Below are 57,671 nucleotides of genomic sequence, written 5' to 3' on the forward strand. Positions count from 1 at the left end.
GGAAGAGAACCCGACCAAAGAGTGGGATGCGCGTGCGATGGCAGTCCATGCAGCGATGGTAGACCGTATGGATCAGGAGATCGGCCGTGTGATAGAGACGCTCCGCAAAAATGGGCAGCTGGATAACACGTTGATCCTCTTTATGTCGGACAACGGTTGTAGTAACGAAGACTGTCAGAATTATTCGGAAGGGGAAAACGACCGTCCGGCAGAAACACGCGATGGCCGTAAGATTGTTTATCCGAAAGAGAAAGAGGTAATGCCCGGCCCGGAAACGAGTTATGCTTCAGTCGGAGCAAGATGGGCGAATGCCGCCAATACCCCATTCCGTTTCTGGAAAGCGAAATCGTATGAAGGAGGAATTTGTACCCCGATGATCGCCCACTGGCCGAAAGGGATCAAGCAGCCGAAAGGAAGTGTTAATACGCAAATGGGGCATGTGATGGATATCATGGCAACTTGCCTGGATATCTCCGGTACAAAATATCCCACCGAATATAACGGCCATAAGATAATTCCCTTGGCAGGCGAGAGCTTGAACCCTATATTTAAAACCGGTACACGTAAAGGGCATGACGAATTATGCTTCGAGCATTTCAACGAGAAAGCCTTGATCGATGCTTCAGGCTGGAAGATCGTCTGGCCGAACAGTACGAAAAGCTGGGAACTGTACAACCTGAACGAAGACCGCAGTGAAATGCATAATCTGGCTGACCAGTATCCGGATAAGGTGAAAGATATGGTAGCACGGTATCTGGAGTGGGAAAAAGACTATATGGTTGTTCCCCGTCCGCAATAAGAATAAAGTAACAAAACCTGAACCTCTGAATGAACTGCATTTCGTTTGTTTGTACAACTTTCGAAGTGCAGTTTGTGTTTCTAAAAATCACAGAAAAGACATACTTCCCTTACTGTTTTACCAGTAAGCATTTTGAATTATCCGGTAGAAACATTTATTATCTCCATAAAAGGCCTATTATTACTCTGATAATACCGAATTATGCAAAATTTCCACCTCATTTTATCAACTATAACAAAATTCTGTTCTTTAATTTTACACAGTCCTTATTTTACTATCTTCATACAGAAGTAATATTAAAGGCAATGGTGGGTTTCCCTGATTATATCCATAAGAAAATTAATAAGTTATGAAGAAACAATTTAGAAGCGTAGCATCTGCCATAGGTATTTTTTCTCTCTGTTTTACCGCCTGCTCGGTAAAACACCAGGATGCACCATTAACATTATGGTACAACACGCCTGCCGACGCAACCGTCGCAGATAATCCCAACACGGGATACAAAGACGATCCGGAATGGCTGAAGGCTTTACCCCTGGGAAACGGTTCACTCGGAGCCATGGTATTCGGAGATGTCCATAAGGAACGCATCCAACTGAATGAAGAGACAATGTGGTCAGGAAGTATGCAGGATTGCGACAATCCCGAAGCTGCCAAACATGTGGAAAAGATCAAACAATTATTATTTGACGGTAAATATAAAGAAGCAACAGAGCTGACGAACCGCACACAGGTATGCACCGGAGAAGGTTCCGGCCACGGACAGGGCAGCAACGCCCCTTTCGGATGTTATCAAACGATGGGCGACTTATGGATCGACTTCGATAATAAATCGCCCTACACCGACTACCGAAGGGATTTGAATCTGAACGATGCGACAGCTCGGGTTTCTTACAAGCAAGGAGAAGTCCGTTTCAAACGTGAAATCTTTATCAGCCACCCGGACCAAGCGATGGTCATGCGGTTATCGGCAGATAAGAAGCAACAACTCTCTTTCACTTGCCGGTTGAACCGCCCGGAACGTTATTCCACCTATGCGGAAAACGAGCAATTGATCATGGCAGGGGCTCTTTCGGACGGCAAAGAGGGCGACGGACTCCAATACATGACGCGGTTAAAAGCTGTGCCGATAAATGGTACCGCCACCTATTCCGATTCGACACTGACCGTAAAAGGTGCCGACGAGGTATTGCTTTTCCTGACCGCCTCAACGGATTACAAAATGGAATACCCTTCCTACAAAGGGCGCGATTTCCGTGGTATTACCGAAGCATCCCTGAATAATGCCGTCGGCAAATCATACGACCAGCTTTACAAAGCGCATGTAAAAGAATATGCCGATTATTTTCAAAGAGCCGACCTGTTGCTGACCGATGCCCCCGACACGATCCCGACCGACGTAAAGGTACAGAACGCCCGAAAAGGGACGATAGACCCTCACTTGTACGAACAGATGTTCCAATACGGCCGTTATCTCTTGATTGCGTCGTCACGACCGGGAACTATGCCCGCCAACCTGCAAGGCATCTGGGCGAACAAGCTGCAGACGGCCTGGAACGGCGACTATCATACCGATGTCAATATCGAAATGAATTACTGGCCTGCCGAAGTAACCAACTTGTCGGAAATGCATCTGCCAATGTTCGACCTGATTGCATCGTTGGTTGAACCGGGAACGAAAACAGCACAAATCCAATACAATAAGAAAGGATGGGTAGTACACCCTATCACGAATGTATGGGGATATACTTCGCCGGGCGAAGCAGCTTCCTGGGGCATGCATACCGGTGCTCCGGCATGGATTTGCCAACATATCGGCGAGCATTACCGGTTTACGGGCGATAAGGACTTTTTACGTAAGACCTATCCGGTCTTAAAAGGGGCGGTTGAGTTTTACATGGACTGGTTGACCGAGCACCCGACAACCAAAGAGTTGGTTTCCGGCCCCGCTGTTTCTCCGGAAAATACCTTTGTCGCTCCCGACGGCAGCCATAGCCAAATCAGCATGGGACCTGCTCACGACCAGCAAACCATCTGGCAGCTATTTGATGACTTCGCGATGATCTCCAACGAATTATCCATCGATGACGACTTTACCCGCCAGGTCGTAGGTGCCCAAAAACGTTTGGCAGGTACGAAAATTGGTTCCGATGGACGTATCATGGAATGGACGGATGAATTCCCGGAGGTAGAACCCGGTCACCGTCATATCTCCCACCTGTTCGCCATCCATCCGGGGTCGCAGATCAACATGCTGCAAACTCCCGACTTGGTCGAGGCAGCCAACCAATCGCTGGATTACCGCATTCAGCATCGCAGAGGGTATGTCGGCTGGAGTTCCGCCTGGGCAATCAGCCAGTACGCCCGCTTGCATCAAGCCGAAAAAGCAAAAGAAAACCTGGATGATGTTATCGGGAAATGCATCAACCCGAACCTCTTCACGATATGCCCGCCTTTCCAGATCGATGCCAACTTCGGAACCACAGCCGGTATAGCCGAAATGCTGTTGCAGAGTCATGTGTACGATCAGGGAGGTTATATCATTCAATTACTTCCCTCCCTTCCTGCCGATTGGAAAAAAGGAGAGTTCTCCGGCTTAAAAGCCCGTGGTGGATTTGAAGTGGCTGTGAAATGGGAAAACGGACAAATTGTAGACGCTTCCGTTAAATCGTTACAAGGGAATAAATTCCGTATCTGGTACAACGGTAATTATTTGCAGGCAGATGATTTAAAAGAAGGAGAAACTTGGAAATGGAATAAACAATAGATAAAAAAGCGCAAAGGTTTGCGTACATTTTTCATTAAGGAAGTGAAGTTATGAACAATATATTCCACTACCTTTGATAGCAAATCTTCTTACTTATACTCACGACATAATATGAAAAACTCAAGAAGAAACTTCTTCAAAAAAGGTTTGGCAGGAGCTGTTGCATTAGGCACTGCATCTATTACCCAACCCGTAACGGCAATTACAGCAAAAGTAAACGCATCTGCAGCAAAACGCATCGTTTTAATATCACTCGATGGCATCTGCGTTGACGGATTTCTGAAAGCAAAAACTCCCAACCTGGACGCATTACTGGCAGAAGGTTCACTCTCGCTCGATACCCGTGTGGTTATGCCCTCGGTCACTTTGCCAAACTGGACAAGTCACCTGACCGGAAGCGGCCCCGAACAGCACGGTGTCGTGGATAACAGCTGGGAAATCTCCAAATTCATATTGCCTGCAATAGAAACTGACAGCGAAGGTTACTACCCTTCGGTATTTAAAGTACTGAAAGAGGCACTTCCGCAGGTAAAAACAGCATTTTATTATAACTGGATCAATTTGTTCTATCCCTATAATAAACAGTATCTGGACGAAGTAAGCTACCTGGAAGAAGATGCTTATGTGCCTAATTATGAAAAGGCTCTTTCCTTTCTGAAGGAGAACCGGAAACATCCGACATTGGTCTTTCTTTACTCTGTCCATACCGACCATGCCGGGCACAAATATAAATGGATGTCCCCAGAATATATAAAATCCATCGAGGAAGCGGATGTTGAGATCGGGCGATTCATTGACAAAATGAAGCAGGAAGGATTATATAATGACACCCATTTCATGTTCCTTACCGATCATGGCGGTATCAATTACGGACATGGCGGAGTGAGCACGGATGAAATGATCGTACCCTGGGGTATCACCGGGCCGCGAATAAAAAAAGGATTCAAAATAACAGAAGCCAACAATACCGTAAACACAGCTGCTACTATCCTGCATCTGTTCAAGGTGAAACAACCCTTATCCTGGACAGGAGAGGTAATAGAGTCTATATTCAAATAAATCTATAACAAAAAACTATGACAACACTCAAAAGTTTTCTACTTCTTTTGTGCATCAGCTTCTCTTTGCAGGCTTATGCACAGGAAAAAGTAACCACCCGCGAAGTCCTGTCTTTGGATAAAGGCTGGAGCTTCCATTTGGGAGATATTCCCTACCCTGTTATCAAAGGGCATAACGCTACTTACCGGAACGCCAAGGCCGGATATGTGAGCGGAGCCGCTTCCCCGAACTACGACGATTCTTCCTGGCGCATCGTAGACCTTCCTCACGATTGGGCGATTGAAGGAAAGGTGGATCCGGAAGCCAACCTTTCGCAAGGATACTACAATCGTGGTTTCGGTTGGTATCGCCGTAAATTCAAATTGTCTCCCGAAGATAAAGGAAAACATCAGGAAATACAGTTTGACGGTATCGCTACCCATGCAACGATCTGGGTAAACGGAACCGTACTGCATCGTAACTGGTGCGGCTATACTTCCATGTATATCGACATTACTCCCTATGCGACTTATGGCGATGATGTAAATACCATTGCCGTACGTGTGGATGCGGATGCACAGGAAGGCTGGTGGTACGAAGGAGCCGGTATCTACCGGCATACCTGGTTGGTAAAACGTTCGCCGCTGCATATCATTACCGATGGCGTATTTGCCAACCCTATAAAGAAAACAGAAAGCCAGTGGGAGATACCTGTAGAAGTTTCCTTATATAATTCAGGTAAACTTCCGGCAAATAGTGAATTTGAAGTGTCTCTGTTTGCTCCTGATGGCCAATCGATCACCACACAAACCCAAAAACTCTCCGTCGGAGCATTGGGAGAAGAGATTGCCAAACTGTCGATGACAGTTGAAAACCCTCAACTTTGGTCACCGGACAGCCCTGCACTTTACAAGGTGAAAACCGTTGTCAAACAGAATGGTACTACAATGGATAAAGCAGAAACCAACTGCGGTTTCCGAACCATCCGCTTCGACAACAAGACTGGCTTCTGGCTGAATGGGGAGAATATTAAGATAAAAGGCGTATGTAATCATCAAGACCATGCCGGAGTAGGCGTAGCTGTTCCGGATGCCTTATGGGAATTCCGTCTCCGCAAATTAAAGGAAATGGGGGTTAATGCTTATCGCGTTGCCCATAACCCGGTAGCCAAAGAATTTATGGCGGCCTGCGACAGCATGGGGATCATGCTACTGGATGAAAACAGATTATTCAATACATCCCCCGAATATGTTCGGCAGTTGGAATGGCAGATTCGACGCGATCGTAACTGCCCGAGTGTAATCCTTTGGTCGGTATTCAACGAAGAGCCGATGCAAGGTACCGAAAACGGAGTTGAAATGGTACGCCGCATGTACGACGTCGTGAAGAAGATGGACCCGACACGCCCCATCACTGCTGCCATGAATGGTGGATTCTTCTCCGAATATAATGTATCGCAAGCCGTAGATGTCGGTGGATTCAACTATCAGATCGAAAGTTATGATCGTTTCCATGAAGAAAATCCGGACCTGCCTCTAACCAGTACTGAAGACGGTTCCGCTTTCATGATCCGGGGCGAATATGTCACAGACCGGTCGAAAAACCTGATGGACTCATACGATACACAATGTGCCGACTGGGGAGCTACCCACCGCAGGGCCTGGAAAGCCGTGGCGGAACGTCCCTGGATGGCCGGTTGCTTCTACTGGACCGGATTCGATTATCATGGCGAACCCACTCCGCATCGCTGGCCTACAGTCAGTTCTTTCTTCGGCATTATGGACTTGTGCGGATTCCCCAAAATGGCTTATCACCTGCATCAGGCACAATGGGTAAAAGACAAACCTGTCCTGGAACTGGTACCTCATTGGAACTGGCCGGCCGATTCCATCGGAAAGCCGATCAAGGTAATGGCATTAAGCAATGCCGACAAAGTAAAATTGTTGCTGAACGGTAAAGAGATCTCTGAGCAAACGGTAGACCCGTACGAAATGAATACCTGGTCTGTCCCCTATAAACCGGGCAAGCTGGAAGCTATCGGCTACAAGAACGGAAAGATCGTTTCACGTACCAAGGTAGAAACGACCAAAGAGCCTGTACAGGTTCGCCTGACACCCTACCGTAACAGCCTGGCAGGTGATGGCCGGGACGCTATGCCGGTGACCGTTGAGGTTGTCGACTCCAAAGGCCGTCATGTCCCGACAGCCGATAACATGATCGAATTCACCGTTATAGGCCCTGCCGAAATCATCGGTCTGGGAAATGGTAATCCGAACTGCCATGAACCGGAAAAAGGGAATAAACGCAGCTTGTTCTATGGTCTTGCCCAGGTTATCATCCAGAGCAAGGAAGGTTCGGGGCCAATCACCCTGACAGCCTCAACACCGGGATTAAAACCGGCTACCATCACGATCAACGCCGACCAGGTAGCCCCTGTCCCGTCCATTCCGGCTGAAAACCCGCCGATGTTGCTGAATAAATGGGTAGCTTCTCCCCTTTCCACCGAAAAGCCCGATGCCACCCGTCAGATAGCAGATAACGACATGAACAGTTGGCAGCCTATCTCCGGCGGCGACCTGATCAAATTGGAGAATGCCAACTTCGTTATTTTACGTGCTACATTCAATCCTTACCAGGCTCACCGGCAAGAAGGCGGAAGCATCCTCTTCAAACAACTGACAGGGAAAGCCGAAATCTGGCTGAACGGCCAACTGATCGGCTCTAAAACGACAGACAAAGAAGAAGACTTCACCGTTGAATTCCCGGCGATCAAGGATAGATGCGACCTGCGCGTCCTGCTGAATGGTACAGCTAATGAGTCCGTAGGCTTAAAAGGCAATGTAACAGTTCGTACGAAACGTTCGGCATCAGTTTCCGATTAGAACATGTTCGTGCCGGCAAACTAAAAAAGAGGGATGTGTCAAAATGTACATATCCCCCTTTCTTATATTGCAAAACATGTAAAACAAGAGGCTGAAACGTAAAATGAAAATTACGACACAGCCCCTTTAACTTATCTGCAAGCAATCAGCAATCGAACAAACTTACAGATGAAAGAATGAAGAATTATTCGGGGAAAGTTTCCAACAGACGATCTTTCTCATTGTTTAATTGCCGGTTTGTCGAAAATACTTTCTGCCAGGGTAAACGAACTTTTGTAAGAATCGGCCATTTCAGTCAATTCCTTCACAATGTCCGGATATTTATCAGCCACATTGTACAACTCTTCGGGGTCTGATCCCAAATCATAAAGCACAGGGGTTTCATACACCACTTTTTCCCCGGGTCCGTAGGCCGGTCTGTAGGAGAAATGGGCTTTGTAGTTTCCTTTTCTGACAGCGTACAGCTCGCTTCCTCTATAAAAATAATAGGAATCGCGTCTGCTGGCGGATTTGTTTGTGATGACATTCAACAAGCTGACCCCATCATAAATCCTGTCGGACGGAAGAGAGACACCTGCCATTTCGCAGAACGTGGGTAATAAATCCAACGTACTGCCCATGTCTGTAACCAGTCCGGGCTTGACCATGGCTCCCCACATAATACAAGGGACACGGAATCCACCTTCAAAAGAGGAGTTCTTGCCATCTTTCAACGGACCTGCGGAACCTCCAAGCTGATGATACATTAACCAAGGGCCATTGTCAGAGGTGAAGATAACCAGTGTGTTTTTATCCAGTCCTCTTTGTTTCAATGTCTCTAAGATATGGCCGGTACTCCAGTCCAATTCCTCTATGGCGTCACCGTATTTCCCTCTAGCTGATTTGTTTTCAAAATCGAATGAAGCGTAAACGGGAAAATGAGGCATCGGATGGGCAACATATAGGAAAAACGGTTGGTTCCCCTTCGATTGGATGAAGCGGACGGCAGCATTCGTTACCTGCTGAGTCAACTCGTGCTGATTCGGTTCTCTTTCGATGACTTTTTCTTGTTCATAAAGCATATATTCATACGGATAGTTGGAACCACGTTCCCTTTTGCTCATATCATTGGAATAAGGATATCCGTAAAAATAATCGAATCCGTGGTGCAATGGCATGGATTCAGGACGATGACCCAAATGCCATTTGCCGATACATCCGGTCTGATAACCTGCTTGTTTTAGTAATTCTGCAATCGTATATTCTTGAGAGGGAAGACCTTCAGGAGAATCAGGAAATAAGACTTCTCTTCTATCGCCGTACATACCTGTCCGTACACCTAAACGGCCGGTTAACAAGCCGGCTCTGCTGGGTGAGGAAACCGATGAAGATACATAAAAACTGCTCCATTTCTGACCTTCCAAAGCCATACGGTCCAAGTTCGGTGTTTTAGTGGTAGGATTGCCGAAACATGAGAGGTCTCCGTATCCCATATCATCGCAATTAATGACAATGATGTTGGGTTTTACATTCTTTTTAGGTTTTGCGAACGCATTACATACAATCAATCCCTCCGCAATGACCAATGCTACTTTCAATTTATTCATCGTAAGTTTATTTGAGAAATCGGTCATTTGAAGAAAACAAACGACCGATTTTGAGTTGATACTTAATTAGAGAAAACGGTTACCAACCAGGATTTTGTTCCAGATTGGGATTCAAAGAACGTTCTCTGTCAGGAATTGGGAGTAAATCATAATGCTTTAAATATCCATTCGGGAAGCGAGTTTCGATAATAGATCCGTTGTGGTCTTTGATAACCATCGGATAAAGATCTTTACCGATTTTCCATCTCTTCACATCAGCCCAATAACGGCCTTCTAAAGCCAATTCGATTCTTCTTTCATGTCTTACCCGTTCACGAGCCTCTTCTCGGCTCATCGAGGTCGGGAGCAACGAAATCTTCACGTCGTCTCTTTCTGTACGAATACGATTCAGAATAGAGATGGCATCAGCCACATTTCCATTTGTTTCGATGATAGCTTCTGCTTTGGAAAGTAAAACATCGGCATATCGTAAGATGATGTCGTTGATGTAAGACTGTCCTGCAGGAGGCAGATCTTCTTGTTTTTGGATTCTGTATTTACGTGTGCTCAAATGTTTCAGCCTATTGCCTGAATGGTTGAATGCACCATTAGGATACAGATAATTAGGGAATCTATAGCCAAGAATGTATGAACCCGGCAAAACAACGGTGAATGCTAAACGCGGATCTCTGTTTTCATACGGATTCGCGGAGTCGACAGGGGAGCCGTCGATCGTTTCGTAGGCTGCCACCAGATCGTCGGTCGGCACGTAGCGACTTCCACGTGTGTAACTGCCTGTTCCTGTGCCGCAATATTGGTCAAGATAGGTCCCTTGCGAATTTTCACCTTCCATATACTGAATGTCGAACAATACCTCCTTGTTGTTTTCATTTGCAGGATCAAACAATCCCTCATAGCTATGGAAAAGCCCGTATTTACCCAGTTTGTCTATCTCATCGACACAGGTGAGGACACCTTGGTATTTACCTTGATACAAATAAGCCCTCATCTTCATACCCAAAGCTGCACCTTTAGTCGCTCTTCCCGGTTCTGGAGCATCAACGCCTAGATTAGCGATAGCTACATCATAGTCTTTTTCTGCTTGTGCCCAAGTCTCTTCCAGGGTCGCACGTGTTAATGTACGCGCTTCCTGAGCCGAGATGTTTGTCAATATGATAGGAACTCCGCCGTATGTTTCTGCCAATACAGAGTAGGCCAATCCACGCAAGAAATGACTTTCGCCGAGGTATTTTTTATTTACTTCATCAGACAATCCGACAGATTCCAGGCATGACAGCAAGTAGTTGGCACGCGAGATTATCTCGTAGCATCTGGTCCAACGGAAGGTAACAATTTCCTTATCGCCGGAGGTGATTTCTCCACGTCCTAATTTGTTTAAAACGACTCGTGTCTCCCAATTGAAAGCGTTAGGAGTTGCTCCGTCGGTAATACCAAATCCAAACAACCCTTGGAGATACAGATCACTTTCCCGTAATTGGGAATAAATGCCATTCAACATCATTTTGACTTCTTCCTCGTTCTCAGGAAAATTAGCTGATGATATTTTATCTTCAGGAAATACATCCAAATATTTATCCATACACCCTGTAAAGGTCAGACAGGACAATAGAAACAAACCGTATATTATTTTTTTCATGACTTAAAAATTAATATTTAAACCAAATGTGAATATTCTCGGAATAGGATAATAACCAGCTCCGTTGTTGAAAGAATCTTTTTCAGGATCATAGCCTTCATATCCTTTTTTCCACATGATTGTAAACACGTTTTGAGCATTGGCGTACAGATAGAGGCGACTCAAACCTAATTTTGAACTCAGCTTTTCAGGAAATGCATAGCCTAACTGTATATTTTTCAACTTAAGAAAGTCGATTCTGTGCATCCAGAAAGAAGAATCGTACCAATCCCAACTGGAGTCAATGCGCAACATCGGAATCTGGGAATCAGGGTTCTCGGGACTCCAGGCATCTTTCCAAGACTCGGTTAGGCTCATAATCATCAACATAGGCTGCGTACAATCGTTTCTTGTCAGTACATTGGCTTGCCCCATACCTTGAAACAAGAGATTCAAGTCGAAACCTTTGTAACTCAATCCGGCAGTGATGCCATAAGTAATCTTGGGAATGGTGTTCCCCAAAACCTGTTTATCTTGGTAGTCGATCTTTCCGTCGTTGTTGACATCTTCGTATTTCAGATTTCCGACTTTTGGCTTGAAAGAGTTACTGTACATATGCTCATTGATCTCTTCTTCCGACTGATAAATGCCGACAGCCTTATATCCGTACAATGACTTGTAGGAATAACCTTCACGGATCAAATAGAGTTGGTCAGGAGATTTACCTCCTTGAAACTTCGTCACTTTATTATCCACAAAAGTGAAATTGGCACCGATGTTGAAGCCCAGACGATTGCGGTCTCTTACCTGATTGTCATAGTTGACCACCAATTCAAAACCGTTGTTTCTCATTTCCCCAACGTTTTCGAAAGGAGCAGTCTTGTTACCCACAATGTTGGATATCGGTAACTGAACAATAATATCTGATGTTTTCTTGTCGAAATAATCGGCTTCAATACTCAGTTTGTTATCAAAGAATCCCATATCGAGTCCTAAGTCATAAGAAGTAGTTGTTTCCCAAGAGATGTTTTCATCCACTAATTTGGTTACTGCGGCTCCCGGTGCCAAATTACCGCCGTAGCTGTAACTCTGATCAAATTCCTGATTGAAAACGGACAAATAAGGCCAATAACCATCAATGCGTTGGTTACCCAATTGCCCCCAAGATGTACGCAATTTCAAATTTGAGAAAGCATTCAAATCCTTAATAAAGTTTTCCTCGCTCAAACGCCAACCTACGGAGAAACCAGGAAATACACCCCAACGATTTCCTTTTTTGAAACGAGAAGAAGCATCAGCTCTCAAGTTCATTTCAAACAGATATTTGTCGTCATAGGCATAATTCAATCGTCCAAAATAGGACCCCATACGCAATCTTGATAAGTTACCTTCCGCTTTGATACCATCCGTACCGGAGTCGATCTGTGTCAAACCGTCTTTGGCGGGATCTGATCTACGTCCGAAAACATTTCTTTCATTATAGTTCTCCAACTGTAAGCCTGCCACACTGGAAACAAAATGTTTGTCTCCAAATTTGTGACTGTAGTTTAATGTGGCATGAAAGTTGTTGCGCATTGTCGAAACTTGCTTTCTGCTGACAATCATTCCACCTGAATTATAATTGATATTCTGTGTTTCTTTTCCGGAATCGGTATATCCGTAAAGCGTTTCATTGTAACGGTCTGTCATTTTCCAATTTCCGATAGTAGACCATGTGACTTGCAAATTCAAGTCTTTAGTGAAGTCTACTGTGGCAAAAGCGTTTAAAGACAAATAGTCTGTGGTTGTGTTGTTTTTACCGTTGGCTGCTTCAATCAAAGGATTGTGGTTTTCATACAACAATACCCCTTTTTCATCGGCTGCTTCAATAGAACCAAATCGGCCATCTCTCGTGTAGGCCGCATTGAATGGCACTGCTCCTTGAAGCATAATCCACACTCTGCTTAAGTCAAAAGGTTCAGTTGCATCGTTGCGTGAAAAGCTCAATCGGCTTCCAATTTTAAACCATGAATTTACCTTGTACTCCAAGTTGGCTCTGATACCGAATTTTTCAGCGTCCGTATAACGCAGGATACCGTCTTGTTTTAAGTAATTCAAAGACAAAAACGAGGATAACTTGTCAGAACCTCCCCGAATAGAAAGGTTATGGCTCGTAATTAGTGCATTACGAAACAACTCATCATACCAGTCCGTATTGGGATATTTATAGGGATCGGTACCGTTTCTAAAGTCGGTAATCAACTGTTCGGAGAATAAAGGCGAAGCTCCGTCATTCTCGAATCCTTGGTTGATCAGTGTCATCAAGTCGGCGCTGTTGGTCACAAAATTGTATCTATGTCCTAATTGTTGGATACCTACGTAAGAATTTAATTCCACTTGGGTTTTTTCTTTGTTCTTACCCATTTTTGTAGTCACCAAAACGACTCCATTAGCAGCTTTTGAACCGTAAATGGCGGCACTTGCAGCATCTTTCAAAACAGAAATGCTTTCAATATCGTTGGGATTGACTTGTCCGAAAGAACCTTCCACACCATCAATAATAACCAAAGGGTCGGAATTGTTCAAGGTACCCCATCCACGTATTCTAAGTTGTGCTTCATCGCTTCCGGGTTTTCCAATATTTTGGCTGACCCATACTCCGGAGACTTTGCCCGAAAGGGCTTGAGATGCATCGGTAATTGGACGATTGGACATCTCTTCGTCAAACTTGACAGATGAAACAGCTCCTGTCAAATTCACCTTTTTCTGCGTCCCGTATCCGACCACGACCACTTCTTCCAATGCTTGTGTATCTTCGTGTAATGTTACATTAATCACACTTTCCTCACCAACTTTCACAATTTGTTCATTAAAACCAATATAAGAAATCTGCAAAGAGCTTCTTGGTGCGACCGTCAATGTATATTTTCCATTCATATCCGTCACAGTCCCATTGGTTGTTCCTTTTTCAATGACATTTGCACCGATAACCGGCAGACCGGTTTCGTCTACGATCACACCTGTAACTGTCTTTCCTACTTGCTGGGCAACAGAAGAAATTTGTTTCTCACCCCGTTTCGTCAATACGATATAATCGTCATCAAAAACATACGTGATACCGGAGTTTTCGAAAACACGACTCAAACAATCAGCAACGGAACTGCTCCCGGCTTCCAGCGAAACCGTCTTGTTTGCATCCACTTCTCGTTTGTTGTACACAAACATATATCCCGTTTCTTTTTCGACTTGTTCAATAAAAGCTCCAATGGTCATACGGGAATTCGTGATTTTTACTTTTGCCGTTTGTGCATCCATATCTACCGCATAGGTGGCAAAGGCACAGGCGAACAATCCCAATATTGATAATCTCATAATATTAAAAAATTTATCAAGATACAGTCTTTTGCATAATAAATGTATGGGTAAAGTATACTTTTTCATACTTTTGTGAATTATATATTTAATACTTTTTTTCGACTAAGAGTGTTAGATTTCACGACCGTCCGGTGCGGGAACACCGGACGGTTTTTTTATATAAAAACTTCTTCTATTCAAACCATAGGCATTATCTTTATAAGGTTATACATATTTTTTCCTATATTTATAAGTTTAACCCCTCACAAGCGGAACACCACTATAAGAGTTTACATATTAATATTATTTAACAATTTGAGATTCCAAAATAGAAACAATACCGGAGATAGCCATAGCTGTGCCATGGCGCAATACCCTTGTTTCCATTTATGAAGATTTACCTACTGCAACACGATCAGGTTCTTATCGTCATCTTTCGTATACTTGAACGGATATACGATCTGAAGTTTTCGCAAAACGCTTTCCACTCCATCCCGTTGCCTGAACTTACCGGTATAGCGGTAGTTGCCAAGTTTTGTGTTTTTCACGACAATCGACACATCATAATAAAGTTCCAGTTTTTTTATTATATCTGTCAGCAACAAATCGTCAAAGATGAATATACCCTCTTTCCAAGACATAAAATCCGTTTTCTCAAACTGACAGATATTCAATGAATTATCTGATACTACGATCTGCTGCTGAGGACGCAAAACATAACGATGGTTCTTATCGAACGTCCAGGAGACAGAGACAGAACCCTCGACCAAGGAGGTCACAAAGTATTCTTCCGTGTCGTAAGCATTCACATTGAACTGCGTTCCAGTGACCTCGATGTCCATCTTTTTTGTCTTGACAATGAAAGGCTTCTCTTTATTTTTTTCCACTTCAAAAAAGGCTTCGCCATGGAGTTCGACCTCTCGCCTTTCCGAATCGAAACGTTCAGGATAACGCAACCTGGAGTTGGCGTTCAACCAAACTTCAGTGCCATCGGCAAGCAAGACTTTAGCACGCTGTCCGGCCGGAGTCGAAAACTCCTGATAACGGACAAGCTCATCCTCTTTGTCTCCCGCATAATTCATCAGCAGATAAGTCGACAGGACGGAAAAGAGCACGATCGCGGCATAACCCGCCACTTTACGAAGACCGAATAATAACGCACGTTTCTTCCGCATGCCAACAAACGAGCGATATTGTCTGTCCGAAGCAATTCCATCTTCATTCGCAATAGAAACAAGCGCGGACAGATTTTGTATCCCAACCGCCTCCTTCCTAAGCTCTTCATTTTCTTTCAACTGCTGAAAAAGTATTCCTCTTTCTTCAGTTGAAATCTCCCCTGCCAAATATTTTGATAACAGATCGTGCATACTTTCTTTTGTCATTATATAAGTTAAACCCTCATCACGGAACGTACCACTATGACCCAGTCTAAAATAAACATTAATTAACCAGAAACAACAATAACGGTAAATAGTCTTTCAGTGCCACACGTAACTTTTTGAGAGCTGTGACCATTTGATTCTCTACCGTATTCACGGAGATTCCGAGTTCATCCGATATTTCCTTGTATTTGAGTCCTTCGATGCGGCTTTTGATAAAGACTTCGCGGCAACGTTCCGGCAAGGTGTCAAGAGCACGACGGATAATCTCCTGCAACTCCTCTTCCGACTGATAGGAATAGTCGAACGCCTCCAAAGCATACAGTTTGAATCCCAGTTCCTCTTTCACCTGGCTGTTATACTCTTCTTCGATCAACTTGTGCCGCAGGAAGTTCAGACAGCGGTTTTTCACCAACGTAAATAAATAAGTCGTAAGCGTAAAAGAGATCTCGATTTCCTCCTTTCTTTCCCAAAGTGTAAGAAACACATCTTGTACTATATTCTCCGCATCTTCGTTTGCCGGAACATAGTTTTTGGCAAAAGCGAACATCTTCGGATAATACAGTTTATATAGCTTCTCAAAATCTCCTTTAAGGTATAACATACCAGTCAAATTTAATCTTTTTAGCAAAAATAGTATATTATTTCAGAGTTTAAACATCTACCCGCAAAATAATCTCATTCATACCGGTAACCTCCGAACATAGTAGAAGACAGCACTATATAGAGAAGAAGCTAGGACAATAGTATCTTTCTGCTAATATTACTGTTCCAAACGAACAACACAGTAGTGCTGGCACTTACCAATCGGCTAAAACACTCTGTAGGAGACTGTTTTAGCCTTTACATTTCATCTATCATCGCTTTCAGTCGATTGATAGATAGCAGATTATGATGACAGGATATTGCTTTAATCTTTTTAAAAAAAGTCAAACATACTACATAAGATACCATCTATAAAGAAACGGATAGGTATCGAACGGTAAAGGAATAGGCACCGGATGACAAACGGAAAGGCACCCGTTTTTAAAGGTCAGGTGTTTTGAAATGTTAAGACCTTAGTTCTGATTTCAAAAGAAGGGACTTTTGATTTTAAAAGACCGGTCTTTTTTTCGGCTTACTATATAGCATCGGTGAAAGCAATAGGTGTCATCTGTATGTATTATTTATCAATGTTTATAATGTATTTGAAAGATGAAAGCAAAAGATTGAAGATATCAAGAGGAAGGTTCGGGCTAGGTTGAATGTTTCACTTACTGACAGATTTGAATCATAAAAACGCCTTCAGACATTGAAATGTATAAAATATTACCTACATTTGTTCCGTTGCCTGTTATTAGGTAATAAACCAATAAAACCATTGACATATGGAAAAGTACGTAAACATTATGTTAGATCGGGCTTTTAAAACCGTATTCGGTAAAAAGCAAGTAGCAATCGACTTTATCAATGCCGCACTTGAAGGCGAGCATCAGGTGAAAGACCTGACCTATCTTGATAAAGAAATCCAACCGGAAGTAATAGAACAGCGCACAGTGATCTTCGATCTTCTTTGTGAAGATGTGGACGGAACTAAATTTGTGCTTGAAATGCAGAATTGCCCCCAACGTTACTTCTTTAATCGTGGGTTTTATTATATTTGTCGGATGATCTCCCGTCAGGGAGAGATAGGTTCTGACTGGAAGTTTAGCTTGCTTCCTGTATATGGCATCTATCTGCTGAACTTTAGTCTACCTGAATTTCAGAGCTGGCGTACGGACGTGGTGCTGGCTAATGAAGCAACAGGTAAAGCTTTCGGTGAGGTCAAACTGAAACAGATTTATCTTTCATTCGACCTGTTCAATTTAAGTGAAGAGGAATGTCAAACGCCTCTTGAAAATATAGTTTATATATTGAAGAATATGAATTTATTTGATATGTCTCCGTTTAAGGAGAAAAATGATGCCTTCAAACGCCTGCTCGATGTGGCCAATCTGGATGCAATGACTTCTCACGAACGGGCTGTCTACGATGAGAACCTGAAAATTTATCGCGACTGGCGCAATACGCTGGAATACGCAGTGGAGGAGGCTGAAGGGAAAGGTTTGAAAAAAGGGAAAGCAGAAGGAAAACTTGAAGGTAAGGTTGAAGGTAAGGTTGAAGAACAACGTCTTATTGCTGCTAAATTAAAAAAGCAGGGAGTCAATATTGAAACAATCGCTCAATGTACCGGTCTTTCTATAAAAGAAATATACGAATTGTAGGCAGTCATTGCAGGAAAGCCGTACGCACGGATTTCACGGACAGTTAAAAAGTTAAAGGCCTGACGGAACAAATCCGCCAGGCCTTTCTTGTGTATCTTATTGAAAGATTATCTAACCAGTTTCAGTTCTTCGATCAGACGCGGGCATTTACCCCATTTGTCGATCATATACAGCACATAACGGATATCGACAGCAATACAACGTTGCAGATCCGGTTCGAAAGCGATGTCACCGCTCATGGCTTCCCAGTTTCCATCGAAAGCAAGGCCGATCAAACGGGCGTTTTTATCGAAAACAGGGCTACCGGAGTTACCGCCTGTGATGTCGTTGTTCGACAGGAAGCAAAGCTGCAATTCCCCCTTTTCGTTGGCATACTGGCCAAAGTCTTTGCTACGGATCAGATCGAGGATTTCTGGTTGTACCCAGAACTCGTCATCTTCCGGATTTTCCTTTTCAAGGATTCCTTTCTCTGTTGAATAATAGTCATACCAAGCGGCATCGTATGGACGGTAACCACCGATGGAACCGTAGCTCAGACGCATGGTAAAGTTGGCATCGGAAGAAAGAGCTTTGTCAGGATACATTTCCTTCAAGCCTGCAAAATACAAACGTTCGCCTTTTTCAATATCGTAATGGGCATCTCCCATCAATTGCTGCAATTCAAACAGAGAGATCAATGTAGACAGACTCAGTTCCGCTGCCGGATCTTTCTTCAGCTTGGCATATAGTTTCGGATTCTTCAGCATCTTCTCTATATTGTCATACGACAAAAGGGAAGTCTTTTTAAAGACATCGGCCGCATACTTGGCGTAGTTACCTTTGTATTTCTTATCCACTTTCTTATAGATGTCCGGAAGATACTGAGCCGGGACACGTTCTTTCGCTACCTTCATCATGGCAGCCAGCACCTTCTGATCGAGCGCCGCATCATAATCTTTAAAGAACGGTTTGATCTTATCTTCCAGAATCAAGTCTATTTCTTCCGGAGTAGAACCGCTAATGTCCACACTCTGCACCATACGTGCCAGACGTACGATTTCAGTACCGCTGACAAACGCTTCCATCAAATAGGTCGAAACATTCTTATATTCGTCAGTCGAAGTATAGCCTTTTTCCAGCAGGCTCAACACTTCGCCGTATTTCGCTTTACGTTCCGGAGTCTGGTCTACCCACTTAGCAAAAGCGGCTTCTTCCTCCTTCTTACGATCCAGTACATTCAGATTAGCCAAACCACGGTTCATACCGATAGAGTTTTTCCAGTAGTTGGAGCTACCGGCATATTTAGAGGCATATTTGATACGCACTTCATCGCTGGCCTGCATCGCTTCTTTCCAGATAGCCTGTTTAGCACCACGAACATCGATACGGGGTTTGTTACTGTCCTCGATACGTTGTTTCACACCCCATGAAGACAGATAACGGTCGGTACTTCCCGGAAAACCGATCGTCATAGCATAATCCTTATCCTGATATCCCTGAAGAGACACTTCGGCAACATACTTCGGACTATAAGGTTTGTTATCCTTGTTATATTCAGCCGGCTTGTTATTTGCATCGGCATATACACGGAAAACAGAGAAATCGCCTGTGTGACGCGGCCACATCCAGTTGTCGGTATCACCACCGAACTTACCTACGGAGCTGGGCGGGGCAAATACCATACGGACGTCGTTGAATACGTCGTAAACAACCAGGAAATACTTGTTATTATTATAGAAAGGCACTACATCGGCTGCCTGGAATTCCGTATTACCAATAGAATCACAAATAACCTGTCCGATCGAATCGGCAGCGGCCAGACGAAGATACTCTTCCTCAATATTAGCGATTTCACCATTAATACGATCACTTACATCGACTGTTTCGCGCAGGTAACGTACGCTTAATCCCGGAACAGGCAGTTCATCGCCTTTACTCTGAGAGACAAAACCATCTTTCAGATAATCATGCTCAACACTACTCAACTGCTGGATCGAACCGAAACCACAATGGTGATTGGTAAAGACCAATCCTTCTTCCGATACGGTAATACCGGTACATCCGCCACCAAAAATAACAACAGCGTTGGCCACACACGGGTCAGTTTCACTGTAAAGCTGCTTGTAGGACGGGACAAATCCCAGTTCCTGCATTCTCGCCAGATTCTGTTTGTTTAATTCCTTCAGAACCCACATGCCCTCGTCGGCATACATCTGGCCTGCAGCAATAAGAAGCAGTAAAACTGCCCACACCTTCTTCATAAAATTCATTCTTTTCTTTTATTCTATTAGTAATTTAATATTCTTCGCGTTCACACGTGCTCCGAGCCACTCCCGGATCTTTTGTTGTTCTTTTTCATTGATACGTTCTTTGCTTTTCAGGTAAACCAACATGACTGTGTCTTGCTTCATGCTATCGGTACTCACAATATAGGTATTTGAACAGGATGCCTCGAGGACAGCCGGGAACAGGACTTTCATTTCAGGGATCAGCTCCGAAGTAATACGTGAAGCGGTTTTATACCGGTCTACCGTCCGCTTCAACGAATCGATCTGTATGGATTGTACGCGGAGCACTTCTTCGCTATTCTTATAAAGATCCTGCATCAACATACTTTTCAACTCATTAATATCTGTCGCTTCCTGGCCGAAACCTTGCTGTACGACTAATGAAACGTCTTTCAAACCATATTTACGCAGTCTGCTCCGGGCAATTTCAATCATCGGGTCAGGTACACTTTCGCCGATCAATACGACCTTTATCTCTTTCTTTTCACTTGTATCCGTTACTGTTTTATTGAGTATCTGTGTATTCGGAAAAGCCAGTTCCTCTGATACAAAATTGGCAACCCGGTCATTGAAATAACTGGCGCGGATCAGGTTATAACTCAGAAAAAGGCTGGGTACGATCGTAAAAAAGACGATGACACCGACATAACGTGTCACAACCTTCTCCCGCTGCTTGTCGAGGAATACCTTTTTAGGATACTTCAGCAGGCGAACAACCAGGAAGGTTGCCAGACTGATAAACACGGTATTGATAAAGTAAAGATAGAAAGCGCCGAAGAAATAATAAAGATTCCCGCTTGCCAGCCCGAAACCGGCCGTACAAAGTGGCGGCATCAACGCCGTAGCGATAGCCACACCCGGAATCACATTCCCTTTACTTTTGGTGGAGCTGGCTACAATACCCGCCAATCCACCGAAGAAAGCGATCAGTACATCATACACGGTCGGTTGCGTACGCGCCAACAATTCACTCTGTGCTTCGCTGATCGGAGAGATAAGAAAAAACAGGGTCGAAGTGATCACACTAAAGACCGTAGCTGTGGCAAAATTGCGGAAAGAGCGTTTGATCAGTTCAAAATCATAGATCCCCAGCCCCAGACCAAACCCCATGATAGGCCCCATCAGCGGAGAGATCAACATCGCACCGATAATTACCGCTGTAGAATTTGTATTCAGACCCAAAGAAGCAACAAAGGTCGCAAAGATTAAAACCCAAAGATTAGTACCTTTAAACTCAATACCCTTTTTTATAGATTCAACGGTTTCAAGTTCATTTTCCTTCTCCTGACGGACATCAAAATTACGAACAAAGAAGTCTCTTATTTGCTTGTGTAACACCCCTTTTTCCATCACAATAACTTGTATTGATAATTACTCCGACTAATAGCTACGCCTTAATCGTGCAAAGATAGAAATTGTATCCCGAAATAAAAAATAAGAAGAACAAACAAGAATAAGTTCCATAAGTTCAAAACAGTAGTTGATTTTCATTAACTTTGCAGACGATCGTCAAATGGGTTCCCTAAAGGAGCTTACCTAAAATATTTATATAAAAATGAAACGCTGCTTAATTCTGATGTACATGCTCGTTAATATGCTCTTTGCTGTAGCTAACAACGCTACGACAAAAGATTCTTTGAGCACAAGCCTAAAGTCCGCATCCTCAACAGAAGAGAAGCTGGAAATACTAACCAACCTGATGGATATTTCCCGTCAGGAAGAACAGGTTGCATACGCAAAAGAATTATACAAAGAGGCACTCGCCAATAACGATGATTACTATAAAGAGATAGCACTTACCGAGATACTCCGTTTTTATGTCAACAACGATATTAAGGATAGTACCAATGTGTACATGGAAGAAGCCAAACAGGAGTTGAAAGGAAAAGCGCGCGACTTCCTGGTGACTTACATGCAAACGATCGTCGATGTACGTATCGTCTTTTATACGGAAGGGGAAGAGAGAAAGAAATTGATAGAACAATACCGGCTCAAACTGGAAACAGATAAGAAACTTTCAGCTCTTGAAAAAATGTCGATCAACTATCTCCTGGGGATGGCTTACAGCAACCGGGTAGAACCGGGTAGAGAGAATGAGTTACAAGAAATGGTAAGCGAACGCTTCAGGGAAGTGATCGCCCTTTCGGAAAATATGCCGTTACGATATTCATATCTGTTCCGTTTGAATTCATTCAGCATCCTGACCCTTTACCCACAAGATGATTCGGAGAAGGTAAAATATGCAATCCGTTACCTGGACATGCAAAAAGAATATGCAGAGACAAAGGAAATGAAAAAGCGCCCTTATGTCACCAAACGGCATTTGTTGAATGCTTACTCTTCACTGGCCCTTTCCGCCAAAACGCTGGGAAAAGATATAGCAACTTCCTATTATCAGCATTTCATGGCTCTGAACAGTCAATATCCTGAAGCCGCTGCCTTCTCCCCCGAATATGAACGTTATTTTACCTCGCTGAATTTCTATCGGTTGATAGACGAATATCCTAAAGCCATCAAATATTGCGACTCGGTTATCCATTATTTCCGTAATTCCGGTTTGAAGATCGACCTGTCGGAACATGTCGTATCGACGCTCAAAGATAAAATCGACATGCTGGACAGTCTTCATTTGTATAAAGAAGCTTTCTATGCCCACAAAGAATATGCTGCCCTGTTAGACTCTGCACGGCTGAAGAATATCAATGACAAACTGGAAGACCTCGAAATACAAAAGCGGGTAGATGAACTGGTGATTGAGAAAAAAGCACTGGAAATCGATTTGCAGAAGAGCCGCAACCAGCTTTACATGTTCCTGTCTTTATTTATCCTGGCTATCAGTTCAGCTGTTTTCGTTGCTTTCCGTTTATGGAAAATCAATTCCTTATATAAGAAGTTGCAGGAATCGAACCGTCTGGTTATTCTCGCCAGTGAAAAAGCACAGGAAAGTGAGAAGATGAAAAATGCGTTCATTAAGAACATGTGCCATGAAGTCCGTACGCCTTTAAATGCAATCAACGGCTTTGCAGAACTGATCACGACCGAAGATAATACCCTAGAGGAAAAACAAGAGTTCAGTAAGATCATCTTTGAAAACTGTAATCATATCACCTCCATGATGAACAGCGTACTGGAGATCGCCCAGTTGGATAGCAACAAAGACGACCTTCCGTTATCGGGAGTCAATATACACCTGCTTTGCTCCTGTGAAATGGAACAAATTAAAAGGCTTTACGGCAAACCGGACATTGAATACAAACTTGAAGGTAACCGTGAAAAGGATCTGGCCTTCACCAACCAGAGCCATTTCAGCCTGATCCTGTCGCATCTATTGAACAATGCCAATAAATTTACCGAGAAGGGAAATATCACACTCTCCTACGAGCCGGATGAAGAGCAAAACCGGATGGTCGTAAGCATCACGGACACCGGCTGCGGCATTTCACCGGATAAACGCGAATGGATATTCGAACGGTTCACCAAAGCAGACGATTTCGTTCCGGGTTCAGGACTGGGACTATATCTATGCCGCCAGATCGCCCATCGTTTGAAAGGTAACATTTACGTAGATCCGGATTATACAACCGGCCTGCGTATCATTCTGACGATCCCGCTCAAACCGGAATAAAACTATTTCTTTTTGGCGAAATAACGTCCTACATAAGGTAGTTCCTGCAACGGAAGATCTCGTTTGATCACAATGCCGACAAAAATGCAAAGCAACAACGTACGGTAACCCAGACGCAAAATCTCCGATTCAATCGCGGGTAGCATGCCGGCCAGATAGAATGCTGCTGCCAAAACGGAATAGATCACAGCCGATTTAATATCATATTGGATCGGAAATTTTTTCTGCCCGATAATATATGAAAGCGCCATCATAATAAGGTTGCTTGCGAAAGAGGCCCAGGCACAAGCCATATATCCGTATGTCGGAGCAAACAGGACAATTATCAGGATCGTAGCAACACATCCTATCGTAGAAAAATAGGCCCCCCACTGGGTCTGATCGATCAGTTTATACCAGAACGACAGGTTAAAATAGATTCCGAAGAACAGTTCTCCCAGCATGACAATGGGGACGACACGCAAACCCGGATAATAGGCCGCCGCTACAAAATGTTTCAGGATATCGATATAGAACATTACCCCCAGGAAAATGATCAATGCGAAGATAATGAAATATTTCATCGCTTCCGAATAAGACTTTTTACTGTCGTCGTCTTTGTTCTTTGCAAAGATAAACGGCTCGTAGGCATAGCGGAAAGCCTGGGTAAACATGACCAACACAACCGCAATCTTAAAGCAGGCACCATATATTCCTAATTGTGTATTTGCCAGCTCTTTATCCTCAAACAGAAACGGAAACAAGATCTTATCGGCCGTTTGATTGAAAATACCGGCGATTCCCAGGATCAATATAGGGAAAGAATACCTGATCATCTGACGGAGTAGTACGAAACTGGCTTTCTCACGCAAGCCCGGAACCATGTCCGGAATAAGCAGGATGAATGTGACCGCAGAAGTTATAACATTAGCAATAAAGATATATCCCACCTGATAATCCGGAATATAGAACCAGTCCACCAAAAGCGGAGCATGCTCGGCCAGCCACGGACAGGCGATTAAAAAGAAAAGGACTAATATTATATTCAGGAATATATTGAACAACTTGATGGATGCAAAGCGAATCGCCTTCCCCTGATATCTCAAAAAAGCAAACGGGATACAACAAAAGGCGTCTACCGCAACAATTCCGGCCATCATCCCGACAAACTCCGGATTAGAAGCATATCCCAGTGAACCGCTGATCGGATTCAGTGCATTAAAAACAATAACTAAAAACAGGACAGAGGTTGAAGCAATGCTGAACAATGTCGTTGCATAGACCCGCATGGGAAGAGTGATCTCTTTCTTGTTCATAAAACGGAAAAACCCCGTTTCCATCCCATAAGTAAGTATGACCATCAGTAGTGCCGTCCAGGCATATAGATTCGTTACGATCCCGAAATCACTTTCTGTTGCCAACACCCGCGTATACATCGGCACCAGCATCCAGTTCAGGAACTTTCCGACAATACTACTAACGCCATAAATCGCAGTCTCTCCTGCGAGCCGTTTCATTCCTCCAGCCATAACTTTTTCAGTCAAATAAAAATCCTTGTTCTTCGCCCCTTTTCCGTCCGAGATGTGTATAGGCAAGGTCGGTGACCTCACGTCCCCGTGGTGTTCGTTTGATAAACCCTTCTTTGATCAGGAAAGGTTCGTATACTTCTTCCAATGTACCGGGGTCTTCACCTAAGGCTGTCGCAATCGTTGTCAGGCCGACCGGGCCACCGTTGAATTTATCAATTATTGTTGTCAGTAATTTATTATCAATCTGATCCAGACCATAACGGTCAATATTTAATGCTTCCAAAGCATAACAAGAAATTGCCTTGTCTATTTCGCCCGAACCTTTCACCTGTGCAAAATCACGTACGCGGCGAAGTAATGCATTGGCAATACGAGGCGTTCCACGGCTGCGGGAAGCAATCTCTTTGGCTGCACTCAACTCGCATTTCACATTGAGGATATCGGCACTACGAAGCACAATCTTCGTCAACGTCTCCATCTCATAATATTCCAGGTGCATATTGATCCCGAAGCGGGCACGCAACGGGCTGGTCAGCAAACCGCTACGGGTCGTTGCACCAACCAGTGTAAAAGGAGCCAGGTCTATCTGGATGGAACGGGCACTCGGCCCTTTATCGATCATAATATCGATCCGGTAATCCTCCATTGCCGAATAAAGATATTCCTCGACAATCGGACTCAACCGATGGATTTCATCGATAAAAAGAACATCATCCTTTTCCAGCGAAGTCAACACCCCCGCCAAATCACCGGGTTTATCCAGCACCGGCCCGGAAGTAACTTTAAAGCCGACTCCCAGTTCATTAGCTATAATATTCGACAAAGTAGTTTTACCTAACCCGGGAGGGCCATGCAGCAACACATGATCCAATGCTTCTTTACGCATACGGGCCGCCATCACAAATATCTTCAGATTTTCAACCACTTTGGCCTGTCCGCTGAAATCATGAAATGAAAGCGGGCGAAGTGCATTCTCATACTCACGCTCACTTTCCGGCATACGGCTATCCCTTATATCAAAATCGTCTTCCATATTCTTGCTCATTGACTGGCAAAGATAATAAATATATCGAATACAAATTTCCTGCCTATGTATTTGCATTTACCCTACGTACTAATTTGAATTAGTACGGCGACTAATCAACGGTTGATAACCCTCAACCGATTGGCCGACAATTGTCAACCGTATGGCTGATGATTATAAACCATACGGCTGATAATTATCGGCCACTAAAATATTCCGTTTGTTTGATAGATATGTATAGGATAAGCATTGATAATGAAAGGTATGGTTTCATAGCCGAAATATAGGGATAATATCCGTTGGATACAACAAAAAAATGAACTTAACGTTTACAGAAACAATAAAGACTTATATTAGAAAACAATAATCTTATAACAAAATGAAAACTATTAGAAACCTGTTATCCGTGTTTACCCTTTTTGTTTTAACCAGTTGTGCACCCAAAGTTATAACAGATATCGTTAAAGTTTATCCGGTGACGACACCTCCTGAAAACGTACTCTTATATGAAGTAAATGATACAGTACCGAATACGGCAGAGGTAATCGGAAAAGTATCCGTAGTAGATAATGGTGCCTCTACAAAATGTAATTATGACCAGGTACTGGCACTGGCCAAGAAAGAAACATCCAAAAATGGCGGAAATGCGCTGGCACTTACCGACCATAAAGAACCGTCTATCTGGGGAAGCAGCTGCCATCAGATAGCAGGAATGATGCTCAATATAAGTGATACGGTAATCGATAGTTACCAACCAAACTCATTTATCGAAGCGAAGGAGATACGAACAGAGAAAGAAAGAAGAATGCGTCCCACAACAAACACCATCTATGCCAATATCGGATATGCCGGGATAACAAGTAAATTCTATTTACCATCGGGAGCTTCCGGAAATCCTAAAAGCGGTTTAGACTGGCAAATCGGGTATGAATGGGTTTCAAAAAGCGGTTTTGGCTGTGGTTTGTTATATTCCGGCTACAAATCATCATACGATATATCGAGCAATACGATCAATGTAGGTCTTACGTACATTGCTCCTCAGTTCGTACTTAAACAGAAGGTCAGTGAGAAATGGCAATTGCGTGAAAGCGTCGGACTAGGTTACTTCAGCTACCGGGAGTCCTATAAAGGAGAAAGCGCCTCATTATCCGGCCTCGGATACAACTTTTTGTTTGGAGCGGAATATCTGTTGAGTAATCATATCGGTATTGGTGCCAATATAGGATACGTCGGAGGTTCCCTGCCTAAACAGGATACGAACTACAATACTTCAGATGACGAACGATCCGGTATTTTCCGCTTTACCATCGATGCAGGAATTCGTTTTTACTTTTAAAAGTAATAAATAAAAATTCCCTACATTTGTTTCGGACATTTTAAACACCTGTATATGAACAGTGCATTCCTTCGTTTCCGGCTCCGTCAGTTCGGAAAGTTTATCCGTGAGATACCTGTTATCTATCTGATCATACTGACAGGTATTTTACTGATAGCCGGGATTGCTTTGTACGAACTCACAAAAGAGTTGAAAGGGTGTTTAATTGCCGGAACCGTGTTACTGGCTCTTTTATCTTTGCTACAACTGAACCGGAAAGATTATCATTTTATTTTCCTTGCGGAAGAAAAGGCATGGAAGGTATTTTATATGGATTATCTCCTGCTCTCCTTCCCTGCCCTCATTATTATACTACTACATGCTTACTGGTATATTGCTCTCGGCATTCTGTTCGGATGTCTGGGAATAAGTTTCCTAAAACAGCCTTTTCACCGTACAAAACAGGGTGTAGCTCCTCCCCGATGGATACCTGCAGAAGCCTTTGAAATACGTTCGGGAATACGACAATACGGTGGTTTGCTGATGGTTCTTTATATCAGTGCCTGGATCGGCTTGTTATTGCCTTTTGCTTCATTAGCTTCACTCTGGTTTTTCACGGTTTTCTTCTCCGAAATGTTCCGCTATTCGGAATCCCAACAGATACTCTTTTATATGGAGAGGCCCGCAAGAAGCTTTCTGCACCGGAAACTGGCATTGAATCTGAAATTATTCTTATGTGCAATATTACCTGTCTGTCTGGTATATGTGTTGATATATCCTGAACACTGGTGGCTTACACTCACCTTTCTGGTAGCAATCTCATTGAATATCCTGTTATTCATAACAACGAAATATGCCTATTACTGGCCAAACAGCAAGATTACAGCAGGGCAGATTCCTATTGCAATAGCCATGCTGAGTATGTTCCTGCCAGTACTTTTGCCCGTTATCCTGTTTTTCCTGATCAGAAATTATCTGGCGGCCTGCCGGAATTTAAAAACTTATTTATATGCTTACAATCCGTAACTTACAAGTAGAATATAAGAAGCAATCACTGATACTGAAAGGGATCACCCTATCGATGGAATCGGGTAAAATACACGGTATTGTCGGTTTAAACGGTGCAGGTAAAACAACCTTGCTGAATACGCTTTACGGATTTATCCGTCCGGTGAAAGGTTCTATCCTGTATAATGACAATCCTTTGCACAGACGGGATATTGCCTATCTGGAAGCCGAAAACTATTTCTATCCTTATATGACAGGCCGCGAATACCTGGATCTTTTCCCTGCAGGGGAAAATGGCTTTCAAGTAGATAACTGGCAGAAACTGTTCAATATCCCGCTGAATGATATCACGGAAAACTATTCAACGGGAATGAAAAAGAAACTGGCTCTATTAGGTGTTCTCAAACCGGATAAGCCTATTCTGATCTTGGATGAGCCTTTCAACGGATTAGATCTGGAAAGTGCACATATACTCACGCTTATCCTGCAACAACTCCGGGAGAAAGGGAAAACAGTACTGGTTACTTCGCATGTTTTCGAAACATTGACTTCCGGCTGCGACTATATCCACCATATCAATAACGGAATGATAGCTCGCAGCTATTCCCAAGATCAATTCGGAATGCTCCAGCAACTACTCTACTCCACCATAGAGTACCAGACTGCCGACCAGATAAAGGGGCTTATCTAACAAAGGCATTTTTTACAGCCGCCGGGCCCTATTTTATTGCTGCCTACCTAATAGAAAAAAGCTGCCGGGCTTTTTGAAAAAAGGACGGCAGCTTTTGGTGCAAAAGGAAGCAGGTTTTATTCGGTAGTGATCGTCAACTGTTTTCCCTGCTTCAATAAATCGTGCGAGATAAACCAACCATCGATCTTCCGACCGTCGTAAGAGATATCCGTTATCTTTTGGCCGTTGCCCTTTTTAACGATTATGAACCGGGTTTTATCGCCCAGCATAAATTTCACCTGGTCGAACAAAGGAACAGTTACAATATATTCCGGATCTGCCGGCGAATAGGTGTATAAACCGATTGCGTTGAAGACATACCAGGAAGACATCTCACCGGCGTCATCCATTCCAGAATAAGCCAGTTTGTCCTTACCCATATCATAATAATGATTCATGATACTATCCAGCACACATTGTGCCTTTTCCTGCTTATCGATAAAGTAATAAGTATAAGGAATACTATGTCCGGGCTGGTTACCCTGGCAATAATTACCGATGAAACCGGTCAAATTGTGCGCTTCATAGTTTCTCCAAGGCTCGGTAAAGAGTGAGTCGAGCTTCTGTTCAACGGCCTTTTTGCTGGGATAAAGGGCAATCATACCTTCCGGATCATGGGGAGCGAAGAACAAAGACTGCCAAGCATTCGCTTCACGATACATATAGGCATAATAAGGATAATACGGATCGAAATCTTTGATCCAACTGCCATCGGCTATCTTTCCACGCCAGAAACCGGTACTCGGATCAAACAGGTTCTTATAGTTATCGGTACGATCCATCAAAGTCTTATATGTACTGTCATCACCTAGTTCTTTTGCTAACAGGGCGGTTGCATAGTCGTCGTAGGCATATTCAACGGTTTTTGTTACTGCCGCTTTGTATTCATCCCAGGTAGGAACATCGGTCGTATCCTTTTCTGCTATCCAGCCTTGTTCGATATATTCGTCCAGATACGGCCTGCCGCCTTTTCCCGGAACAGTCGCATTGTTCACCAATAATTTATAGGCACGTTTCAGATCGAAGTCTTTCAATCCGCGCAGATAGTTACCGGCTACAAAAGCAGAAGCATGATCGCCGTGGAAGAAGGTCGGCATATAGCCACCACGCTTTTCCCCTTTATCGGTAATCGATTTGATCACGTCTACCGTTACATCCGGAGAGATCATTCCCAGTAAGATCAACTTATTGCGGTAATCGTCCCAGAAAGACGGGTCAGTATAATAACAGAAACCATTATTTACCACATCGCCCTTCACATCCGTATATTCCCCGTTCACATCGCTACGCAACACCGGCCAGAGGAAAGAACGATAAAGGCAGGAATAAAAAATACCCTTCTCACGTTCCGTACCGCCTGTCACTTCTATATTAGACAACAGCTTTTCCCAGATCTTATCAGCCTCTCCGCTAACCTGTGCGAAGCTTTTATTCATCATCTCCTTTTCCAGGTTCATCTTTGCATTATCGACGCTTACGAAAGAGAAACCGATCTTTAGTTCCAGGGGCTTGTTTCCTTTGCTGTCGGCAAAGTTGACGACCGAAACCTCGTGTTCACCGTTCTTCACCTGTTCGATATTATCGATCTTATAGTTAGAAACGGCATAGAAACGGATATTTCCTTCCGCATCCTGATTACCAGAGAAGGTATAATCGTCCACTTTCTGAATGCTCCAGTCTCTCACTCCGTTGTTCGTACGTGTAATATCGACCAATACTTTCTTATCGTCTTCCGAACGGAAAGTATATTTATGATAAGCGCAACGAAGCGTAGAGGTCAGCTCTGCATTGACTCCGTATCTCTCCAAAAATACCTGATAATATCCGGGGCGGGCCGATTCGTTGGTATGACTGTATTTTGAAGCATAATCGTCGGAAGAGATATCGCCCGTCACCGGTAGGATCGGAAGGTGTAATAAGTTCCAATGTCCTTTGTTAGTATGCGAGAAACCATAGATAACGGTATCTTCATACTGGTAACCGGCTCCGCTACGAAACTGGGTGACGGGGCTCAACTGAACCATCGCATTCGGGACGGAAGAGCCGGGAAAGACTTCCGCTCCCCAGGTTCTCGTCTTCAGGTGACGTTCGTACCCTAAATCTTTCGTTTCCCAAAGGGTTGCCGTCCCCAGGAAAGGATTCACATAATTTGTCAGTCGTTTATCGGGCTGGCAATTTACCATAAAGGCTAATGACAGGAAACCCGCTAAAAAATAGTTTTTCATGTTATTTATTATTTAATAGTGCTGCTGCTTCGATCAGCATACAACCGCTTAACTGCTCGGTCAACCCGGTAGACGCTCCCGGGGCCGTCCCCCAATTGGTTCCGAATAAAACATTCGATTTATTTGTCCCCCGCATCCAAAGCGCTTCTGCATTTACGTTCAGAAATTGCGTATAACGTCGTTTAGCCCCAACATCCAAACGATCCTGTTGGATCAGTTCTACAAAATAACGAATAAAAATCCCTTTAAATAATCCTCCATCCCCTGATCCTTCGTCTTTGAGGATAGAATTATTCACTAACGTGCTGATTGTATAATCAGCCGCTAAAACGGCATCGTTCAGATAGCTTTTTTCTCCTAAGATCTTATACAATTCTACTGCCGAACCGATGAATGTACCTTCGTTGTAAGTAAATATCCAATCTTTCTGTATCTCTCCGGTATTACTGTTTATATTATCATACACCATCCCGTTTTTGCTGTTGAACAAGGTACTTTTCTCCCAGTTATATATCTTAAGAGCCCATTCTTTATCGGCTTCGTTTCCGAATTCCTGAAACAGACGGGCTGCCAAGATACAGGCCGGACCGTTCGAACAGGCATTTTTACTGTACTCCTGCCCTTTTACCCAAGTAATACCTCCACCGGCATTCATGTTCCAGCCGACTTTGATATACTCCCAGATCTGCAAGGCCGCTTCTTTGTACTTCTGATCTTTAGTGACCTGATAGGCACGAAGGATAGCCAGTGCATTCCACTCCATGTCATCATAAAAGTCATTCCTGAAAGTGTTACCGTTCTTTACCTTTACACCTTCAATCCATTGATCGAAATAAGTCTTGTACTTCGTATCTCCGGTACGCAGGCTGGCATCTACCAACACATCCAATGCGTGGGCCTGAGGCCAGTAATGGAAGGTCTCATTCCCGTTACTGTCATAATTAAAATACTGTCCTCCGGTATTCCAGAAAGAGTTGACCAATGCTGTGGTACTGCTATCGGCAGCGGCATACCAGTTGATACCTTCACCTTCATCCGGGCTCACCGGATTATTGTCGTCACCACCACATGCACCCAATAAAAGGGGAAGAAATAAGAAAAGGAGAATATTCTTCATGTTATTATCTTTACTCAAGTAAAAAAGAAGAACCGGAAATGAGGTAAACCTCTTTTATTGTACCAGAAATTTCCGGATCTTCTTGTCTTTCACTCTGGATTATTTAACTATCGTATGTGTATAAGGCCGATCAGCTGTCAGATAAATAGTATAAGTTGCCGGAACACCATCAAAGTCTCCCATCAGCTTCCACTTATTTTCCCACTGAGAAGTCTCATTAAACATTTGCAGGTAGTAATACGTTTCCGGGCTGGATGCCGTCGGACGTGAGTCGGTCTGGTTCAATGTTCCCCAGTCGACTTCTTTCTCTGCATCGGCACCATTATTTTCCTGGATAAACATTCTGAACTTATAACGTTCGTCTTTACCCCAGCTTTCTTCCTTGAAGTTCACGGTTGCCTTTGTCTGGAATACACCATAACCGACGTAAGGCAGTTCAAACAGGATTTCATCATTCGGACAGAAATAGAAACCGATCTTATTTACCAATGTATAAGTACAAGCACCGGTGTTAAAATCTAATGTAATCCGGTAGATACCATCCTTAGGAACTGTTGTCGTTCCATTTTCCTTAATAACACCATCGGCTGTATAGAACACTCTTGTCGTCCCTGATTTGCCGTCAGTAAAATTGAATGATTTACCGGCTGCCAGCTTCGTATAGACTTCAAATTCGCCACCTGCTACTGCTTTCATTTTATGTGCTTTTGCCAGGTCTGCACCGCCTTCGGAAGCTTCACCGGTTACATATACATCGATAGGAACATCTTCAAATCCAGCCAGGCGGGTAACTGTGATCTTGTTTTCCACACTCGATTTCATGCTTTGCATTCCTTTGGTAGAAAATACAGTCCATTTGAAAGTACCTGTATCGGCAGGTTTAATACCTACTTTACCGGCAATCTGGTTCAACAGTTTATGTGTAACGGTTGCAAAATTGTTGTACCCGTTGTTATTAGCAGACACCACATAAACAGGTTTTGAAAAGTCACCGTCCGCTTTATCAAAAGCAATCTGATAAAGAGCCGTACCGGCTTCTTCCACACTGGCTGCTTTCCATTCAAAATAGACACTTGCCGATGCGGAAGCTTCCAGTACAACCGATTTGCCGTCCGTAGGTTCGAGCAATGTATTCACACTTGCCAGACGACCGTCAGTGTCTCCCATATTATCATTACATCCCATGAATACCAGCGCAACAGAGCTGACAAGCATCAGTTTTTTAAATATCGCTTTCATAATTCTTCCTTTTTATTTGATTACTAAATTATGAGTATATTCACCTTGCGTATTCAAAGAGAATGTAATATCATATGTTTTATCGCTCCAACCATCGGTAGCCGGAGTTTTCCAGACTTCATTGTTCGTCCACTGTTCTACATTCGCCTTTTCCGTCATATAATAATACTCATCGTTTCCGGTCGGCTTGCTGTCGTTATTGATGGCAGCTCTCCATTCGGTTTCTCCATCGGAGCTTTCCATTCTGAACTTATACCGGTCGTCTGTATTATCACTGTCCGTCAAACCAGTAACCGTGTAACCGTTCAATGCCCAGACTCCAAGTCCCTGGTAATCGAGTTCGATCTCTTTCTGCGACCAGTTCAGGAACCATTTTACTTTGGTTACTTCTTTAGAGGTAAACGAACCGGCATTGAAATCGATGTAATATTTATAGATACCTGTCTTAGCCGCTGTAATGCTACCGCCTTCAACCAATTTCTCACCGTTCAATGAATATTCGGTCGGAGTTCCTGTATTGGCACTAACGAACTTGAATGATTTGCCTTCTGTAAGTTTAATGAATACTTCGAATTCACCGTCGGCAACCTTCTTCATAACCATCGCTTTGTCCAGATCGGCTCCCACTTCCGTAGCTTCACCAGTGATATACAACTGGCTCGGCACTTCGGCGAATCCTGCCAGGCGGGTAAGAGTCAGCGTACGTTCCTCTTCTGCCCTTACGGGATCGATACCTTTAGAGGCATATACCGTCCACTTCAATGTTCCCTGGGCAGCAGACTCGATACCGGCCAAAGCGGCGATCTGGTTTAATTGTTTATGTGTAATTGTTGCATGATTACTACCACCATTATTGTCTGCCGTAGAAATATAAACAGGGTCCGAGAAATCGCCGTCTACCTTATCGAAGACTACTTCATACAACACTACTCCGCCGTCTTCGGCTAAAGAGGGTTCCCATTCGAAATATAAAGAAGCGGATGCTGATGGTTGCAGAACGACTGACTTACCGTTATCCGGTTCGTATAATGTTTTTACTGCGGTCACGCCCAGATCTCTCACTTCGCCGTCACTGCTACAGGCAGTAAAAGTCAGGATGAAAGAAAAGAGCATCGCATATGTTATAGATATTGCTTTCATATCTTTTTCTGAGTAATTAGATTTATAATTTGATTAATATCCCGGATTCTGAGTCAGGTTCTTGTTAATATCCCGTTGTGACTGCGGAATAGCGAACAAGTAATCCCTGTCTTTACTGAACTTACGGGCATCCAACTCAATATATTGTGTGTTATCGGCTGCGAATTTAGCTCCGTGAGGACGACCATTCAATACGGTTTCGATGGTTTTCCAACGACGGATATCATATATCCGCAAGCCTTCGATGGCAAGTTCGCAACGACGTTCACGGCGAACGATCGACTGCATATTACCAGAAGCAGGATAATTCAGGGCGGATGCATCGGTAAATCCGGCACGTTCACGAAGAGGTTTGATCGTCTTGTTCCAGACAGCTTCGTTCATCTGGCCTAACTCTGTTTTAGCCTCAGCATACATCAATAAAACATCTGCATAACGCATCAGCATAATATTCAGTCCTGCTGCAAGTCCTTCCGGAGCAGTCGGATCGAAATATTTGCGGATATAGTATCCGGTACCTGTCGAGTTCTGCCCGGGGCCTGCATATTCATCCAGGTTAGCGACACCGGCATCCGCAGAAGAACCCGGTTTAATGTAGATAGTAGAGGTTACGCCTTTACCATCTGTCCACTGATATCCATGATAAACGATCGTAGCTTTAAAGCGAGGGTCTCTGTTTATATAAGGATCATCTTCCTTATAGCCTGAACCGGCTTCATTGATCGCTTTACCATTCTTCATCAGGTAATCGTCCACCAGTTCCTGGGTAGGTGCAAATGCATTGATACGTCCGCCTACGGAAAGCGGGATTGCGTCGTACATTTCAGCCCATGTTCTCAGGTTCAGCAAATATCCCATATCCAGGATCACTTCACTGTTGTATTCATTTTCCGGCAGGAACAATCCCTCGTAGCTGGGGAACAAGGTATATTCGCCGTATTCTCCATTGATAATTTTCTCACAAACAGAAGAGACATTCTCCCAGTCGCTTTCATACAGATAGGTACGAGCCAGTAACGTCATGGCAGCTCCCTGGGTTATACGGCCATTATCAGCTGCCGTATATTGCTGTTTGGTTGGCAACATCTTTACAATATCGTTCAGTTCCGTACGAACAAAATCGAGCACTTCGCTTCTCGGTGAACGGGCTATTGTATTTGCCTCTTCAATTGACAATCCATAATCGAACAAAGGAACATCACCGTAATGGTTGGTCAAACGGAAGAACAGATAAGCACGGATAAAACGGGCTTCCGATTTCATCCTGTTCTTCAATGTCTCATCCATATTCGGAACGCGATCTACATTTTCAAGGAAAGTATGGCAGGTTTTAATTCCTTCATAACATTTTTTCCAATCTTCTGAAAAACGACCTAATGCAGCATTAGCCTGGCCCGAAGTAATCAATTTTTCATCTGAGCTGCCACGACCTTCATATAAGTTGTCGGATAGCTTTTCATCTTTGAAGAAATACTCAGACGACATCATTTGTCCATAAGCCTTGCTCAATACGGCAGAGGCTTTTGCTTCGGAGGTCCAATAGTTCAAGTCTGTAAATTTATTGGTCGGAGCCAAATCCAGATCATTACATGATGTAAAGGTTGCGAGTACCAAACAAGCAATACCTGTACTATATTTTAAGAAATTCATTTTCATAATAAACAGATGTATTAAAATTCTATATCTAAACCGAACCCATAATAAGTAAGCGTCGGATAGTTACGGCCACTATTACCGCCGATACCACTAATACCTCCCATATCACTACCAAATTCAGACGATTCCGGATCGATAAATGAGTTTTTACAGAAAGTCAGCGGGTTTTCCGTATTCACACTGACACGTAGTTTCTGAACTCCGAATTTCTGAGTCAATGATTTGGGCAAAGTATATCCGACCTGAATATTCTTTACACGCAGATAAGCCGCATTTAATATATGATTATCACCGGCCAGGCTCCAATTGTTAGTAGCAGATGCAGAGCCTGGAGCTGTCAGGCGCGGCCAACGGGCGTCCGGATTAGTCGGTGTCCAGAAGTCCAATTGATGTTCATAGATACAATATGAATAGTTACTATGGAATGGTTCCATTAACTCTCCACGGAGGAACTGAGAACGTTTTCCAACACCCTGCAACATCAGGTTCAAGTCAAATCCTTTCCAGGCTAAACTGTAAGTAAAACCGAATGTGTAACGAGGAAATGCATTTCCCAGTACGACACGGTCTTTCTCATTAATAACCTTATCACCATTCTGATCGACATATTTCACATCTCCCGGTTGAACGGAACTACCTACAGGCAGTGCACTGTTAGCAATTTCTTCATAGCTCTGGAACAAACCGTCGGTTTTATAGCCATAATAAGATCCCAACGATTCGCCTTCACGGATCAGCTTGTATAACTCATCAAGTCCGTCGATACGTTCCTGACCGCCAAAATCAGTGACCTTATTCTTAGAGTCTGAAATATTGAAGTTAAAATTATGGTGAAAATCACCATGATTTAGCTTATAGTTGACAGTCAACTCCCAACCTTGGTTTTTCATTTCGCCCGCATTTTCCTTAGCAGTAGTTCCTCCATAAATGGTGGATACTTCGGGAGTCAACAGGATATTGGTTGTTTTTTTATTGAAATAATCGGCAGATACATACAAATTACCATTCAGGAAAGTAGCATCCACACCGATATTGAAGTTGGCAGACTTTTCCCAGGTTAACAAAGAGTTTCCATCCGTAATTTTCGTACCGGCAATAGAGGTGTTATTGAATACGAACTGGTTGTTCTCTATCAAATAAACCGTCTGGTAGGAATAATTATCTACATTCTGATTACCCAATACACCATAAGAAGCACGCAGTTTCAAATCGCCGATATTGCTCTTATAAGTATCCATAAAAGCTTCTTCCGACAAACGCCATCCGGCAGAGAATGAGGGGAAGAAACCCCAACGCTGATCTTTAGCGAACTTGGAAGAACCGTCATAACGGAAAGAGACATCTCCGTAGTATTTATCCATATAGCTATAACCTACACGGCCGAATACGGATGTGATACTTGTCTGGTCTGTATCATTATTCGAGTTCTTATTTTCTTTATTCTGCACGGAGTCGTCTGTTGTCGGTAAACCCAGATCTTCGTCTGTATATTCCCAGGCAATACGACTGGCTTGCTTTGTATACGATTCGTTAGAAGCACCGAACAAAGCTGTTACATGGTGAGCTTCTTTAAATGTACGGTCATAATTCAACAGGAACTGGGAACTGAGTGTATATCGTTTTTCATTATAGTCTTCCGTCATTGTATTAGAATGCATATACAATACCGGATTTGTCAGATCGGCAGAAGAATATAAAGGTACTTTCTTATCACGGCGATAACGATGATGTTGCGTAAGATCCAAACCGATCAAACCAGTGGCTTTTAACCCTTCCATGATCTTGAAGTCGAGATTCATACTACCGATGAAATTATCCTCATCTTTCTTTTCATAACCTCCATCCTGCAGCAATGCCAGCGGGTTGTCATCACCTACAATATCGTTTACCAGATATTTGTCGCCTTCCATGAATTTATAATAGTAGTAAGAAGGTACGCGGGAAGAGTTGATAATCGCATTACCTGTACCACCGGCAACGGTACGGTCCTTACGGCGGTTGTAGGCCATCAGTGAAGTCAGTTTGAAGCGTCCGTATTCCGTGCTTAAGTTCGTACGGAAGTTATAACGTTCCATGCCGAAATTACCCTTAAAGTTACTTTCCTGATTAAAGTAGCTGGCCGATACCATATATGTTGTATTCTCGCTACCGCCCGACACATTAATGTTGTAGTTCTGCTGAAGACCTGTCTGGATGATCTGATCGTACAGCCATTCTTCTTCGTCGCGGTGATCATATAAGTCGCGAATAGCGGTCGGGGTAAATTGAGGGGCATTTCCTACATTCACATTTGCCTGGTTTCTCAACATGGCATTCTGCCAACCTTCAACCGGAGAGAACAAAATACGCGGGTCCTGCATACCGACCTGTCCGTTAAATGTAACTTGAGGTTTACCTCCCTTAGATCCTTTCTTGGTTGTAACAAGGATAACACCATTCGCTGAACGTGAACCGTAGATAGCTGCACTACCGGCATCTTTCAGGATAGAGACATTCTCAATATCGTTCGGGTTCAGATTATTCAGTGTAGAAGAGCTGGAGATCAAACCGTCGATAACGATCAGCGGATCGTTGTTACCCATCGTACTGACACCACGGATGTTGATATTCATACTGTTGTCATTCGGATTCATGTTCTTGCTCTGGATAACCAGGTTGGCTGAAGCTCCCTGCAATGCCTGAGTTGCATTGGTTACAGGACGATTCTCGAAAATCTCGCTGTTCACCTGGTCTACCGAACCGGTGATACTTTTGCGTGAACGGGTTCCATAACCGACAACCACCACTTCATCCAGTTTCTGGCTATCTTCTTTCAGGGTAATACGGAAATCGTTCTTTCCTTTTAAAGAGATTTGCTGTGTCAGGAAACCGATATAAGAGATTTCCAGCATTCCGTTTTCAGGAACTTGCAAGGAGAAGTTTCCGTCAAAGTCGGTAACGGTTCCGCTTGTAGTTCCCGAAACAACTACATTAGCACCGATAACAGGCAAGCCCGTTTCATCGACAATAACTCCTTTTACAGTTTTTTCTTTCTGATTGACTGCATTTTTAACAGGTGCGGAAATGACAACATAATCTCCTTTAATCGAATAAGTATACCCTGTATCAGCCAAGATCTGCTTTAATACATCCAATACTTCTACGTTCTTTTGATTCAGTTGTACCCTTTTGCTGACATCCAACTGCGTACCATTATAAGCAATTTTGTACTTGGATGAAGCTTCGATCTTCTGGAACGCTTCCTTTAGCGAAACTGTTCCTTCATTAAAGGAGACCTTTTGTGCATTGATCTGCAGATAACCTGCGATCAGAAAACACAGACAATAGGTTCCAATTCGTCTGGATTTGTGTTTATTCTTCATATGTAATTAAAAAAGTTAAACAATAACACGATTTTAAGTGCGTACTCATCTATAATGACAGATGGAAAAAACGTTGCACCCAATCGAAACTAAAACTTTTTTTAATTACATCGCAAAAAAATACTTTTTGCCTATTTCAAAAAGATATCTTTATTTTCAATCCGATATTCAAGTCCGGGAATTAACTCCTTCAAAAGCATGAATATATTTTCCAACGATTCATTCTTATTAAAATGTACCGTTATTTTGTTATTATTATAAACAGATGTCTGCAAATGTACATTTACTCCGTATGTACGTTGCAAAATACGGATGATATCCGAAAAAGAGTAGTTGTCAAATAATAAACCTCCTTCGCGCCAGTCGGAATAATCAGCAGAGACTACCTGTTTTATATCCGCTATTCCGGAGTCTATATTATATACCAACTGTTCATCGGGCACCAGATGATATACTTTCTTATCGTTATCCTGCAGACATACCCTTACGGAGCCTTCTTCAAGTGTGGTTGCAATCTGTTTTACCTCCGGATAGGCGAGAATATTAAAGCGCGTACCCAATACTTCTACATTCAATGTACGGGCTTTCACGATAAAAGGTTGTTCTGTATTTTTTTCAACCTCGAAATAACCTTCACCAGACAGATAAACATCACGTGTCTGTCCTATAAAAGTAGAAGGATAAATCAATACGCTACCGGAGTTCAACCAAACCCGACTACTGTCCGGAAGAATGATCTGTTCACGTTTGCCTGCCGGAACAAAATGCTCGATCAGCAAAACATCCGCTACTGCATCTTTAGCTATATTTGCCTGCCAATAAAAATAAACGGAAGAAGAAAGCATGATCAGCGGTAAGAGCCATATAGCCGCCAGTTTCATAACAAATGACATCGGCCGTAAAGATTTCCGCACGGGTTCTTTTTGTTCTGAGAAACCTAACTGTCTGCTTAATTGAGAAAAAGCCTGTTCTGAATGATTTTCGTTCATCTCCGGGAACCCCATAGTATCCCAGACCGACAGCAGCGCATCGTCTACCTCCGGCCTATCATCTTCCTTTGTCAATCGTTGATGCACTTTCCTTATCGTCTCTTCCGAGAAGTCATGATGAAAGAAATAATCAACTATTTTTTTTATATAACTCATTCTGTCCTTAACATTATATTATAAAGACTCCTTTTGGGCATTTCGCCCCCAATATTTTAACACAAATAAAGTATCAATAGATATAATAAAACTTTTCTCAATTCTTTTAACGCCAAATTCAGGTGATTTTCAACTGTTTTCTTACTTAATTGTAATTTCTCGGCAATCTCCTGGTTGGACAATCCAATCTCACGGCTCAACTGATAGATCAATTTACGCTGTGGAGGCATGCTTTCTACTACCATATCGATCAAAAGCTGCAGATCCTTGGCTATTAAATCTTCATCCGGAGAGTCATTGGTCTCTTCTTCAAATGGTTTTTCTTTTAATCTTTCGATACGTATTTGTTGAGCTTCCAAAAAATTGAAAGTGGTATTTTTAGATAAGATGAATAGATAAGCGCCAAAGTTCTTTACATCGGCAAACTTATCCCGGTTCCCCCATACTTTAGAGAAAACTTCCTGGGAAATATCCTCTGCATCCTGCTCCGATTTAACTAAACCGTATACAAAACCACGGATCTTAGGATAATAGCGCATGAATAGTACCTGAAAAGCTTTCTGGCTTCCCAAGGTCAGTTCCTTCACTAATAGTTCCTCGTCGATAGATTTTGTTAGCATGGAGGCAAATATACAAACCTAATGTTTAAATCAGAGCGAAGATTGGCAATTTGTTTTTGCCAAAATTGATTTTCCTGTATTGTTACTTTGGAATTAACATTACAGGCATATCACTAAATTATTTTTAAGCAAATAAAATTGCCGGTATATTAAATTGACAGAGTTCGTGACAGACTCTGGTATATTAAGATGCAAGAGAGGATTGTTTTTATATTTTTTGTTCTTTTCATTATTGCAGACAGAAAAATGTCCATTATTTAAATACTGCGCAAATATAAATAAATAATTTTAATAACAAACAAATAGTAAAAAAATATATTTTCAATATAAAACAGCCTGAACTAAAAACATTCTTAATTCAAGCTATAGATATAAATATTCACAAGTAGTAGTAAGGGGAAGAATCAAAGTTTTGGTAAATCTGTATAAAAAGAGAGATTAATATCGTATCATTCCTAAAATTTTACTTCGTGATAACAAGCAAGCTCCCAACACTCCAGCTCGTTCGCCTAGTTTAGACAATCTTATTTCAGTATCCTGACTCACTAAATTAAGGGAGTATTTCCGTATAGCACTCTTTATCGGGAGGCTGATGTATTCTCCAGTCAGAGATAATGCACCACCTAAAACAACCAGTTCCGGATTGAATATATTCATTAAACCAGCAATCCCCCTGCCTAAATTCAATCCCATTTCTTCCAATATTTCAATACAAAGCACATCTTCCTTTTGTATGGCTTCAATCATATCCGCCAAAGTTATTTTTTCATTTTTATCTATTTTAGCCGCAAGGATCGTGCTACTGCCCTCTTTATATCTTTCTAATAATTTACGATGCAAAGCTGAACCTGAGGCTTCAGTTTCAATGCATCCCTTCTTTCCGCAGTGACAGAGAATCTCGTTATCAAAGAAACAAAAATGACCGAACTCTCCGGAAAAACCGGATTTGCCATAATACAATTCTCCATTAATAAAGATAGAAAGCCCTAGACCCCAGTTCAGATTAATAAATAAAATATTCTTTTCACCTTTAACAACTCCCTGCATATACTCTCCATACAACATGGCACGAGTGTCATTCTCAATATATATCTTGATTTTTATGCGCTCTTCCAATATTTGAGATAAAGGCTTTTCTTCAAAGTAAAAAATACTGTAGCTGTAACCTGACTCTGGTCTAACACGACCGGAAATATTGACTCCGACTGCTAACACTTTTTCACGTGATACAGGTAAAGAGTCTATAAAAGTATTTATCAAAATACATAATGACTCAAGAGCTGCCGGAGTATTTTCTAAAACAAATGGAATGTTTTCTTCTATCCTCAATTTTTCTCCTTTAAAATCAACAGCTGCAATATTGATCTTATCCCGAAAGATATCCACTCCCACAAAATAGCCTGAAGTTGGGTTCAGTCCGTAAATATTAGGTTTACGTCCACCACTGGTTTCTTGCTTCCCAAAATCCAGTATATAACCGTCTTCTTGTAACTCGCCAATCAGCTTAGTTACGGTTGGAATGCTTAAGTCCATTTCCTTACAGAGTTCTGCTATCGTAGCATCACCATTAGCAATATAATAATGTATGATTTTCTTTTTAAGAGACTCATTACGGTTATTGTCGGTAGTGATAAGAAATTTTGTATTCATGGCCTTATTTTTTGCTATTCATTGTATGATTGAACAAAAGTAAATAAATATATTTCAAATATAAGCTTGTTAAAATAAAAAAAGCACAATATTTCAACTCTTCACTTGACTTTCCACATAAGCTAATACTTATAAGATATTTTTTACACTCTTTTTAAATCTATTTAAGCCATTATTTACCAGAGTCTGTCACGAACTCTGTCAATATACGAGATAAACTCATATTTATCCGCAAGTTTCAACCTTGGTTATTAACAAATAAAAGTAATTTATTATGAAGAAAAATTTCCTGATTTTAGTGCTTGTTATGCTGCTTCCTGCTTTTGCATGGGGACAAGAGCAGATAACTATCACAGGAACGGTTATGGATGAGTCCAATTTCTCCGTGCCGGGCGCCTCTATTGTGGAAAAAGGAACCACAAATGGTACAGTGACTGACCTTGATGGTAATTTCTCCATTATTGTATCTAACAAAAATGCAATCTTGCAATTTTCATTTATCGGCTACAAAACGCAGGAAGTTCCATTAGCCGGAAAAACAAAAGTAAATGTTATCTTACGCGAAGATGCAGAGCAACTGGATGAAGTTGTTGTTACCGGTTACGGTGGACAACAAAAGAGGGCAACCCTAACCACAGCTATTTCCAAGTTGGACAACAGAGCGCTTGAAAATGTAGCAATCTCAAATGCCGGACAATCACTGCAAGGTACAGTGAGTGGTTTACGCGTTGTAAATACATCCGGTAAGCCGGGAGAAGCACCTAACATCGTTTTGCGTGGGGGAGCTACTATTACGGGTGACCCTGCAAACAATCAGGCACTGGTTGTAGTTGATGGTATCGTACGTTCCATGAATGACGTAAACCCCGCCGACATAGAATCTATCCAGGTTCTAAAAGATGCGGCTTCCACTGCGATTTATGGAGCTCGTGCCAACAGCGGTGTTATCCTTGTAACGACAAAAAGAGCCAAAGAAGGAAAAGCGACTGTTTCTTACAAGTTTAAAGGCGGTATGAACTTTGCCCGCAAAGGCTATGAGTTCCTTGGAGCCAGAGACTTCCTGTATTATAATCGACTAGGCAATAAATACATCAATGATGCCGGCTATACCAGAACATTGCAACAGGTAAATAACACAACCGGTTATGGAACCAATGCCGGAAATCATTTCTCTGTTCATTATCTGACAGATGAAAACAAACATCTTCTAAATGAAGGATGGGAGCAAATGACAGACCCGTACGATGGCGAAGGACAGCTGATCTTTAAAGACTACGGTGGTCAAATGATGGATGCAGCATTCAATGATCCTTCATTTACACAGGATCATTATTTCAGTGTAACCGGAGGAAATGACAAAGCAACTTTCCTGACATCTTTCGGATATTATAATGAACAAGGACAGGTTGTCGGTACTTCTTATGAACGTTTCACCGGAAATATCAATGGTTCTTATAAGGTTCGCGACAACATTAAAATCAATGCAGGAGCAACTTATTCATTTTCAAAAAAACCAGGGTTATGGATCAGCGAAGCACAGCTGTTCTATCGCTCCATGAGTTTATGGCCGACCCTAAATCCTTATGATGAAGATGGAAACCCTGCCGCCGGTGTCGGATCTGCTGACGGGAATCCTCTTTATTGGAAAGACAAACTACAACGTATCAATAATGTACGCCGGACAACCTTCAATATTGGAGGAAGCTGGGAAATTATTCCCGGACTGGCATTGAATGAAAATAGTTCAATTTACTATATTGATAACGAGCAAGAAGATTTCGATAAACAATATCAGACACAGAATAGCTCAACTCCCAACAATACACGCAACGCCCGTGGTATGTATGAACGTCAGTTCCAACAGCAACATAGTGCCACATTGACTTACAATAAATCATTTATAGAGAAACATAATCTGGATGCAATGATCGGTGGCGAGTATTTCGACTACAACCGCTTCAAGCTACAGGCGAAAGGAAATAAAGCCCCCAGTGACGATATTCCTACACTGAACGGATCAAGTGACAAAACGGAAGTCTATTCTTATAAAGATGGTTATCGCATGCTATCTGGCTTCGCCCGTGTCAATTACAACTATGAATACAAATATCTGTTCTCTGTTGTTGCCCGCTATGATGGCATATCCAAACTAAGTGATAATCGCTGGGGATTCTTCCCGGGTGTTTCCGCTGGTTGGAACCTGCACGAAGAATCATTCTTTAAAGATACAGAAGTGGCCAAATATGTATCTACTGTTAAACCACGTGTCAGCTACGGTGTAAATGGTAATGTCGCCGGACTAGGCAATTATGAAGTATATGGAGAATACAACACGATCAACAACAGTTCCAGTATTCCTATTCCTTATAATGGCAACGTTGGTTTCCTGAATACCGGACTGATCAACAGCGACCTTCGCTGGGAAAAAAGTAATTCTTTTGAAGTAGGTCTCGACCTGGGCTTCATAAACAATCGCTTCAACCTGATCCTGGATTATTATAACCGTACCACCAGCGACTTGCTGACCAGCTTGGAATTGCCCGGATATACGGGTTTCAGCAATATCAGAACAAACTTGGGTAGCTTGCGTAATACCGGTTTCGAAGCAGAAGTAAAACTTAATATCCTTTCGAACCCCAAAGCATTCAGTTGGGATTTCTCATTCAACACATCGTTGGTGCATAATAAAATCATTAAGTTGCCTTACAATGGTAACGAAAATAACCGTCAGGGAGGTATGGAAGTATATGATCCTAAATCCGGAAAAGTGACCTGGGTAGGCGGATACCAGGAAGGACAACCTCTCGGCGAAGTATATGCTTATAAACAAGAACGTATTTTCAAAGACTGGGATGACGTAAAAGCTAATGCCGGTGACAGATATGACGCAGTCGCTGAACTATATGGGCCAAACAAATGGGCGCAGATGAGTGATAAGGAAAAGATTGGTAAAAAACCGATTGAACCGGGAGATGTTATGTGGGCAGACCTCGATAATAACGGTGTGATCAACGAATATGACCGTGTAAAAGTCGGAAATGTTTTACCTAAATGGACAGGAGGATTTTCTACAAATCTTTCTTATAAAGACATCTCTTTATTTGCTCGCTTCGACTATGCATTAGGGCATATTATTTACAATGACCTTGCTGCACGTTCACTGGGACAATATCAAGGTTCTTTCAACATAATAAAAGACGTTTATAACACTTGGTCTCCCGAGAATGTCAATGCTGATCTGCCTAAATTCTATTATGCAGACCAGTTAGGAAAAAAGAACATAACACGTTCAAACAATGCGAATCCCAATATCAATAATAACAGTTCCCGTTTCTATGAAAAAGGAGACTACCTGGCATTGAGAGAGATCACATTAAGCTATCGTTTACCTAAAAAAATTATTGAAAAAGCGACACTGAGTGATGCCTCTATTTACATAACAGGACAAAACTTATTCTATATTACCGGTTATACGGGAATGTCACCCGAACCGGCAGTCAAGAAAGATAATGCCGGAGTAGACGAAGGTAGATATCCTATGCCACGAACTGTATTATTAGGTGTTTCTGTTTCATTCTGACAACTTCTTTAAATTAAAAGCAATATGAAAAAAATATTTTTATCAATAGCCATAATATCATCGCTCTTCATAGGAGGATGTACATCTTTGGATATGAAGCCAATCAGTTCCATATCAGATGCAAATTACTGGAAATCGGCTGACCAGTTCGATGCTTTCATGACCGGATTGCACACTCGTTTCAGAGAACATGCCTATAATTTCTTCCTTTTAGGGGAAGCACGAAGCGACGTTTTTGGTGATTTACCATTCGGAGGTGAGGCTTCACAGGGCATGGAGCGCTTTCCGTATAATACTTTAAACGAAGAAAACCCGGGTATTTCCAATTACGGTAAATTCTATGAGAATATCAATCAGTTAAATCTAATGATACTTCGTACCAGTGAAACTGAAATATTGACCGAAGAACAGAAAAACTATTACCTTGGGCAAGCTTATGGTATACGGGCATTCTATTATTTCCATATTTTACGGTCATGGGGGGATGCAGTCATTACAACTGAACCGACATTTACAGTAGATGTTTCCAATATGGCAAAAGAAGCATCTCCGGCAGCCGATGTAATGACACAAATAAAAGCAGATATTGAAGCTTCTATAAATGCATTTGGTTCGGATTATACCATCAAAGGACAAAAAAGCATGTGGTCAAAAGCGGCGACATTAATGTTAAAAGGCGAAGTATATCTTTGGTCTGGAAAACAAATGGGAGGAGGTAATGGAGATGCAACCGTTGCCAAAAGTGCCTTGACAGATATACAGAACAATGTTTCTTCACTTGGTTTGATGGAAAAATTCAGTGACATTTTTGCCTATACAGAGAAAGGAAATAAAGAAATCATTTTTGCTTTCCGGAATCAACTCAAAGAATATGATTTGTGGAATGGTTCTTTTGGCGGTAGTTTTCTCCCCCAAAGAAACTACTTATCCACCTATTACGATGCTGCAACCGGAGAAAAATTCGACCTGACAAAAGAAAACAGATTAGGCCTGATCCGTCTGGGTATTAAAAAAGACAATATGGATAGATATGACGATAAAGACAGCCGCAAACTAGCAACATTGAAAGGTGCTTACAATAAACTGGAAGATGGAACACTGGATCTTATAGGCGTATTTAATTATAAATACCAGGGAGTACAGGATGCTGGTGACAGCCGCTCTTTATGTGATGATTATCCTATATACCGCTATGCAGACCTTTTGCTTATGCTGGCAGAGGCAAAAGCAATGTTGGGAGAAAGTCCGGCAGAAGAAATAAATGCGATACGTCAACGGGCTTATGGGGAAAACTACGATAGTGAAACAATCGGTTTCCCCAATCAACCGAATGATAAAGATATCAACGAAACTATTTTAGAAGAGCGTTTTAAAGAATTTATCATGGAAGGCAAACGCTGGTATGATTTGCGCCGTTTTGGTAATGAATATGTATTCGAACATACATTGGCAGAAAATGGAAATACTGACAAGTTATTATGGCCGATCGATAAAACGACGCTGACCAACAACCCTGCCTTGAACCAAACTCCAGGTTATAAAGTTGCAGGAGCAAAATAAATTTAGAAATAATCTTGAGTTCCAAAGAAGGATTGTTGTATATAAAGCAACTTTCCTTCTTTGGAATTTTATTTTCCTCCAACCAAGACTGTTTCCACAAATTTCCACACACCTAACATAGTTGAAAACAAATTCCACTTATTAGGAAAATATTTCTCAAATCACTATCCATTTATTAAAATATTTTATTTATATTTGCCATGTATTTAAAATACAGTATATAATAACTACTAAAATACTACGTACCATGGAAAGAATTAAAGGTCTTATCGATGCTCCTTTTACTCCGTTTTATGAAAATGGAGAAGTGAATTACGAACCCATTGAAGCTTATGCCAAGCTACTTGTTAACAACGGATTGAAAGGCGTTTTCATTAACGGATCATCCGGCGAAGGATATATGCTGAATGAAGAAGAACGCATGAAACTGGCTGAAAGATGGGTGGAAGTTGCACCTAAAGGATTCAAAGTTATCGTGCATGTCGGAAGTACCTGCGTGAAGACAAGCCGCAATCTGGCTGCTCATGCTCAAAAGATCGGTGCGTGGGGTATCGGTGCGATGGCTTCTCCTTTTCCTAAGGTGAACCGTGTGGAAGAGCTGGTAAAATATTGCGAAGAAATTGCCTGCGGTGCACCGGAACTACCTTTCTATTATTATCATATCCCGGCATTCAACGGGGCATTCCTTTCTATGGTTGATTTTCTGAAAGCGGTGGACGGACGCATTCCAAACTTTGCCGGCATTAAATATACGTACGAAAGCCTGTATGAATACAATCAGTGCAGATTGTATAAAGAAGGTAAATTCGATATGCTTCACGGACAGGACGAAACAATTCTACCATGCCTGGCTATGGGCGGAGCACAAGGCGGTATCGGCGGAACGACCAACTATAACGGAAAAGAACTGGTAGGAATTATCGAAGCATGGGAAGCCGGCGACCTGGAAACAGCCCGCGAAAAACAGAACTTCTCACAAGAGGTAATCAACGTTATTTGCCATTACCGCGGAAATATCGTAGGGGGAAAGCGCATCATGAAACTGATCGGTCTCGACCTCGGTAAAAACCGTACTCCGTTCCAGAACATGACAGATGCCGAAGAGGTAGCCATGAAAGCAGAATTGGAAGCCATCAATTTCTTTGAAAGATGTAACAAATTCTAAGGCCTTATGGATGCAAAGACAAATATAAACCAACCGGCTGATTACCTGGGTTACTGGGGAGACGTCTATAAAAACGACTTCTTGAACGATATCATGCCTTTCTGGCTGAAATACGGTATCGATAAGGAGAACGGAGGATATTTTACCTGCCTGAACAGGGATGGCTCACTGATGGATTCAAACAAGTCTGTCTGGTTTCAGGGACGGTTCGCTTTTATACTGGCATATGCCTACAATAATATAGAGAAACGCGAAGAATGGTTGCAGGCATGTAAAAACGGGATCGATTTCATCGAGAAATACTGTTTCGACACCGACGGACGCATGTTCTACGAAGTAACGGCAACCGGTGTTCCGGTACGCAAAAGAAGATATGTATTCTCTGAAACATTTGCTGCCATTGCCATGGCTCAATACTCGATCGCTTCGAGTGATAAGAGTTATGCAGAAAAAGCGGTTAAACTGTTCAAGCAGGTTCTTCATTATAAAAATACACCGGGACTGCTGGAACCTAAATTCAGGGAAGGTTTCATAGCCAAAGGACATTCCCTTTGTATGATCCTGATCGATACGGCCGCACGTATCCGGGAAGCGATCGACGACGAAGTCCTGAACCGACAGATAGACGAATCGATCAGCGAACTTCGACGAGACTTCATGAAGCCGGAGTTTAAGACAATCCTCGAGACGGTAGGCCCGAATGGCGAATTCATCGACTCGATTCCGGGACGTACCATCAATCCGGGCCATTCCATCGAAACAGCCTGGTTCATTCTGGAAGAGGCCAAATACAGGAACTGGGATCCGGAGCTGAAGCAGATGGGGTTAACCATCCTCGACTGGGCCTGGGAATGGGGTTGGGACAAGACCTACGGCGGAATCACCTATTTCAGAGACTGCAAGAACCTCCCTCAGCAGGAATACTGGCATGATATGAAATTCTGGTGGCCCCAGTGCGAAGCCATTATCGCCACATTATATGCTTATGAAGCTACCGGCGACAGCAAGTATCTTGAAATGCACCAAATGATCAACGAATATACCTATGCCCGTTTCCCGGACAGAGAATATGGCGAATGGTACGGCTATTTCCATTACGACGGAACACTGTCGCAGCCGGCCAAAGGTAATATGTATAAAGGCCCGTTCCACATCCCACGGATGCTTCTGAAATGTAATTTGCTTTGTAAAGAAATTCTTTCAAAATAAAAACTTACACCAAACTTTGTTTTCCCTATCCAAAATAAACGATATGAATAATAAAAAAATCTATCCCTGGGTAGTTGTCGGTCTGTTATGGGGCGTAGCCTTACTGAACTATATGGATCGCCAAATGCTCTCTACCATGAAAGATGCGATGATGATCGACATCACCGAACTGGAATCGGCGGCAAATTTCGGCCGCCTAATGGCCGTATTCCTCTGGATTTACGGATTCATGAGTCCTGTAGCAGGAATGATTGCCGACAGGGTAAACCGCAAGTGGCTGATCGTAGGAAGCCTGTTCGTCTGGTCGTTCGTTACGCTGATGATGGGTTATTGCACTACCTTCAACCAGATCTATTTCCTCCGTGCCCTGATGGGGGTAAGCGAAGCTTTATATATCCCTGCCGGATTATCGCTGATCACCGATTATCACCAGGGAAAGACCCGTTCGCTGGCCGTAGGTATTCACATGACCGGACTTTACACCGGACAGGCCCTGGGTGGCTTCGGTGCCACAGTGGCAAGCGCTTTCACCTGGGAAACGACCTTCCATTGGTTTGGGATTGCCGGAATAGCATACAGCGTGATCCTGATCCTGTTCCTGAAAGATAAGAAAGATCATATCGTCCATAAGATAAAAGAAGTAGGAGCTGCCGTGGAAAACCCGGTCAAAGGTGCTCTCAAAGGAATGGGAATGCTGTTTACGAACATTTCCTTCTGGATCATCCTGCTCTACTTCGCAACACCGAGTCTACCGGGTTGGGCTACCAAGAACTGGCTACCTACATTGTTCTCGGAAAACCTGTCGATCGATATGTCTGAAGCCGGCCCGCTATCGACAATTACGATCGCCTTGTCTTCATTCATCGGAGTTATTGTGGGCGGTATCTTATCAGACAAATGGATACAGACAAACGTCCGGGGACGCGTTTACACGGGAGCCATCGGACTGGCGTTGACCATTCCATCGTTATTATTGCTCGGTTTCGGGCATAACTTCCTGATGATTGTAGGCGGTGGTCTTTGCTTCGGTATCGGTTTCGGTATCTTCGATGCCAACAATATGCCGATCCTATGCCAGTTCATTTCACCGCGTTATCGGGCTACAGCTTACGGAATCATGAATATGACCGGAGTATTTGCCGGGGCAGCCATCACAGATCTATTAGGCAGATCGACAGATGCCGGTAATCTCGGACACGACTTTGCGATGCTGGCAGGACTCGTGGCGATCGCCCTGATCATTCAGATCTGTTTCCTTCGTCCCAAAGTGGCTAATATGACGGATTAATTTTAACAAACAACACAATAGAACAATTATCATGAAGAAAAGCATCTTTTATCTCTGTCTTCTATTCATCGCACAAACCGCCTTTGCAGCAGACAGCTTGTACGTAAGGGAACAGCAGATTCCTATTCTGATCGACCGTACAGACAATGTGCTGTTGGAAATGCGTATTCCCGCACAGAAGGGGGATGTATTAAATAAGTTCACCCTACAGTTCGGTAACGAGACAAACCTGTCGGACATCAAAGCGATCCGGTTATTTTATAGCGGAACGGAAGCGCCGGCAAGGGAAGGCACGCATTTCAACCCGGTTACCTATGTGACAAGTTTCACACCGGGAAAGACACGTGTAGCCAATCCTTCTTATTCCGTAAAACAGGATGAAGTGACCACACCGGCAAACACCATCACACTGACTTCCAAACAGCCGATGGTAAAAGGGCCGAATTACTTTTGGGTAAGTATCGAGATGAAACCTGAAACGTCTTTACTATCGAGAGTGTCCTTCACAATGCCCGAAGCAGTCATCAACAATAAACCGGCTGCAATAGCCTGGAAAGGGAAAGCAGAGGCTCCCCGTCGTGTCGGTGTAGGAGTACGCCAGGCAGGAGACGACGGTTCTGCCGCTTTCCGCATCCCAGGAATGGTTACTACCAATAACGGAACTCTTCTGGGGGTATACGACATCCGCTACAACAGCAGCGTCGACCTTCAGGAAATGGTCGATATAGGCGTAAGCCGCAGCACCGACAAAGGACAAACCTGGGAACCGATGCAGGTAGCCATGACATTCGGTGAAACCGGCGGTTTACCCCATGCCCAGAACGGCGTAGGCGACCCGTCCATCCTTGTGGATGAAAAGACAAACACGATCTGGATCGTTGCCGCCTGGACACACGGAATGGGTAACGGACGTGCCTGGTGGAACTCGATGCCGGGTATGACTCCCGATGAAACGGCCCAATTAGTGCTGGTAAAGAGTGAAGACGACGGTAAGACATGGAGCGAACCGATCAACATCACTTCACAGGTAAAAGACCCTTCGTGGTACTTCCTGCTGCAAGGGCCGGGACGCGGTATCACTATGCAGGACGGTACACTGGTATTTCCGATTCAATTCATCGATGCGACACGCATTCCCAACGCAGGGGTAATGTACAGCAAAGACCGCGGCAAAACATGGCATATCCATAACCTGGCCCGCACCAACACGACCGAAGCACAAGTAGCAGAGGTAGAACCGGGAGTGTTAATGCTCAACATGCGTGATAACCGTGGCGGCAGCCGTGCCGTGGCAACGACCAAAGACCTGGGCAAAACATGGACGGAGCACCCTTCCAGCCGTAGCGCGCTTCCCGAACCGGTATGTATGGCCAGCCTCATCAAGGTAGATGCGGAAGACAACATCACCGGAAAGAAACTATTACTGTTCTCCAACCCGAACACGACAAAAGGACGTAACCATATCACAATCAAAGCCAGTCTCGACGGAGGTCTGACCTGGCCGGCAGAACATCAGGTATTACTCGACGAAGCCGAAGGATGGGGTTACACTTGTTTGTCTATGATCGATAAGGAAACTGTCGGGATCTTCTATGAATCGAGTGTGGCACACATGACTTTCCAGGCGATCAAGATCTCCGACCTTATTAAAGAATAAGGATGAAACACAAACTGTTCATAACACTTATACTCTGTTTATGGCTACCGGCGGTCTATGCTGCCGGTAGTCTGAACTTACTCCCCTGGCCGCAGCAGGTGGACTGGACAAAGCAAACATTCTCCGGAAAAGATATTTCGGTATCACTGGCTGGCGAAACCCGACAAATGGTTACCGACTGGTTGCAGGAAAGCAATATCAAAGTAAATCCCGCCAGCAAAAGGACTTTCCGGGTAACATTGGTGGAAAATCTGCCGGAAGCAGCCATCAACCAGAACGAAGCCTACAAACTACAGGTTTCATCGCAGGGAATCTCTATTGAAGCAACAACGGAACAGGGTGTTTACTGGGCCATCCAAACCCTTCGGCAGTTGACGGAGAAGAAAGGCGACAGATCATACATCACCGGATGCCGAATAACCGACTGGCCTGCTTTCCGTATCCGCGGTCTGATGCAGGACGTAGGGCGCTCTTACATCTCGATGGAAGAGCTGAAACGCGAAATAGCCATGCTGGCACGTTATAAGATCAACGTATTCCACTGGCACCTCACCGAAAACCAGTCATGGCGACTGGAAAGCAAGATCTTCCCGATGATCAACGACAGTATCAATACCACCCGTATGCCGGGCAAGTATTACACACTGGAAGAAGCTAGGGAACTGGTTGAATTCTGCAAACAACATCAGGTATTACTTATCCCCGAGCTGGACATGCCGGGACACAGCGCCGCTTTCATCCGTACTTTCCGCCACGACATGCAAAGCCCGGAAGGGATGAAGATATTGAAGCTATTGATCGAAGAGGTATGCGAAACATTCGACGTTCCGTACCTGCATATCGGAACGGACGAAGTGAAGTTCACCAATCCGCAATTTGTGCCTGAAATGGTTGCATTCGTACGATCAAAAGGCAAAAAAGTGATCTCCTGGAACCCGGGATGGCATTATCAACCGGGAGAGATCGATATGACACACCTGTGGAGTTACCGCGGCAAAGCCCAGCCGGGGATACCTGCCATCGACTCCCGTTTCCATTACTTGAACCATTTCGATACCTTTGCCGACATCCGCGCCTTATATAACAGCACGGTTTACAACCATACCGAAGGCAGCCACGATATGGCCGGTGTCATCCTGGCCATCTGGAACGACCGCCTGGTGGAACCGGAAGAAAACATAATCCGGGAAAACGGCCTTTACCCGAACATGCTGGCCATAGCCGACCGTTCCTGGCGGGGAGGGGGCTATGAATACTTCGACAAAGAGGGTACGAACCTGCCTTCCGAGGATAGTCGGGCATATATCTCCTTTGCCGGATTCGAGAAACGTATGCTCTGGCATAAAGAACACAATTTCAAAGGATACCCGTTCGCTTACGTAAAACAGACAAACGTAAAATGGCGTATCACCGATGCATTCCCCAACAACGGTGACCTGAGCAGCACATTCCCACCCGAAGCAGACCTGAAGGAGAGCTATGTCTACGACGGAAAAACATACGGAACAGGCGAAACCATCGGAGCCGGAGTCTACCTGCGCCATGTATGGGGCAACCTCATTCCCTGCTTCTATAAAGATCCCGAAGAAAACCATACGGCCTACGCCTGGACATGGGTCTATTCCCCGAAAGAACAGGAAGCAGGTGCCTGGATCGAATTCCAGAACTACGGCCGTTCGGAAATGGATCTGGCACCGCCACAGGGACAATGGGATTACAAAGGAAGCCGCGTATGGCTGAACGACCGGGAGATACTGCCACCTGTCTGGACAGCTACCCACAAAGAAAAATCGAATGAAATAGCCTTGGGCAACGAGAACTGCGTAGCCAGAGATCCTATCCGGGTACATCTTCAGAAAGGCTGGAATAAAGTATTCCTGAAACTTCCCGTAGGCAAATTCACGCTGCCGGAAGTCAGACTGAACAAATGGATGTTCACCTTCGTATTCGTTACACCCGACGGTGAAAAGGCGGTAGACGGACTGATCTATTCGCCCGATAAAAAGAAATAAACAGATCATTATACGATGAAAAGGACTCTTTTATTCTTATGCCTGTTGCTTTGCACAGTGACCTATGCCCAGAACAAGGTAAAGGTTGCTTGTGTGGGTAACAGCGTAACATACGGTGCAGGCATAGAAAACCGGGAAATAAACGCTTACCCGGCTCAGCTTCAGCGTATGCTGGGAGATGGTTACGAAGTAATGAACTTCGGCAAAAGCGGTGCGACGCTCCTCAACAAAGGACACCGTCCTTACCGCGAACAGGACGAGTATAAAGCAGCACTCGGCTTTGCCGCCGACCGGGTCGTTATCCATTTAGGACTGAACGATACCGATCCGCGCAACTGGCCCAATTACAGGGATGATTTCGTAAGCGATTATCTCTCCCTGATCGATTCCTTCCGCAAAGCGAATCCCAACTGCCGGATATGGATCTGCCGGATGACACCGATCTCACACCGCCATCCGCGCTTCAAATCAGGAACACGCGACTGGTACCGGATGGAGCAGGAAACGATTGAAGAAATAGCCCGTCTGGCCAATACCGGACTGATCGACCTGCAGGCCTGTCTCTACAACCGTCCGGATCTGTTACCCGACGCTCTTCATCCGACTGCCGAAGGTGCCGGGATCCTGGCTAAGACGATTTATCAGGAACTGACCGGCAACTACGGAGGTCTCCAAATGCCTGTCACTTACTCCGATAATATGGTTCTGCAGCGGGAAAAACCGCAACAAATCAACGGCACGGCCAATGCCGGCGAAAAAGTAACCGTTCAGATCGCCGGACAAAAGCGAGAGGCAACAACAGCCACCAACGGCAAATGGTCTGTCACACTCGATCCGTTACAGGCAGGAGGGCCTTATGAACTGGCTATCGAAGCCTTTTCACCGACAGATAAAAAGAACAGAAAGAAAACTCCGGCTTCCCGGAAGCTGGTTTATAAAGATGTACTGGTTGGCGAAGTATGGCTTTGTTCCGGACAATCCAACATGGCATTCCGGGTAGACGAGCTGATAGACAGCCAGCATAAGGAATTACTCGAATATGCCGGCAAGCAACCGCAGATACGCCTTTTCAACATGCAGCCCCACTGGTATACAAATGCGGTGGAATGGGATGTTTCGGCAATGGACTCTCTCAACCGCCTGCAATATTACCACGATACGCAATGGACGACATGCAACGAACAGACAGCCGATCGATTCTCAGCCATAGCTTTCGCTTTCGGACGAATGTTGTCGGACAGCCTGCAGGTTCCGGTCGGACTTATCCTGAATGCCATAGGCGGCTCGGGAACCGAAGCCTGGATAGACAGGAAAACACTGGAGTTCGATTTCACCGATATATTGTACGACTGGACACAAAACGACTTTATCCAGGATTGGGTACGCGGCCGTGCCATGCTCAACACCAAAAAGTCGACCAATAAATTGCAGCGTCACCCGTACGAACCCTGCTACCTTTATGAGACAGGCATCGAACCGTTGCAACAATACCCGATAAAAGGCATAATCTGGTACCAGGGCGAATCGAACGCACAGAATATCGAAACACACGAACGCCTGTTCCCGCTACTGGTGAGCAGCTGGCGCGAAAACTGGCAGGAAGAGCTTCCGTTCTATTACGTCCAGTTATCCAGTATCGACCGCCCCAGTTGGACATGGTTTCGCAACAGCCAACGCAAAATGATGGAGACAATACCGAATTGCGGCATGGCTGTCAGCAGCGACCGGGGAGATTCCTTGAATGTACATCCAAGATATAAACGTGAAATAGGGGAGCGCCTGGCCCGTTGGGCATTGAACAAGACATACGGACAATCGGTAATTCCTTCAGGCCCCTTGTACCGTTCTATCGAATTCAAAGACGCAGCAGCTTATATCTCCTTCGATTATGGAGAAGGTCTGCACACCTCTGACGGACAACCTGTAC

At 43.5% G+C, this 57,671-nt stretch carries 35 protein-coding genes (2 of these 35 only partly in view); 17 read left to right on the forward strand and 18 right to left on the reverse strand.

Features of this window, described 5'->3' with window-relative positions:
* From HMPREF1212_RS20655 to galA, 4 genes are all read left to right on the forward strand, one after another.
* Positions 1–799 carry the 3' portion of an arylsulfatase gene (locus HMPREF1212_RS20655; protein ID WP_046150913.1) on the forward strand. Its footprint begins 878 nt before the window's first position, so only the last 799 of its 1,677 coding nucleotides appear in the window; its start codon lies off the left edge, out of view; its stop codon occupies positions 797–799.
* A 349-nt stretch (positions 800–1,148) separates the two neighbouring features.
* Entirely contained in the window at positions 1,149–3,566 is a 2,418-nt protein-coding gene (locus tag HMPREF1212_RS20665) for a glycoside hydrolase family 95 protein (RefSeq protein WP_046150914.1), read from the forward strand.
* Positions 3,567–3,677: 111 nt separating this feature from the next.
* A complete protein-coding gene (locus tag HMPREF1212_RS20670) occupies positions 3,678–4,625 on the forward strand; it encodes an alkaline phosphatase family protein (protein WP_046150915.1) in 948 nt (315 codons plus the stop codon).
* A 17-nt stretch (positions 4,626–4,642) separates the two neighbouring features.
* On the forward strand, positions 4,643–7,486 hold the full coding sequence (galA, locus tag HMPREF1212_RS20675) for a beta-galactosidase GalA (protein WP_046150916.1): 2,844 nt from the start codon (positions 4,643–4,645) through the stop codon (positions 7,484–7,486).
* 218 nt (positions 7,487–7,704) lie between these two features.
* Here the strand turns inward: galA and HMPREF1212_RS20680 are convergent, their stop codons facing one another.
* From HMPREF1212_RS20680 to HMPREF1212_RS20700, 5 genes are all read right to left on the reverse strand, one after another.
* Positions 7,705–9,072, reverse strand: coding sequence for a sulfatase family protein (locus tag HMPREF1212_RS20680; RefSeq protein ID WP_046150917.1), 1,368 nt, complete (start codon positions 9,070–9,072; stop codon positions 7,705–7,707).
* 79 nt (positions 9,073–9,151) lie between these two features.
* Positions 9,152–10,708 (reverse strand): RagB/SusD family nutrient uptake outer membrane protein, encoded by a 1,557-nt coding sequence (locus tag HMPREF1212_RS20685; protein WP_046150918.1) that lies wholly within the window; start codon positions 10,706–10,708, stop codon positions 9,152–9,154.
* A gap of 3 nt (positions 10,709–10,711) precedes the next feature.
* On the reverse strand, positions 10,712–14,038 hold the full coding sequence (locus HMPREF1212_RS20690) for a TonB-dependent receptor (RefSeq protein ID WP_046151268.1): 3,327 nt from the start codon (positions 14,036–14,038) through the stop codon (positions 10,712–10,714).
* A gap of 383 nt (positions 14,039–14,421) precedes the next feature.
* Positions 14,422–15,402, reverse strand: a complete 981-nt coding sequence (locus HMPREF1212_RS20695; protein WP_232430174.1) for a FecR family protein — start codon at positions 15,400–15,402, stop codon at positions 14,422–14,424.
* A 58-nt stretch (positions 15,403–15,460) separates the two neighbouring features.
* Positions 15,461–16,003, reverse strand: coding sequence for an RNA polymerase sigma-70 factor (locus HMPREF1212_RS20700; protein WP_046150920.1), 543 nt, complete (start codon positions 16,001–16,003; stop codon positions 15,461–15,463).
* A 763-nt stretch (positions 16,004–16,766) separates the two neighbouring features.
* Between HMPREF1212_RS20700 and HMPREF1212_RS20705 the strand changes: the two genes are divergently transcribed.
* Positions 16,767–17,642: an Rpn family recombination-promoting nuclease/putative transposase gene (locus HMPREF1212_RS20705; RefSeq protein ID WP_046150921.1), complete on the forward strand. Its 876-nt coding sequence runs from the start codon at positions 16,767–16,769 to the stop codon at positions 17,640–17,642.
* A 107-nt stretch (positions 17,643–17,749) separates the two neighbouring features.
* On the opposite strand, the gene HMPREF1212_RS20710 is transcribed toward HMPREF1212_RS20705, so the two are convergent.
* Both HMPREF1212_RS20710 and HMPREF1212_RS20715 read right to left on the reverse strand, forming a co-directional pair.
* Positions 17,750–19,882, reverse strand: a complete 2,133-nt coding sequence (locus HMPREF1212_RS20710; protein WP_369800847.1) for a dipeptidyl-peptidase Dpp7 — start codon at positions 19,880–19,882, stop codon at positions 17,750–17,752.
* Positions 19,883–19,900: 18 nt separating this feature from the next.
* Complete coding sequence (locus tag HMPREF1212_RS20715) at positions 19,901–21,259, reverse strand: TIGR00341 family protein (RefSeq protein ID WP_046150922.1); 1,359 nt, start codon at positions 21,257–21,259, stop codon at positions 19,901–19,903.
* 205 nt (positions 21,260–21,464) lie between these two features.
* On the opposite strand from HMPREF1212_RS20715, the gene HMPREF1212_RS20720 reads away from it, so the two are divergent.
* A complete protein-coding gene (locus tag HMPREF1212_RS20720; RefSeq protein ID WP_046150923.1) occupies positions 21,465–23,534 on the forward strand; it encodes a sensor histidine kinase in 2,070 nt (689 codons plus the stop codon).
* 2 nt (positions 23,535–23,536) lie between these two features.
* Here the strand turns inward: HMPREF1212_RS20720 and HMPREF1212_RS20725 are convergent, their stop codons facing one another.
* Positions 23,537–25,042: a lipopolysaccharide biosynthesis protein gene (locus tag HMPREF1212_RS20725; protein ID WP_046151269.1), complete on the reverse strand. Its 1,506-nt coding sequence runs from the start codon at positions 25,040–25,042 to the stop codon at positions 23,537–23,539.
* Between the two features lie 7 nt (positions 25,043–25,049).
* Positions 25,050–26,075, reverse strand: a complete 1,026-nt coding sequence (gene ruvB / locus HMPREF1212_RS20730) for a Holliday junction branch migration DNA helicase RuvB (protein ID WP_028730102.1) — start codon at positions 26,073–26,075, stop codon at positions 25,050–25,052.
* Between the two features lie 370 nt (positions 26,076–26,445).
* On the opposite strand from ruvB, the gene HMPREF1212_RS20735 reads away from it, so the two are divergent.
* From HMPREF1212_RS20735 to HMPREF1212_RS20745, 3 genes are read left to right on the forward strand one after another with little or no spacing between them, the layout of a single operon-like run.
* On the forward strand, positions 26,446–27,402 hold the full coding sequence (locus HMPREF1212_RS20735; RefSeq protein WP_046150924.1) for an outer membrane beta-barrel protein: 957 nt from the start codon (positions 26,446–26,448) through the stop codon (positions 27,400–27,402).
* Positions 27,403–27,456: 54 nt separating this feature from the next.
* Complete coding sequence (locus HMPREF1212_RS20740; protein ID WP_046150925.1) at positions 27,457–28,407, forward strand: hypothetical protein; 951 nt, start codon at positions 27,457–27,459, stop codon at positions 28,405–28,407.
* On the forward strand, positions 28,391–29,080 hold the full coding sequence (locus tag HMPREF1212_RS20745; protein WP_046150926.1) for an ABC transporter ATP-binding protein: 690 nt from the start codon (positions 28,391–28,393) through the stop codon (positions 29,078–29,080). Before HMPREF1212_RS20740 ends, HMPREF1212_RS20745 begins: the two co-directional genes overlap by 17 nt.
* A gap of 116 nt (positions 29,081–29,196) precedes the next feature.
* Here the strand turns inward: HMPREF1212_RS20745 and HMPREF1212_RS20750 are convergent, their stop codons facing one another.
* From HMPREF1212_RS20750 to HMPREF1212_RS20790, 9 genes are all read right to left on the reverse strand, one after another.
* Entirely contained in the window at positions 29,197–31,344 is a 2,148-nt protein-coding gene (locus HMPREF1212_RS20750; RefSeq protein WP_046150927.1) for a GH92 family glycosyl hydrolase, read from the reverse strand.
* 1 nt (position 31,345) lies between these two features.
* On the reverse strand, positions 31,346–32,461 hold the full coding sequence (locus tag HMPREF1212_RS20755; protein WP_046150928.1) for a glycoside hydrolase family 76 protein: 1,116 nt from the start codon (positions 32,459–32,461) through the stop codon (positions 31,346–31,348).
* 99 nt (positions 32,462–32,560) lie between these two features.
* Entirely contained in the window at positions 32,561–33,700 is a 1,140-nt protein-coding gene (locus HMPREF1212_RS20760) for a SusE domain-containing protein (RefSeq protein ID WP_046150929.1), read from the reverse strand.
* A 12-nt stretch (positions 33,701–33,712) separates the two neighbouring features.
* A complete protein-coding gene (locus tag HMPREF1212_RS20765; RefSeq protein WP_046150930.1) occupies positions 33,713–34,840 on the reverse strand; it encodes a SusE domain-containing protein in 1,128 nt (375 codons plus the stop codon).
* 33 nt (positions 34,841–34,873) lie between these two features.
* Complete coding sequence (locus HMPREF1212_RS20770; RefSeq protein ID WP_046150931.1) at positions 34,874–36,496, reverse strand: RagB/SusD family nutrient uptake outer membrane protein; 1,623 nt, start codon at positions 36,494–36,496, stop codon at positions 34,874–34,876.
* Between the two features lie 14 nt (positions 36,497–36,510).
* Positions 36,511–39,858 (reverse strand): TonB-dependent receptor, encoded by a 3,348-nt coding sequence (locus tag HMPREF1212_RS20775; RefSeq protein WP_046150932.1) that lies wholly within the window; start codon positions 39,856–39,858, stop codon positions 36,511–36,513.
* 131 nt (positions 39,859–39,989) lie between these two features.
* Positions 39,990–41,003 (reverse strand): FecR family protein, encoded by a 1,014-nt coding sequence (locus HMPREF1212_RS20780; RefSeq protein ID WP_028730092.1) that lies wholly within the window; start codon positions 41,001–41,003, stop codon positions 39,990–39,992.
* Between the two features lie 56 nt (positions 41,004–41,059).
* Positions 41,060–41,623 (reverse strand): RNA polymerase sigma-70 factor, encoded by a 564-nt coding sequence (locus tag HMPREF1212_RS20785; RefSeq protein ID WP_028730091.1) that lies wholly within the window; start codon positions 41,621–41,623, stop codon positions 41,060–41,062.
* A 438-nt stretch (positions 41,624–42,061) separates the two neighbouring features.
* The gene (locus HMPREF1212_RS20790) at positions 42,062–43,273 is read right to left on the reverse strand and encodes an ROK family transcriptional regulator (RefSeq protein ID WP_028730090.1); all 1,212 of its coding nucleotides are present in this window, start codon (positions 43,271–43,273) and stop codon (positions 42,062–42,064) included.
* A gap of 274 nt (positions 43,274–43,547) precedes the next feature.
* Here HMPREF1212_RS20790 and HMPREF1212_RS20795 point away from each other — a divergent pair, with 274 nt between their 5' ends.
* The 8 genes from HMPREF1212_RS20795 to HMPREF1212_RS20830 all read left to right on the forward strand — a co-directional run.
* Positions 43,548–46,853: a SusC/RagA family TonB-linked outer membrane protein gene (locus tag HMPREF1212_RS20795; RefSeq protein WP_028730089.1), complete on the forward strand. Its 3,306-nt coding sequence runs from the start codon at positions 43,548–43,550 to the stop codon at positions 46,851–46,853.
* Positions 46,854–46,877: 24 nt separating this feature from the next.
* Positions 46,878–48,413 (forward strand): SusD family outer membrane lipoprotein NanU, encoded by a 1,536-nt coding sequence (nanU, locus tag HMPREF1212_RS20800; RefSeq protein ID WP_046150933.1) that lies wholly within the window; start codon positions 46,878–46,880, stop codon positions 48,411–48,413.
* Positions 48,414–48,660: 247 nt separating this feature from the next.
* Complete coding sequence (locus tag HMPREF1212_RS20805) at positions 48,661–49,578, forward strand: dihydrodipicolinate synthase family protein (protein ID WP_046150934.1); 918 nt, start codon at positions 48,661–48,663, stop codon at positions 49,576–49,578.
* A 6-nt stretch (positions 49,579–49,584) separates the two neighbouring features.
* Positions 49,585–50,787 carry an AGE family epimerase/isomerase gene (locus HMPREF1212_RS20810; protein ID WP_028730086.1) on the forward strand — a complete coding sequence of 401 codons (1,203 nt, stop codon included), beginning with the start codon at positions 49,585–49,587 and terminating at the stop codon, positions 50,785–50,787.
* 43 nt (positions 50,788–50,830) lie between these two features.
* Positions 50,831–52,075 carry an MFS transporter gene (locus HMPREF1212_RS20815; RefSeq protein ID WP_046150935.1) on the forward strand — a complete coding sequence of 415 codons (1,245 nt, stop codon included), beginning with the start codon at positions 50,831–50,833 and terminating at the stop codon, positions 52,073–52,075.
* A gap of 31 nt (positions 52,076–52,106) precedes the next feature.
* On the forward strand, positions 52,107–53,732 hold the full coding sequence (locus HMPREF1212_RS20820) for a sialidase family protein (protein WP_046150936.1): 1,626 nt from the start codon (positions 52,107–52,109) through the stop codon (positions 53,730–53,732).
* 2 nt (positions 53,733–53,734) lie between these two features.
* A complete protein-coding gene (locus tag HMPREF1212_RS20825; protein WP_046150937.1) occupies positions 53,735–55,744 on the forward strand; it encodes a family 20 glycosylhydrolase in 2,010 nt (669 codons plus the stop codon).
* A gap of 15 nt (positions 55,745–55,759) precedes the next feature.
* Positions 55,760–57,671: the 5' portion of a cyclically-permuted mutarotase family protein gene (locus tag HMPREF1212_RS20830; protein WP_082099951.1), read on the forward strand. The gene runs 1,316 nt beyond the window's last position; 1,912 of the gene's 3,228 nt are visible here — the first part of the coding sequence; its start codon is at positions 55,760–55,762; its stop codon lies off the right edge, out of view.

Origin of the sequence: Parabacteroides sp. HGS0025 (assembly GCF_000969845.1) — a bacterium.
Taxonomy (GTDB): domain Bacteria; phylum Bacteroidota; class Bacteroidia; order Bacteroidales; family Tannerellaceae; genus Parabacteroides; species Parabacteroides gordonii.

Bases quoted from the DNA above. Each gene is read 5' to 3' on its own strand.
- HMPREF1212_RS20665 (WP_046150914.1), top strand. From the start codon at position 1,149: ATGAAGAAACAATTTAGAAGCGTAGCATCTGCCATAGGTATTTTTTCT.
- HMPREF1212_RS20670 (WP_046150915.1), top strand. From the start codon at position 3,678: ATGAAAAACTCAAGAAGAAACTTCTTCAAAAAAGGTTTGGCAGGAGCT.
- galA (WP_046150916.1), top strand. From the start codon at position 4,643: ATGACAACACTCAAAAGTTTTCTACTTCTTTTGTGCATCAGCTTCTCT.
- HMPREF1212_RS20680 (WP_046150917.1), bottom strand. From the start codon at position 9,072: ATGAATAAATTGAAAGTAGCATTGGTCATTGCGGAGGGATTGATTGTA.
- HMPREF1212_RS20685 (WP_046150918.1), bottom strand. From the start codon at position 10,708: ATGAAAAAAATAATATACGGTTTGTTTCTATTGTCCTGTCTGACCTTT.
- HMPREF1212_RS20690 (WP_046151268.1), bottom strand. From the start codon at position 14,038: ATGAGATTATCAATATTGGGATTGTTCGCCTGTGCCTTTGCCACCTAT.
- HMPREF1212_RS20695 (WP_232430174.1), bottom strand. From the start codon at position 15,402: ATGACAAAAGAAAGTATGCACGATCTGTTATCAAAATATTTGGCAGGG.
- HMPREF1212_RS20700 (WP_046150920.1), bottom strand. From the start codon at position 16,003: ATGTTATACCTTAAAGGAGATTTTGAGAAGCTATATAAACTGTATTAT.
- HMPREF1212_RS20705 (WP_046150921.1), top strand. From the start codon at position 16,767: ATGGAAAAGTACGTAAACATTATGTTAGATCGGGCTTTTAAAACCGTA.
- HMPREF1212_RS20710 (WP_369800847.1), bottom strand. From the start codon at position 19,882: ATGAAGAAGGTGTGGGCAGTTTTACTGCTTCTTATTGCTGCAGGCCAG.
- HMPREF1212_RS20715 (WP_046150922.1), bottom strand. From the start codon at position 21,259: ATGGAAAAAGGGGTGTTACACAAGCAAATAAGAGACTTCTTTGTTCGT.
- HMPREF1212_RS20720 (WP_046150923.1), top strand. From the start codon at position 21,465: ATGAAACGCTGCTTAATTCTGATGTACATGCTCGTTAATATGCTCTTT.
- HMPREF1212_RS20725 (WP_046151269.1), bottom strand. From the start codon at position 25,042: ATGGCTGGAGGAATGAAACGGCTCGCAGGAGAGACTGCGATTTATGGC.
- ruvB (WP_028730102.1), bottom strand. From the start codon at position 26,075: ATGGAAGACGATTTTGATATAAGGGATAGCCGTATGCCGGAAAGTGAG.
- HMPREF1212_RS20735 (WP_046150924.1), top strand. From the start codon at position 26,446: ATGAAAACTATTAGAAACCTGTTATCCGTGTTTACCCTTTTTGTTTTA.
- HMPREF1212_RS20740 (WP_046150925.1), top strand. From the start codon at position 27,457: ATGAACAGTGCATTCCTTCGTTTCCGGCTCCGTCAGTTCGGAAAGTTT.
- HMPREF1212_RS20745 (WP_046150926.1), top strand. From the start codon at position 28,391: ATGCTTACAATCCGTAACTTACAAGTAGAATATAAGAAGCAATCACTG.
- HMPREF1212_RS20750 (WP_046150927.1), bottom strand. From the start codon at position 31,344: ATGAAAAACTATTTTTTAGCGGGTTTCCTGTCATTAGCCTTTATGGTA.
- HMPREF1212_RS20755 (WP_046150928.1), bottom strand. From the start codon at position 32,461: ATGAAGAATATTCTCCTTTTCTTATTTCTTCCCCTTTTATTGGGTGCA.
- HMPREF1212_RS20760 (WP_046150929.1), bottom strand. From the start codon at position 33,700: ATGAAAGCGATATTTAAAAAACTGATGCTTGTCAGCTCTGTTGCGCTG.
- HMPREF1212_RS20765 (WP_046150930.1), bottom strand. From the start codon at position 34,840: ATGAAAGCAATATCTATAACATATGCGATGCTCTTTTCTTTCATCCTG.
- HMPREF1212_RS20770 (WP_046150931.1), bottom strand. From the start codon at position 36,496: ATGAAAATGAATTTCTTAAAATATAGTACAGGTATTGCTTGTTTGGTA.
- HMPREF1212_RS20775 (WP_046150932.1), bottom strand. From the start codon at position 39,858: ATGAAGAATAAACACAAATCCAGACGAATTGGAACCTATTGTCTGTGT.
- HMPREF1212_RS20780 (WP_028730092.1), bottom strand. From the start codon at position 41,003: ATGAGTTATATAAAAAAAATAGTTGATTATTTCTTTCATCATGACTTC.
- HMPREF1212_RS20785 (WP_028730091.1), bottom strand. From the start codon at position 41,623: ATGCTAACAAAATCTATCGACGAGGAACTATTAGTGAAGGAACTGACC.
- HMPREF1212_RS20790 (WP_028730090.1), bottom strand. From the start codon at position 43,273: ATGAATACAAAATTTCTTATCACTACCGACAATAACCGTAATGAGTCT.
- HMPREF1212_RS20795 (WP_028730089.1), top strand. From the start codon at position 43,548: ATGAAGAAAAATTTCCTGATTTTAGTGCTTGTTATGCTGCTTCCTGCT.
- nanU (WP_046150933.1), top strand. From the start codon at position 46,878: ATGAAAAAAATATTTTTATCAATAGCCATAATATCATCGCTCTTCATA.
- HMPREF1212_RS20805 (WP_046150934.1), top strand. From the start codon at position 48,661: ATGGAAAGAATTAAAGGTCTTATCGATGCTCCTTTTACTCCGTTTTAT.
- HMPREF1212_RS20810 (WP_028730086.1), top strand. From the start codon at position 49,585: ATGGATGCAAAGACAAATATAAACCAACCGGCTGATTACCTGGGTTAC.
- HMPREF1212_RS20815 (WP_046150935.1), top strand. From the start codon at position 50,831: ATGAATAATAAAAAAATCTATCCCTGGGTAGTTGTCGGTCTGTTATGG.
- HMPREF1212_RS20820 (WP_046150936.1), top strand. From the start codon at position 52,107: ATGAAGAAAAGCATCTTTTATCTCTGTCTTCTATTCATCGCACAAACC.
- HMPREF1212_RS20825 (WP_046150937.1), top strand. From the start codon at position 53,735: ATGAAACACAAACTGTTCATAACACTTATACTCTGTTTATGGCTACCG.